The sequence below is a fragment of the Photobacterium salinisoli genome (genome assembly GCF_003614885.1).
Lineage (GTDB): Bacteria > Pseudomonadota > Gammaproteobacteria > Enterobacterales > Vibrionaceae > Photobacterium > Photobacterium salinisoli.
On record NZ_QZMS01000011.1, the window covers coordinates 337,540 to 394,963 of the forward strand.

Annotated in this window: 59 protein-coding genes (2 of these 59 running past the window's edge); 24 read left to right on the forward strand and 35 right to left on the reverse strand. The window is 51.4% G+C overall.

All coding sequences use genetic code 11. The features are described from left to right. Positions 1–179: the end of an MFS transporter gene (locus D6M16_RS12930; protein WP_120512288.1), read on the forward strand. 1,024 nt of this gene lie to the left of the window's left edge; 179 of the gene's 1,203 nt are visible here — the last part of the coding sequence; its start codon lies off the left edge, out of view; the stop codon is at positions 177–179. Between the two features lie 42 nt (positions 180–221). On the opposite strand, the gene fghA is transcribed toward D6M16_RS12930, so the two are convergent. Together fghA and D6M16_RS12940 are read right to left on the reverse strand one after the other, a co-directional pair. Continuing rightward, positions 222–1,070: an S-formylglutathione hydrolase gene (gene fghA, locus D6M16_RS12935; protein ID WP_120512289.1), complete on the reverse strand. Its 849-nt coding sequence runs from the start codon at positions 1,068–1,070 to the stop codon at positions 222–224. A gap of 76 nt (positions 1,071–1,146) precedes the next feature. Beyond that, entirely contained in the window at positions 1,147–2,295 is a 1,149-nt protein-coding gene (locus tag D6M16_RS12940; protein WP_120512290.1) for an S-(hydroxymethyl)glutathione dehydrogenase/class III alcohol dehydrogenase, read from the reverse strand. Between the two features lie 142 nt (positions 2,296–2,437). Here D6M16_RS12940 and D6M16_RS12945 point away from each other — a divergent pair, with 142 nt between their 5' ends. Beyond that, positions 2,438–3,340 carry a LysR family transcriptional regulator gene (locus D6M16_RS12945; protein WP_120512291.1) on the forward strand — a complete coding sequence of 301 codons (903 nt, stop codon included), beginning with the start codon at positions 2,438–2,440 and terminating at the stop codon, positions 3,338–3,340. Between the two features lie 30 nt (positions 3,341–3,370). Here D6M16_RS12945 and D6M16_RS12950 read toward each other — a convergent pair whose 3' ends face one another. Continuing rightward, complete coding sequence (locus D6M16_RS12950) at positions 3,371–4,144, reverse strand: helix-turn-helix domain-containing protein (RefSeq protein WP_120512292.1); 774 nt, start codon at positions 4,142–4,144, stop codon at positions 3,371–3,373. Positions 4,145–4,270: 126 nt separating this feature from the next. Here D6M16_RS12950 and D6M16_RS12955 point away from each other — a divergent pair, with 126 nt between their 5' ends. After that, positions 4,271–5,539, forward strand: a complete 1,269-nt coding sequence (locus tag D6M16_RS12955) for an MFS transporter (protein ID WP_120512293.1) — start codon at positions 4,271–4,273, stop codon at positions 5,537–5,539. Between the two features lie 143 nt (positions 5,540–5,682). Here the strand turns inward: D6M16_RS12955 and D6M16_RS12960 are convergent, their stop codons facing one another. From D6M16_RS12960 to D6M16_RS12975, 3 genes are all read right to left on the reverse strand, one after another. After that, positions 5,683–6,171, reverse strand: a complete 489-nt coding sequence (locus D6M16_RS12960; protein ID WP_120512294.1) for a GNAT family N-acetyltransferase — start codon at positions 6,169–6,171, stop codon at positions 5,683–5,685. 229 nt (positions 6,172–6,400) lie between these two features. Further along, entirely contained in the window at positions 6,401–7,066 is a 666-nt protein-coding gene (locus D6M16_RS12970) for a hypothetical protein (RefSeq protein ID WP_120512296.1), read from the reverse strand. A gap of 181 nt (positions 7,067–7,247) precedes the next feature. Beyond that, complete coding sequence (locus tag D6M16_RS12975) at positions 7,248–8,036, reverse strand: bestrophin-like domain (RefSeq protein ID WP_120512297.1); 789 nt, start codon at positions 8,034–8,036, stop codon at positions 7,248–7,250. A 269-nt stretch (positions 8,037–8,305) separates the two neighbouring features. Here D6M16_RS12975 and D6M16_RS12980 point away from each other — a divergent pair, with 269 nt between their 5' ends. The 3 genes from D6M16_RS12980 (at position 8,306) to D6M16_RS12990 (ending at position 12,083) form a co-directional block, all read left to right on the forward strand. Next, a complete protein-coding gene (locus tag D6M16_RS12980; protein ID WP_120512298.1) occupies positions 8,306–9,295 on the forward strand; it encodes a CobW family GTP-binding protein in 990 nt (329 codons plus the stop codon). Positions 9,296–9,360: 65 nt separating this feature from the next. Beyond that, the gene (locus tag D6M16_RS12985) at positions 9,361–10,743 is read left to right on the forward strand and encodes a TldD/PmbA family protein (protein ID WP_120512299.1); all 1,383 of its coding nucleotides are present in this window, start codon (positions 9,361–9,363) and stop codon (positions 10,741–10,743) included. Then, entirely contained in the window at positions 10,743–12,083 is a 1,341-nt protein-coding gene (locus tag D6M16_RS12990) for a TldD/PmbA family protein (RefSeq protein WP_120512300.1), read from the forward strand. The genes D6M16_RS12985 and D6M16_RS12990 overlap by 1 nt, the downstream gene beginning before the upstream one ends. Before the next feature lie 160 nt (positions 12,084–12,243). On the opposite strand, the gene D6M16_RS12995 is transcribed toward D6M16_RS12990, so the two are convergent. Continuing rightward, positions 12,244–12,870, reverse strand: a complete 627-nt coding sequence (locus D6M16_RS12995; RefSeq protein WP_120512301.1) for a LysE family translocator — start codon at positions 12,868–12,870, stop codon at positions 12,244–12,246. Positions 12,871–13,115: 245 nt separating this feature from the next. On the opposite strand from D6M16_RS12995, the gene D6M16_RS13000 reads away from it, so the two are divergent. Both D6M16_RS13000 and D6M16_RS13005 read left to right on the forward strand, forming a co-directional pair. Further along, positions 13,116–13,595 carry an Lrp/AsnC family transcriptional regulator gene (locus D6M16_RS13000; RefSeq protein WP_205576891.1) on the forward strand — a complete coding sequence of 160 codons (480 nt, stop codon included), beginning with the start codon at positions 13,116–13,118 and terminating at the stop codon, positions 13,593–13,595. A gap of 238 nt (positions 13,596–13,833) precedes the next feature. Then, positions 13,834–14,097 (forward strand): hypothetical protein, encoded by a 264-nt coding sequence (locus tag D6M16_RS13005; RefSeq protein WP_120512303.1) that lies wholly within the window; start codon positions 13,834–13,836, stop codon positions 14,095–14,097. A gap of 60 nt (positions 14,098–14,157) precedes the next feature. Here the strand turns inward: D6M16_RS13005 and D6M16_RS13010 are convergent, their stop codons facing one another. The 9 genes from D6M16_RS13010 to D6M16_RS13050 all read right to left on the reverse strand — a co-directional run bounded on the left by D6M16_RS13010 (position 14,158) and on the right by D6M16_RS13050 (position 22,365). Further along, positions 14,158–15,165: a substrate-binding domain-containing protein gene (locus D6M16_RS13010; protein WP_120512304.1), complete on the reverse strand. Its 1,008-nt coding sequence runs from the start codon at positions 15,163–15,165 to the stop codon at positions 14,158–14,160. A 17-nt stretch (positions 15,166–15,182) separates the two neighbouring features. Continuing rightward, entirely contained in the window at positions 15,183–16,115 is a 933-nt protein-coding gene (gene rbsK / locus D6M16_RS13015) for a ribokinase (protein ID WP_120513168.1), read from the reverse strand. A gap of 225 nt (positions 16,116–16,340) precedes the next feature. Then, complete coding sequence (gene rbsB, locus D6M16_RS13020) at positions 16,341–17,222, reverse strand: ribose ABC transporter substrate-binding protein RbsB (RefSeq protein WP_120512305.1); 882 nt, start codon at positions 17,220–17,222, stop codon at positions 16,341–16,343. A 73-nt stretch (positions 17,223–17,295) separates the two neighbouring features. Continuing rightward, entirely contained in the window at positions 17,296–18,279 is a 984-nt protein-coding gene (gene rbsC, locus D6M16_RS13025) for a ribose ABC transporter permease (protein WP_120512306.1), read from the reverse strand. Then, positions 18,276–19,781 (reverse strand): ribose ABC transporter ATP-binding protein RbsA, encoded by a 1,506-nt coding sequence (rbsA, locus tag D6M16_RS13030; protein WP_120512307.1) that lies wholly within the window; start codon positions 19,779–19,781, stop codon positions 18,276–18,278. Before rbsA ends, rbsC begins: the two co-directional genes overlap by 4 nt. Before the next feature lie 12 nt (positions 19,782–19,793). Beyond that, positions 19,794–20,213 carry a D-ribose pyranase gene (gene rbsD / locus D6M16_RS13035; protein WP_120512308.1) on the reverse strand — a complete coding sequence of 140 codons (420 nt, stop codon included), beginning with the start codon at positions 20,211–20,213 and terminating at the stop codon, positions 19,794–19,796. 393 nt (positions 20,214–20,606) lie between these two features. After that, positions 20,607–20,855, reverse strand: coding sequence for a hypothetical protein (locus tag D6M16_RS13040; protein ID WP_120512309.1), 249 nt, complete (start codon positions 20,853–20,855; stop codon positions 20,607–20,609). Between the two features lie 81 nt (positions 20,856–20,936). Continuing rightward, positions 20,937–21,386: an acyl-CoA thioesterase gene (locus D6M16_RS13045; RefSeq protein WP_120512310.1), complete on the reverse strand. Its 450-nt coding sequence runs from the start codon at positions 21,384–21,386 to the stop codon at positions 20,937–20,939. A gap of 451 nt (positions 21,387–21,837) precedes the next feature. Further along, entirely contained in the window at positions 21,838–22,365 is a 528-nt protein-coding gene (locus D6M16_RS13050; RefSeq protein ID WP_120512311.1) for a CbrC family protein, read from the reverse strand. Between the two features lie 433 nt (positions 22,366–22,798). Here D6M16_RS13050 and D6M16_RS13055 point away from each other — a divergent pair, with 433 nt between their 5' ends. Next, positions 22,799–23,863, forward strand: a complete 1,065-nt coding sequence (locus D6M16_RS13055) for a bZIP transcription factor (protein ID WP_120513169.1) — start codon at positions 22,799–22,801, stop codon at positions 23,861–23,863. 138 nt (positions 23,864–24,001) lie between these two features. Here the strand turns inward: D6M16_RS13055 and D6M16_RS13060 are convergent, their stop codons facing one another. Beyond that, positions 24,002–25,453 carry a hypothetical protein gene (locus tag D6M16_RS13060; RefSeq protein ID WP_120512312.1) on the reverse strand — a complete coding sequence of 484 codons (1,452 nt, stop codon included), beginning with the start codon at positions 25,451–25,453 and terminating at the stop codon, positions 24,002–24,004. A 166-nt stretch (positions 25,454–25,619) separates the two neighbouring features. Beyond that, positions 25,620–26,699: a 4-hydroxyphenylpyruvate dioxygenase gene (hppD, locus tag D6M16_RS13065; protein WP_120512313.1), complete on the reverse strand. Its 1,080-nt coding sequence runs from the start codon at positions 26,697–26,699 to the stop codon at positions 25,620–25,622. A gap of 422 nt (positions 26,700–27,121) precedes the next feature. Here hppD and D6M16_RS13070 point away from each other — a divergent pair, with 422 nt between their 5' ends. Together D6M16_RS13070 and D6M16_RS13075 are read left to right on the forward strand one after the other, a co-directional pair. Continuing rightward, positions 27,122–28,084 (forward strand): CHAD domain-containing protein, encoded by a 963-nt coding sequence (locus D6M16_RS13070; RefSeq protein ID WP_120513170.1) that lies wholly within the window; start codon positions 27,122–27,124, stop codon positions 28,082–28,084. 146 nt (positions 28,085–28,230) lie between these two features. Further along, a complete protein-coding gene (locus D6M16_RS13075; RefSeq protein WP_120512314.1) occupies positions 28,231–28,569 on the forward strand; it encodes a hypothetical protein in 339 nt (112 codons plus the stop codon). Between the two features lie 49 nt (positions 28,570–28,618). Here the strand turns inward: D6M16_RS13075 and D6M16_RS13080 are convergent, their stop codons facing one another. Next, entirely contained in the window at positions 28,619–29,095 is a 477-nt protein-coding gene (locus D6M16_RS13080; protein WP_120512315.1) for a glutathione peroxidase, read from the reverse strand. A gap of 138 nt (positions 29,096–29,233) precedes the next feature. On the opposite strand from D6M16_RS13080, the gene D6M16_RS13085 reads away from it, so the two are divergent. Beyond that, the gene (locus D6M16_RS13085; RefSeq protein ID WP_120512316.1) at positions 29,234–29,821 is read left to right on the forward strand and encodes a hypothetical protein; all 588 of its coding nucleotides are present in this window, start codon (positions 29,234–29,236) and stop codon (positions 29,819–29,821) included. 385 nt (positions 29,822–30,206) lie between these two features. On the opposite strand, the gene D6M16_RS13090 is transcribed toward D6M16_RS13085, so the two are convergent. The 4 genes from D6M16_RS13090 to D6M16_RS13105 all read right to left on the reverse strand — a co-directional run bounded on the left by D6M16_RS13090 (position 30,207) and on the right by D6M16_RS13105 (position 33,273). Continuing rightward, entirely contained in the window at positions 30,207–31,226 is a 1,020-nt protein-coding gene (locus D6M16_RS13090) for an adenosine deaminase (RefSeq protein WP_120512317.1), read from the reverse strand. Positions 31,227–31,364: 138 nt separating this feature from the next. Further along, on the reverse strand, positions 31,365–31,898 hold the full coding sequence (mog, locus tag D6M16_RS13095) for a molybdopterin adenylyltransferase (RefSeq protein WP_120512318.1): 534 nt from the start codon (positions 31,896–31,898) through the stop codon (positions 31,365–31,367). 173 nt (positions 31,899–32,071) lie between these two features. Further along, entirely contained in the window at positions 32,072–32,767 is a 696-nt protein-coding gene (locus D6M16_RS13100) for a pirin family protein (RefSeq protein WP_120512319.1), read from the reverse strand. Positions 32,768–32,826: 59 nt separating this feature from the next. After that, the gene (locus D6M16_RS13105) at positions 32,827–33,273 is read right to left on the reverse strand and encodes a DoxX family protein (RefSeq protein ID WP_120512320.1); all 447 of its coding nucleotides are present in this window, start codon (positions 33,271–33,273) and stop codon (positions 32,827–32,829) included. 288 nt (positions 33,274–33,561) lie between these two features. Here D6M16_RS13105 and D6M16_RS13110 point away from each other — a divergent pair, with 288 nt between their 5' ends. Then, positions 33,562–34,779 carry an MDR family MFS transporter gene (locus D6M16_RS13110; RefSeq protein ID WP_162941025.1) on the forward strand — a complete coding sequence of 406 codons (1,218 nt, stop codon included), beginning with the start codon at positions 33,562–33,564 and terminating at the stop codon, positions 34,777–34,779. A 121-nt stretch (positions 34,780–34,900) separates the two neighbouring features. On the opposite strand, the gene D6M16_RS13115 is transcribed toward D6M16_RS13110, so the two are convergent. From D6M16_RS13115 to doeB2, 6 genes are all read right to left on the reverse strand, one after another. After that, positions 34,901–35,638, reverse strand: a complete 738-nt coding sequence (locus D6M16_RS13115) for a hypothetical protein (protein ID WP_162941026.1) — start codon at positions 35,636–35,638, stop codon at positions 34,901–34,903. A 54-nt stretch (positions 35,639–35,692) separates the two neighbouring features. After that, positions 35,693–36,301 carry a hypothetical protein gene (locus tag D6M16_RS13120; RefSeq protein WP_120512323.1) on the reverse strand — a complete coding sequence of 203 codons (609 nt, stop codon included), beginning with the start codon at positions 36,299–36,301 and terminating at the stop codon, positions 35,693–35,695. Between the two features lie 311 nt (positions 36,302–36,612). After that, entirely contained in the window at positions 36,613–37,977 is a 1,365-nt protein-coding gene (locus D6M16_RS13125; protein WP_120512324.1) for an NAD-dependent succinate-semialdehyde dehydrogenase, read from the reverse strand. An 18-nt stretch (positions 37,978–37,995) separates the two neighbouring features. Next, a complete protein-coding gene (gene doeA / locus D6M16_RS13130; protein ID WP_120512325.1) occupies positions 37,996–39,267 on the reverse strand; it encodes an ectoine hydrolase in 1,272 nt (423 codons plus the stop codon). After that, a complete protein-coding gene (locus tag D6M16_RS13135) occupies positions 39,264–40,523 on the reverse strand; it encodes an aspartate aminotransferase family protein (RefSeq protein ID WP_120512326.1) in 1,260 nt (419 codons plus the stop codon). The genes doeA and D6M16_RS13135 overlap by 4 nt, the downstream gene beginning before the upstream one ends. A 105-nt stretch (positions 40,524–40,628) precedes the next feature. Further along, positions 40,629–41,801, reverse strand: a complete 1,173-nt coding sequence (gene doeB2 / locus D6M16_RS13140; RefSeq protein WP_120512327.1) for a N(2)-acetyl-L-2,4-diaminobutanoate deacetylase DoeB2 — start codon at positions 41,799–41,801, stop codon at positions 40,629–40,631. 314 nt (positions 41,802–42,115) lie between these two features. Here doeB2 and D6M16_RS13145 point away from each other — a divergent pair, with 314 nt between their 5' ends. Further along, positions 42,116–43,222 (forward strand): anhydro-N-acetylmuramic acid kinase, encoded by a 1,107-nt coding sequence (locus D6M16_RS13145; RefSeq protein ID WP_120512328.1) that lies wholly within the window; start codon positions 42,116–42,118, stop codon positions 43,220–43,222. Positions 43,223–43,279: 57 nt separating this feature from the next. On the opposite strand, the gene D6M16_RS13150 is transcribed toward D6M16_RS13145, so the two are convergent. Further along, on the reverse strand, positions 43,280–43,663 hold the full coding sequence (locus D6M16_RS13150; RefSeq protein ID WP_120512329.1) for an MAPEG family protein: 384 nt from the start codon (positions 43,661–43,663) through the stop codon (positions 43,280–43,282). Between the two features lie 250 nt (positions 43,664–43,913). Between D6M16_RS13150 and D6M16_RS13155 the strand changes: the two genes are divergently transcribed. The 9 genes from D6M16_RS13155 to D6M16_RS13190 all read left to right on the forward strand — a co-directional run bounded on the left by D6M16_RS13155 (position 43,914) and on the right by D6M16_RS13190 (position 53,406). Further along, positions 43,914–46,502, forward strand: a complete 2,589-nt coding sequence (locus tag D6M16_RS13155) for a hypothetical protein (RefSeq protein WP_120512330.1) — start codon at positions 43,914–43,916, stop codon at positions 46,500–46,502. 204 nt (positions 46,503–46,706) lie between these two features. Beyond that, a complete protein-coding gene (locus tag D6M16_RS13160; RefSeq protein WP_120512331.1) occupies positions 46,707–47,381 on the forward strand; it encodes a GIN domain-containing protein in 675 nt (224 codons plus the stop codon). A gap of 128 nt (positions 47,382–47,509) precedes the next feature. Then, a complete protein-coding gene (locus tag D6M16_RS22270; RefSeq protein WP_162941027.1) occupies positions 47,510–47,665 on the forward strand; it encodes a hypothetical protein in 156 nt (51 codons plus the stop codon). Positions 47,666–47,869: 204 nt separating this feature from the next. Beyond that, entirely contained in the window at positions 47,870–48,733 is an 864-nt protein-coding gene (locus D6M16_RS13165) for a beta-keto acid cleavage family enzyme (RefSeq protein WP_120512332.1), read from the forward strand. Positions 48,734–48,760: 27 nt separating this feature from the next. Beyond that, positions 48,761–49,444, forward strand: a complete 684-nt coding sequence (locus D6M16_RS13170) for an alpha/beta hydrolase (RefSeq protein WP_162941028.1) — start codon at positions 48,761–48,763, stop codon at positions 49,442–49,444. Next, positions 49,437–50,639: a 3-oxoadipyl-CoA thiolase gene (gene pcaF, locus D6M16_RS13175; protein ID WP_120512334.1), complete on the forward strand. Its 1,203-nt coding sequence runs from the start codon at positions 49,437–49,439 to the stop codon at positions 50,637–50,639. Before D6M16_RS13170 ends, pcaF begins: the two co-directional genes overlap by 8 nt. A gap of 95 nt (positions 50,640–50,734) precedes the next feature. After that, positions 50,735–51,760, forward strand: coding sequence for a porphobilinogen synthase (gene hemB, locus D6M16_RS13180; RefSeq protein WP_120512335.1), 1,026 nt, complete (start codon positions 50,735–50,737; stop codon positions 51,758–51,760). Between the two features lie 3 nt (positions 51,761–51,763). Continuing rightward, entirely contained in the window at positions 51,764–52,648 is an 885-nt protein-coding gene (locus D6M16_RS13185) for an EamA family transporter (RefSeq protein WP_046220011.1), read from the forward strand. 80 nt (positions 52,649–52,728) lie between these two features. Beyond that, the gene (locus D6M16_RS13190; RefSeq protein WP_120512336.1) at positions 52,729–53,406 is read left to right on the forward strand and encodes an ester cyclase; all 678 of its coding nucleotides are present in this window, start codon (positions 52,729–52,731) and stop codon (positions 53,404–53,406) included. 92 nt (positions 53,407–53,498) lie between these two features. Here the strand turns inward: D6M16_RS13190 and D6M16_RS13195 are convergent, their stop codons facing one another. From D6M16_RS13195 to D6M16_RS13210, 4 genes are all read right to left on the reverse strand, one after another. Further along, on the reverse strand, positions 53,499–53,708 hold the full coding sequence (locus D6M16_RS13195) for a hypothetical protein (protein WP_162941029.1): 210 nt from the start codon (positions 53,706–53,708) through the stop codon (positions 53,499–53,501). An 83-nt stretch (positions 53,709–53,791) separates the two neighbouring features. Further along, positions 53,792–54,643: a GNAT family N-acetyltransferase gene (locus tag D6M16_RS13200; protein WP_120512338.1), complete on the reverse strand. Its 852-nt coding sequence runs from the start codon at positions 54,641–54,643 to the stop codon at positions 53,792–53,794. 104 nt (positions 54,644–54,747) lie between these two features. After that, positions 54,748–55,221 carry a GNAT family N-acetyltransferase gene (locus tag D6M16_RS13205; RefSeq protein WP_120512339.1) on the reverse strand — a complete coding sequence of 158 codons (474 nt, stop codon included), beginning with the start codon at positions 55,219–55,221 and terminating at the stop codon, positions 54,748–54,750. A gap of 414 nt (positions 55,222–55,635) precedes the next feature. After that, positions 55,636–56,544, reverse strand: coding sequence for an aldo/keto reductase (locus D6M16_RS13210; protein ID WP_120512340.1), 909 nt, complete (start codon positions 56,542–56,544; stop codon positions 55,636–55,638). A gap of 112 nt (positions 56,545–56,656) precedes the next feature. Here D6M16_RS13210 and D6M16_RS13215 point away from each other — a divergent pair, with 112 nt between their 5' ends. Further along, positions 56,657–57,061 (forward strand): XRE family transcriptional regulator, encoded by a 405-nt coding sequence (locus D6M16_RS13215; protein ID WP_120512341.1) that lies wholly within the window; start codon positions 56,657–56,659, stop codon positions 57,059–57,061. Positions 57,062–57,127: 66 nt separating this feature from the next. On the opposite strand, the gene D6M16_RS13220 is transcribed toward D6M16_RS13215, so the two are convergent. Then, positions 57,128–57,424: the end of a Lon protease family protein gene (locus D6M16_RS13220; protein ID WP_120512342.1), read on the reverse strand. Its footprint extends 2,073 nt past the window's final position; 297 of the gene's 2,370 nt are visible here — the last part of the coding sequence; its start codon lies off the right edge, out of view — the gene reads right to left on this strand; its stop codon occupies positions 57,128–57,130.

The window sequence follows — 57,424 nt, forward strand, 5'->3', positions numbered from 1 at the left end:
CAATCGGACCCGTTGTATTCGGCTATCTCCACGACCTGAGCGGTGACTGGCACTTTAGTCTGACAATCCTGATGGCATGCTGTGTTGTCTGGGGGGGATGTACTGTTCTGGTGTCACGTCAAAAGATAATTGCTGAATCAGTGCCTTCAGCTCAGCAGGAAAGTCATTCATCTTCATGACCCAATATTTGAGGGCACGAAATGACGTGCCCTCAATATCCTCTAGCCCTGCTCAGCCAATAAATAGCGGGCATGAAAACGCAGATGATCTTCAATGAAGCTGGCAATGAAATAGTAACTGTGGTCATAACCGGGCTGCATACGCAGTTCCAACGCAGAATCATGTAATGCGGCGGCAGCTTTTAACGCTTCAGGATGCAACTGTTCAGCCAGGAAATTGTCGGCATCCCCCTGATCAACAAGCATCGGCAACGAAGCCTGTCCCTGACGTAACAACTCACAGGCATCATACTGACGCCAGTCTTCTTTACTGTTGCCCAGATATGCCTGAAAGGCTTTTTGTCCCCAAGGGCACACCATAGGATGGCTGATAGGGCTGAACGCCGATATCGAACAATACGTGTCGGCATTTTTGAGACCTATCGTCAGGGCACCATGACCGCCCATACTGTGACCCGATATCGACTTCTGGCCCGATACAGGAAAATGGGCTTCAATCAATGCCGGTAACTCTTCCACAATATAGTCATACATGCGGTAATGCTTGTCCCATGGCGATTGGGTCGCATTCAGATAAAAACCCGCGCCTTTACCCAAATCGTAATTGTCGTCATCGGCCACATCGTCACCACGGGGGCTGGTATCCGGTGCTATCAGAGCAATACCCAATTCTTCCGCTACCCGAAATGCCCCTGCTTTCTGCATAAAGTTTTCATCGCTGCAGGTCAGGCCGGATAACCAGTACAGCGCCGGTACTTTATTGGATGCACTGGCTGACGAAGGCAGGTAAACCGCAAAACGCATCTGGCAATTCAGTGACGATGATTTGTGGGTATATTGCTTATGCCAGCCACCAAACACTTTGTTCTGACTGAGATTGTCGAGGCTCATAGGGAAATGTCTCCGTATTGGTATCACCGCACCTCGCAGTGCGGTGTAATCATTTACTCAGAATAACCAACAGCCATTATTTATCCATATGGACGACGCTGCGGATGCTCTTGCCTTCATGCATCAGATCAAAAGCCTCATTGATGTCATTCAGACCCATAGTGTGGGTGATGAACTCCTGCAGGCCAAATTCACCCGCCAGATACTGCTCAACAATGCCCGGCAACTGAGAGCGGCCTTTCACACCGCCAAAGGCAGAACCACGCCAGACACGGCCTGTCACCAGCTGGAACGGACGCGTTGAGATTTCCTGTCCGGCACCAGCCACGCCAATGATCACTGACTCACCCCAGCCCTTGTGGCAACATTCCAGTGCCGAACGCATCACATTCACATTGCCGATGCACTCGAACGAAAAATCCACACCGCCGTCGGTCATTTCAACAATCACTTCCTGAATCGGTTTGTCGAAGTGCTGTGGGTTAATAACATCCGTCGCACCCAGTTGCTGTGCCAGCGCGAACTTGCTTTCATTGATATCAATGCCAATAATACGGCTGGCTCCGGCCATGCGCGCACCGATGATGGCCGATAAGCCAATGCCACCCAGGCCAAAAATCGCGACGGTATCGCCAGCTTGGACTTTCGCCGTATTCAGCACTGCCCCCATGCCAGTGGTGACACCACACCCCAGCAAGCACACTTCTTCCAGTGGAGCTGTTTTGTTTACCTTCGCCAGAGAAATCTCAGGTAACACTGTGTATTCAGAAAAAGTTGAGCAGCCCATATAGTGATAAATCGGCTCCCCATTGATTGAGAAACGCGTGGTGCCGTCCGGCATCAGGCCTTTGCCCTGGGTTTCACGCACGGCCTGACACAGGTTGGTTTTACCCGAGGTACAGAATTTACACTCACCACACTCAGCGGTGTATAGCGGGATCACATGATCGCCCACGGCTACGCTGGTCACGCCTTCACCGACCATTTCAACAATGCCACCGCCTTCGTGGCCCAGAATCGCCGGGAAAATTCCTTCCGGATCATCGCCTGATAACGTAAAGGCATCCGTGTGACAAACACCCGTCGCCACAATGCGAACCAGCACTTCACCGGCTTTCGGCAGCTGAACATCGACTTCTTCCATTTTCAGTGGTTCACCCGCAGCCCAGGCAACAGCGGCTTTAGATTTGATCGAGGTTTGACCGGGTTTCAGTTCCAGCGTCATGAAATCTTCCTTATTGTTGAATGAGATACACAGCTTTCATTCAGTATATCTCTGAATATCTCAGAAATAATTACCGATTCCGGCAAATCATTTTTACGGCTGTGTAATAATCAGTGCTTCGGCATCAAACACGGAACACATCATGGCAAACTGGGAAGGCGTCAGTGAATTCGTCGCTGTGGCAGAATCAAGCAGTTTCACACTGGCGGCGAAGAAACTGTCCACCTCGGTGGCTCAGGTCAGCCGCCGCGTCGCAGCGCTGGAAGACCGGCTCGCGGTCAAACTGCTCAACCGCACCACACGTAAAGTCACGCTGACGGAAGCCGGCATGCTGTATTTTCAGCAATGCAAACATCTGGTCGACGGACTGGAACAGGCAGAACTTGCCGTCACGCAGATGCAAACCACCCCAAAAGGATTGGTGCGCGTGACTGCCCCCGTCACCTACGGCGAGATGCACCTTGCCCCTCTGATCAATCAGTTTTTAGAACACTACCCGCACGTCGACATCGAGTTGGTGCTGACCAACCAGAAACTCGACCTCATTGAATCCGGCATTGATCTGGCCATACGCTTAGGCCGGCTGGAAGATTCCACCCTGCTGGCCCGCAGGCTGTCGACACGGCAATCTTACGTCTGTGCCAGCCGGGCCTATCTGGCTCAATACGGCGAGCCGCATACTTTGTCAGAACTGAGCAGGCATCAGTGCCTGGTCGGCTCCGTGGATGTCTGGCGGTTCAAAGACAATCAGCAAAGCAGATCGATTCGTATCTCAGGCCGTCTCAAGTGCAACAGTGGTTTTGCCCTGCGTGATGCCGCGAAACGGGGTCTGGGCTTAATCCAGTTGCCCGATTATTACATTCAGCAGGATCTGGAATCCGGCGAGCTGATTGAAGTGCTGGCCCAGTACCGCGACGACAAAGAAGGCATCTGGGCGTTATTTCCATCCAGCGTCCGGTTGTCTCCGAAAGTAAGGTTGTTGGTCGAGTTCTTAGTGGAGAGGTTGGCGGCAGGTTTGAGTGAAAACAGCCTTTCACAACGCTGAAGCAGAGTTACGCGATGCCTGACTACAGCGTCACTGGACCGCATCGGTCAGATTGGGAATGTCTGGCAACTTGTCATGAAAAGCTCCCTGGGCCGCCATAAAACCAAAGGTATAAGGGGCAACTTTCAGGCCTTCCCGCGCTCTGATATCCTGACTTTCGCGCAACAAATTGAACATCCAGTCATCTAACTTGTGCATGACCTCCAAAAACTCCTCGTGCGTCAGCTCTGCTTTTAACGTCATCAGAAAAGCCTGGTTATCTTCAGCAGGGAGATCTATCACCCGTCCCTGAAGGCGGTTCAGCACAGTTCGGGTGAAATAGATGGGGAACCGGGCCCCTTTTTCAAAAGACGTGTGGCTCGGGACTAATAACTGGCAGGTTCGATTCGCTTTGAGCTCAATCAGCTGAATGGATTCCAGTTTTCTCAGATACAAATGGATTGAAGGCTCATTCAAGTCATACCGTTCAGCAATCTCATTCACCGTCCGGTGCTCTGTTAACTCAGACCAGAAGGTAAATAACGCCGGACATTCAAAAAAGGCCTTATCCTGCTCAGGCGTAAAAACGGGAATGGTGTAGATATTTTTTTCCGCTTCTTCAAGCAGCTTCGACAATGGAAAATTCAGCAAACGGCTGATACGAATCAGCCGTTGCATTGACAGGGGCTGCGCGTGATTCAGCAGTCGCTTCACACTCACTTCAGAGATTTCCAATGCCTCTGCTAAGTGCTGATAAGATATTTTACTTTTCCTGAGCTCCTTTTTCAGTAGAGCACACACTTCTTGCGACAACCTGTCATCCATTTCGCGTTCTCCGAATCACATCCCGACACCCAAAGCATCATAATACGACCCTTCATGAGATTACATTGAAAAAATGAATCAATATGAGATTCTTTGCGAACATTCAGTATCACAGAGAACATCAGCATGAGCCAAAAAGGACTGACACGCCGATTCGGGATTCAACAATGCCTCCACTGGACGATTGTGGGCATCATGATTCCGGTACTGATACTGATTTTCCAGTCAAGAGGACTCAGCCTGATGGACATCGGGATCGTCATGGCGGTCTGGATCGGCACCACGGCCCTGCTTGAAATCCCTCTGGGTGGCGTCGCAGATACCTACGGGCGCAGGAAGACTTACCTCTTCTCGCTGCTGGTCAACATTCTGGGTTGCATCGTGCTGTACTTTGCAGACGACCTGCCCCTCATTCTGGTTGCAGCCATGCTGCTGGGAGCAGCAAAAGCCGTCTATTCCGGTACACTTGACGCTTGGTTTTACGACAGCTTCCGCCGCCAACCCGGCCAGCAATCTTTTCATTCCGCGATTGCAACCATCCATGTGTTCGTCACACTCGGACTGGCGGCTGGCTCCCTGCTCGGTGGCTGGCTCCCCGACGTCACCGCCCGCTCATTTCCAGTGTCATCAACGATGACAGCGCTGAACCGATATGATCTCAATATCGCCCTGGTTGCCATCGCCAGTCTGGTTCTGATATTGATTACGCGGGGATTGATTCATGAAGCAAGACAACCTGCACCATCACCTGAAAATCAGCATCCTGCCAATGCTTTCAAGACAAGTTTGCAAGCCATCAAAACCGCTTTCCGCCATGCGATACTAAGCCGGCTGATGCAGACCACGTTGGTGTTTGGCATGGTCTTGAGCGGGATTGAAAACTACTGGCAGCCTTATCTGGCTGAACTCATCCACGGCACAGATTATGGAGTCACCTTTTTCGGAATCCTCTCTGCCCTTTACTTTCTGATGTCTGCCAGTTCGTCAATTTTGTCCGTCCGATTACTCAAAATTCTGAAAGGATCCCACAAAACCCTGATGTTCTCGACCCGTGTCGCCGCGGGCATCGCGTTCATTGCCCTGGCCAATACCTCACAGCCTATCAGCTTTGCTATGTGTTACCTGGTGTTCTTCTTCCTGTTCACTGCTGGCAATAATTCTGAGCGCGTCTTGCTTAATGAACATACGGAAACGCGTGTCCGATCCACCATGTTGTCCATCAGCTCTTTTATGATCACGTGTGGCGGCGTGCTTGCATCGCTGTTTTTCGGGATGATTTCAGAGCATTACGGCATTTCTGTCAGCTGGACCACTGGTGGTCTGCTGCTTGTCGCCTCTTCTATGCTGTTTCTCTTCATGCCGGAGAGACTGGAAGCTAAAGTGGCGAAAGCATGAGAAGTAGTCATGATTGAATGCCGCTGAATCCTGTGTATCTGAGGTTTTCCCGACGCCTAGGGGTCCAATCGCAAATCCACCACAGAACGCTGCTAGCGGATTTCTAGCTTTTTTTCATTCTCGGAATATCTCACTCTGTTGGATTAACACTTATCCTTACCTGCCAGACAATCAGCTACGTTGAGCTCATAGGTTGTGAACCTGTCGCCTATCATTTCCGTTGGGAATACTCTTTGGGATTTTTTACGTAAGAACTCATATTCAGGACGTGTGTGCAGTAAGTGGATATAAACGACTTCATGGCCAAAATCATCAGCCCATGAGATTAGCGATCTAAAAACCCTTTTCCCAATGCCCCAACTGCGGTCATCAATCACGATAGCTATCTCGTGCCCAAGCTCAGATAATTGTATTCCGCACCAACCGACTAACTCGTCGTCGACGGTGATGGCTCTCACGATACACCCTTCAAGAGCATCAATGTCGAGCTTGTCGCGAATCCATTTTTTTGCAAGATCAGAATCAAACGCATCATGAGTAATAAGGTGCTTTCTGGTACTCGCTTTATTGAGTATGGGAATGAACTTGTCTGATTCTATTTCATCAAGGGGCACATACTGAAGCTTACGCATTCACCACCATTTCGCCTAAAGAATGACGGCACCGCCCCATCAGGCGTGCCACACACTCGCAAGTCTTATAAAAACAGCCGGGAGCGTCTACAACCAGCCCGGACCATACATTTGTGCCAGCAAAGGGTATCTGGCGCGCATCCGAAAATGGTGAGATTTTCGCCAAAAAAAGCGCGACATACCAACGCGATTTAATATCTGCACGCTCAGCCGCCAAAAGCAAAAACAATCACCACGCCGGCCAAACCTCATTCAGATCAAAGCGGTATTTATACGCCATCACCACATTATGGCCCTGAAAATCGTAATCTTTTTCGCTGAGTATCGGACTGAAGTTATAGAGCTGGAACTGATGCGGTCCTTTGTTGGCTTCCAGATACACATTGATGGCCATACCAAGGCCGTCGAAGTCCACATCACGGGTTTCGCCCCGCTGTTGTGCAACATGGGTGATCTGATAATTGCCTTTCAAATCCAGATAACCTGCGCCAAAGCCGATGCCGACTTTGGCATTCCAGTCTGAGCCGGCATCACGATTCCAGTGATAGAACAACACAGGCACCGCCGTAATGGCATAGCCTTTTACTGACGTGCCTAAGTCTACTTCATCCTGACTGTTCTGAAGCTCTTGCTGGCCCGATCTGAAAAACGACCAGTCGAGCTGGAACTGCATGCCAAAATTCGAGTCTTCAGCAAAATAATACGGCGAGGACACCAGTGAGGCGGTCGGGAGAATGTGGAAGCCACTGGTCATCACGGCAACGTCTTTATCTCCATGCTCCGGGTCCTGAATTTCGATATTGGTGAAGGTACTTTGTAAGCCAACGGCCAGCTCAACGGCCTGGCTGGCAGCGGGAATGGCAATGGACAGAATAAGAAAGAAAACACGAAACATCGGCGTGTTGGGTCAGTCAGAAGGGAAAGTCGAATTCTAACAGTGACTTAGCCTTTGGGCAATCAGTGCCTATGCCTGTCAACTGGCGGCCGAACGCGTATTACAGAATTAGTCTGAATTCAGGTATCGGCCAGATGATGGCAACACTGTCCAGGCACCTTGCAAAGATCAGAACCAGTCATTAATTGCCGCTCTTGTCACCTCCCATACTGCTTCGAAGATCAATCATTGACTGCTGACTGACGGTGATCAACCCGCTTTGCGGCCGGTTAAGATCAACCACCAGCGTCACCAGTACCGCGAAAGCCAGAGCCATAGGAATCACAGCAATCAGCCTTCGTTTGCCTGTGTATCCGACTTGCGTACCTATCGCAATCATAGCCAGTGCGGTAATGGCGGCCAGTGAGATCCAGATGCTGATCGGAATACGGTTACGCAGAGCACCCGTGACACGTATTTCATGCATATCAATAACATCATTAACAGCCTGAACCACTAAAGAAGTGTTTGGGCTGGGCTTTTCTATCGCAGCTTTAGACACCTGCTCCCAGAGCCGATTATGAATCTCAACCGATTTAACGATAGCTTTATCGACGTCTCTGCCGCTCACAGCTTCCAGCCGGACATCAACATACTCTCTAAGAAGACCTTTCACTTCAGTGCTGGCTGCCCCACCCAGCAAATCTGCTCTCAGATAAGCCGTACCTATAATATTGGCCTCTTGCAGGACATTATTACGTCTGAATTCATATTGTGAACTCGCCATAGAGAAAGTGAACGCAAGAACAAAAGCCAGCATACCCAGCAATCCCCCGACCATGGGCCCTAAGCTGGACGGAGCCTCTTTATCATCGCGAGAACGGGCCCGAAGCGTGAACTGATAACCAATTTCGCAAGCCACAAGCATCAGTAATGCAATACCAACAAAGAGCACCAATATAGGTATGGATTCAAAAAGATCACCACGCATTTGTCACTCCTGTTGCTGATTTGTCAGCTAAAAGGTTGCTCTGATTTTTTGTCAGATACCCTGTTGTTAAGCATATGACGCAAACATAAAAAAGGCAGTAAACCAAAAGGTCACATGCTTTCAATTTTCACATCTAAGCCGCACAAATACCGTTCAGAAACTCACCGGCTTTTATAGCAAAACAGCAATCCAAACCCGTCCACTACCCTTCATTTCCCCCATACAGTATGATGACCAGTAACTTAGTTATGCGGTAAGACGGATTCTTAATGACTATCAGCAAACCTATCCCGACCAATATCATCACCGGCTTTCTGGGTGCCGGCAAAACAACTGCCATTCTGTCGCTGCTGGCGCGTAAACCCGCCGATGAAAAATGGGCCATACTGATCAATGAGTTTGGTAACGTAGGAGTCGACGGCGCCATGCTCGACCAGCAGGGCGCCATCGTCAAAGAAGTCCCGGGCGGCTGTATGTGCTGTGTTGCCGGCTTGCCGATGTCAGTAGGTATCAATGCCTTACTGGCCCAAAAACCGGACCGACTGCTGCTGGAGCCCACAGGTCTGGGTCACCCGAAGGAGATCATCAATAAACTGACCTCCGACAGCTATGCCAAATACATCGATCTGAAAGCGACGATCACCCTGGTAGATCCGCGACAGTTTTCAGACAGTCTGTATACCGACAACCAGAATTTTCAGGATCAGATCGCGCTGGCCGATGTGCTGGTTGCCAATAAAATTGATGCCTGTAGCGATTACGATTTACTGATGTTTGAGCAATACGCCAGCGAGTGCGAGCCTGCCAAACAAATGATCACTCAGGTGGAACAAGGGCAGCTTGACCTGTCGCTGCTGGAACAGCCTCGCATAGCACGTCAAGCCGCGCACAGTCATCACCATCATCATGACGACGAGGCCGCACCGTTGCCGGGATTAGAGCTGGCTCCCGGTGAAACATTTATCCGCAAAGAAAACCATGGCCAGGGCTACCACAGTTGCGGCTGGTTCTTTGCAACCGATCTGCAGTTTGATTTTTCCCAGCTGTTTACCCTGTTTACTAACCTCAATGCCCAGCGGGTAAAAGCCGTGGTCAACACCGAACGCGGATGTTTTGCTTTTAATGTGGTCAATCGGGTAGTCTCGGTGAATGAACTCACTCTGGAAGGGTTTGAGTCCCGCATTGAAGTCATTGATAAAGACATACTGCCTTGGGATGAGTTAGAAGAGATTCTGGTCTCTTTAACAAAAAAAGCCTGATACCGACTATTATTTATCAATGCTTTGGGATCAACTTGCCACATGAATTTACGCAAGGAGCAATTATGCTAAACCCATCAACGGCGAAAGCCGTCATCGACCATGCACTGTTTCTCGGTGCCGATTTTGCCGAACTTTTCGTCGAGCACCATCAGTCAGGCTCTGTCGAGTTCAATGCCGGTGATGTCGATAAAATTAACGGCGGTATCGATTTTGGCATCGGTATCCGTCTCTTCTTCGGTCACAAAGTGCTTTACGGTTACACCAACAGCACAGAAGAAGAAGAGCTGAAACGTGTGACCAGTCTGCTGGCCGCCAAAGACAATCGCGATCAAATCGTGCAGGCATCCGCGCTGAATTTCAGCCAGCTGACAGACAGACACCCTGTCCGTCAGCCTTTGTCGCAGGACGCTAATCTGGAAGCTAAAATCGCCTTCCTGCGTGCCACCGACAAAGCGGCCCGCGCAGAAAACGACAAAATCGCCCAGTTCATTGGTCGTATTCTGCAACGTCAGCAGCAGGTGGAAATTTTTAACTCCAATGGCCTGCACACCGGCGACATCCGACATTACACCCGCATTGCTGCGACTGCTGTCGCGCAAGACGGCAGCGAGCAGTCGACCGGCTTTGAAGCACCGGGGGCACTGACCGGCTGGGAATTTAACACCCGTATCGATCCGACATCGCTGGGCCAGCAAGTGGCAAAACAGGCGATGATCAAGCTGACGGCCGATAACTGCCCGTCGGGCGAAATGCCAGTGATCATAGGTAACGGCTTTGGTGGCGTGATATTCCACGAAGCCTGCGGACACTTGCTTGAAACCACTTCGGTGGCTAAAAAAGCCTCGGTCTTCCATGACCAGATGGGCGAAATGATTGCCAACCCTGTAGTCAGCGCCGTAGATGACGGCACCATTGCAAATGAATGGGGTTCTATCAACATTGACGATGAAGGCATGCCAACCCAGCGTACCCAGCTGATCAAAGACGGTAAACTCACCAGCTTTATGGTCGATCAGATGGGTGCCAAGAAAACGGGTTTTGCGCCAACAGGTTCCGGCCGCCGTGAATCCTATAAGTTCGCGCCGACCTCCCGCATGCGTAATACCTTCATTGAAGCCGGTGACAGCAGCCTGGATGCGATGATCGCCAGCGTCGAAAAAGGCATTTTTGCCAAGAAAATGGGCGGCGGTTCCGTACAGCCAGGCACGGGCGAGTTCAACTTCGCGGTGCAGGAAGCCTATTTGATCGAAAACGGCAAAATTACCCGTCCGCTGAAATCCGCCACCCTGATCAGTACCGGGCCGAAGGTACTGAAAGAAATCAGTATGGTCGGACAGGATTTCGAACTGGCAGCCGGTATGTGCGGCTCAGTCAGCGGCTCAGTACCAACGACAGTCGGCCAGCCGGCATTAAAAGTAGACAATATTCTGGTGGGAGGTAACTAATGGCGGATCAACATACCCTGCAACACGCCATGGAACAGGTGCTGGAACTGGCAACCTCAGCCGGTGCCCAAGCCGATGTCCTTGCCAGCAGCAGCCATAACCTGTCACTGAAAGCCAACAACGGCGAACTGGATGAATACAAAGTCACGTCCGGTCAGGTGATTGGCGTCCGCGTTGTCAAAGATGACAAAGTCGCCACCAGCTACTCGGAGTCCCTGCATCCTGACAGCCTGAAGCTCATGGTTGAGCAGGCACTGCAAAGCGCGCAGTTCACCAAAGCAGATGCCCATCAGCGTATCCAGGCCAAAAACAGCCGCTTAACCACTGATTCACCTGAGATTTATCAGCAAGACGATGTCGATATCGAACAGAAGATCGCACTGTCGCTGGCGCTGGAAAAAGGCGTGATTGAAAAAGGGGCTAAAAGTGCGCCTTACAATGGCTTTGGTGAATCCGACAGCCTGAGCATGCTGGCCAATACACATGGTGCATTCTGCCAGCATCAGGAACGTTCCACTTACTGTTACACCTATGCACTGATTGATAAGGATGGCAAACAGGCCATGCATGGTGGCATGTCATCCGGACGCCGCTTTGCCGAGCTTGACCCGAACTATTGCATCAATCACGGCGTCGACACGGCGCTGGCACTGCTGGACGGCGGCCCTGTCGCGACTGGCAAGTATGCAGTTATCTTCAATCTGAGTGAACTGAGCAGCCTGTTTGGCGCCTTTGGCATGTGCCTGTCCGGTCAGTCGGCCATGAAAGGCATTAACCCGTGGCGCGACGCCCTGCATAAACAGGTCGCCAGCTCACTGCTGACGGTCAGTGATATGGCCTATGTGAAGGGAGGCTCTGCCATCAAAGCCTTCGACAGCGAGGGTTTTGCCACGCAGGACACGATATTAATCGGTGAAGGTCAGCTGCAGAGTCTGCTGCACAACAGCCATACCGCCAGCTATTTCGACATTACCAACACGGCCAATGCTGCCCGCTCGGCCAAAGGTGGCCTGGGTGTTTCTTCCCGCCATCTGGTGATTGCCGAAGGCCGGAGCAATGACGCCGAAGTCACTGCAGGTGAATATCTGGAACTGGTTGAATTGCAAGGTGTACACTCAGGCGCAGATGCCATCAGCGGCGACTTTTCTTTCGGCGCCAGTGGCTTTCTGTGTCGAGACGGCAAGCGCATCCAGCCGGTACGCGGTATCACAGTCGCCGGTAACTTTTACCAGATGATCAAAGCCATCGACGCCGTCGGTAATCAGCTTGAAAATGACTACGAGCGCGATTTCTTCGCACCCAAAATTCGTTTCAGCGGATTGAGTATTGCGGGTAAATAATCAGACTGGCTGAAACCTTAGCCTGATCAAAAAGACCTCATCAAATTGATGAGGTCTTTTTTTATGCGTGACCCGTTTTCCTGCTTTTCTCAAAGCCAGTGCTTACCTGGCACAGTTTTACCTGACCCAGAGTTTACCTGACATATAGCGGGGCTGTGCTTCAGACCATGCGTGCCGCCATACTGACGGCGGCCAAAAACATAATGACCCCCGCCCCCTTAAACAGCCAGGTCTGGGCCTGAGAGCTGGCAAGAAAACGCCGGATTTTCAGCGCACCAACAATAAATACCGCGCCGACAAAGACAAGAACCAATACGGTCAGCGGCACTAAAAGCAGTCCCCAGGTTTGGAAAGACACCGTGTCCAGCGTGATAACCAGTGGGAGAATGGCCAGATAGAAAGCGATGGTTTTCGGGTTACCCAGAGTAATCGTTAAGCCGGATAACCAGGCTGCCGTCAATTCCCGCTTATTCGTCTGTTTATCTATGTTGATGGCTTCCGGATTGTGATTCCAGAATTGCCAGGATAACCACGCCAGATACAGAGAGGCACACCAACTGACTGCAGTAAACAACCCGCCGTAACTATGGGCAACAACAGCAAGGCCAAAGACGGCAAAAGACAGGTAAATTAAATCCCCCAGAATTAACCCGCTGAGCATGGTAAATCCGGTAACCGCACCGCCACGTACGCTGTGCGCAACCAAGGCTGTCATGCCGGGGCCAGGGATCGCTGCCGCCAGCATCAGCGCTGACATGTATGCCAGGATTTGCGTTGTCTCTAACATAAAAATATCCTTTTTAATCAATTGTTTTTGTGCTTATACAGTTTCAGAGATCTGAAGAATCCTGCTTAACAATCCTGCGTGACTCACGACGCCATAAACCGCCTCTCTGTCAGGTCATTCACAAAGTGTGAAATAGTATGCATTTTATAATAAGAAATGTGTTACCTATATCGCTTAACATTCAGGCTGAAAAAGGTAGAGTCTTTCTTAAAACCAACCCTTTTAGAAAGAAATTGACCAACTCAATGCTGAATCAGACAGATATTAAGATCCTGACTCTTTTGCAAGATGATGCACGTATCACCAATCAGTCACTGGCAGATAAAATCGGTCTGTCGTCTTCCCCCTGCTGGCGTAAAGTCCGTAAGCTGGAAGACGATGACATTATTCAGGGATACAGGGCTGTTCTGGACCGGAGGAAGATTGGCCTGGGCGTGATGGTATTCGTTCGGGTGGCCATTGACAGTCACAGTGAATCGGAAGCCAGAAAGTTTGAGGAAGAAGTGACCGCACTGGAAGACGTTGTTGCCTGTTACAGCATAGGCGGTGATGCTGACTTTCTGATTCAGGTTGTTTCCCGCGATCTCGATTCCTATGCCGACTTCGCGATGTCAACCATACGGCGTTTACCTGGCATTAAAGAAATGCAGAGTATGTTTGTACTTAAAGAGATTAAGCCATTCACCGCATTTCCAATTAAAAATTCCCAAAAAGCAAAAGGATAGATGCTGTTTGCCTGTCGGTTTTCGTTTCTGGCCTCTGTTTTTCGCTCAATAGACGGGAACAACAGAGGAATTTTTGAAGTGAGCCGCAAAAATGTCGGAACAAAATAGAAACCAAGTTGCATATAATTCATTGTTCTCTGTGTTTCACGTTAATTGTTCTTTCTTTTAAAGAAAGCTACCAATAACGCTCTGATTATTTGAAATAAAATCAAAATAATCCACTACAATGAGGTGATTCATGGAAAGCTTACTCTCTTTTTTCTTTTCGGCTTATCTGGTACTTGGGATGGCGGCAACGCTGTATGCCATTGGTTTCTTTTTTCTGTCCGGTTTAACCCTCTTCGATCAAGGCAAAAAACGACCAATGCCGTTTCGCTATCAGTGCAGCTATGTCTTTATCATGCTCCTGATGATGCCAGTGTTTTATCTGATCTTTATCCAAGAGATTTTGTCACTGCCGCGACACTATCGGGCGCAGAAACAAATAACAGCAAAATCGTAAATATCATCAGGCTGATATTATCATTCAGCCTGATTCATCCTGAGCATATTGCAGGTGCTGTCAGTTTACGACGCGCCGTACACTTTTTCGTACCACCAGTGTCGGTTCCAGCTGTACTACTTGTGGCTCGGTGATCTCTTTATTGATGCGCTTGAGCAAAGTCTCGACAGCCGCCTGCCCTAAGCGGTATTTCGGCTGATGAATGGTGGTCAGCGATGGGGTCATAAATTTTGCGATATGGATATCATCGTATCCGATGAGGGAGAGATCCTCCGGGATCCGAATCCCTTTTTCATGGGCGGCATTGATGACACCCATCGCCATCATATCGTTACATGCAAAAATGGCACTGGGTAACGAACCGCTGGCAAAGATCTGATTAAAAGCTTGGTAACCGCCTTCAGATTCAAAATCAGACTCCACAATCCAATCACGATGAAACGCCAGTCCGGCTTCATTCAGCGCTCGCTTAAAGCCTTCATAACGGATCTGCGCCTGATGTTTAATCAAAGGTCCGGTAATACAGCCAATCTCATGGTGTCCGCAATCAATCAGATATCGGGCAGCCAGATAACCGCCCTGATAGGAGTTGTCCTGAATTTTATCACTGGCAAAGGACATTGGCCCCCAATCCATCACCACCACAGGAATATCAGGATAGCGCTCGAAAACGTCTATCTGCTCACCTTCCAGTGTCGAACACATCAACAGGAGCCCATCAACGCGCTTTTGTAGCAGTGTATCAATGGACGCTTTCATGCGCTCACTGTCCCCTTCGGTGTTACACAGAATCAGGTTATACCCTTTCTGATAACAGCTGCGTTCCACCCCTTTAACCACTTCGCCGAAGAAAGGGTTGGTGGAGGTCGTCACCAGCATGCCGATAGTTTGGGTGCGATTGACTTTGAGACTCCGGGCCAGTGCAGAAGGCGCATAGTTAAGTTCTTTAGCCGCCCGGTTTACGCGCTCTGCAATTTCGTCGCTGACAAAACGGGATTTGTTGATCACATGGCTCACAGTTGAAGTCGACACGCCTGCCAATCTTGCAATATCTTTCATCGTGGCCATGTATTTTTCCTGTGTGATTAATCAATGATGGCAAATTGCTCCGCCAGAAAAGCATCCACTTCTGCACGTGTCGGAATGGACGTCTGGGCACCAAAGCGGGTAACGGAGATGGCGGCGGCAGCATGTGCAAACCGAATGGCTGATTCTAAAGACATATTTTCCATTAAACCAGTCACCAACGCACCATTAAAGGTATCACCGGCCGCTGTCGTATCCACGGCATCGACTCTGTACCCGGGAATGAGCTGACCCCGTCCATTCTGGCTCAGCCAGACACCTTTCGCACCAAGTGTAATCAGCACGATTTCGATGCCCTTGCGGTGCAATTCGTCCGCCGCAAGCTGAGCAGACGAATTATCGGTTACCGTCACTCCGGTCAGCACTTCTGCTTCTGTCTCATTCGGGGTGATCACATCTACACATGCCAGCAGGCTGTCGGGTATTTCCCGGGCAGGGGCCGGATTGAGGATCACATTGGTCTGGTGCGTTTTCGCTTCCTGAGCCGCTCTTACTATGCCGTCTAAAGGTGTTTCCAACTGCATCAGCAAGAAACGCGCCTGACGAATCTTTTCCAAATCGGGTTCAATGCGCTCTGCTGTCAACTGCGCATTGGCTTCCGGTGACAGACAGATCGTATTTTCACCACTGTCTGCCACCTGAATCATCGCGATGCCCGTCGGGCAATTTGGCTGCATTTTCACGCCTGAGGTATTGATACCATCGTGCTTAAAGCTTTCCCGGATATGAATACCAAATGCATCATCGCCCACACAAGCAATAAAACCGATATCTGCCTTCAGCCGCGCTGCCGCAACCGCCTGATTGGCGCCTTTACCACCTGGAATCACCTGATATTCGCGACCATGCAGCGTTTCACCCGGACGGGGAAATGCCGGTACACGAAGAACATGGTCCGCATTCACACTGCCTAAAACCACTAATTTATTCATAGCATTATCCTGGCCGATCATTAATCCACTAAAACTCTGTATTGTCCCTCCCCCCCTTTTTCAACAGGGAGGCTAGGAGGGGTTACTCGGGCACAAAATTCAAATCTGAGAACGCTTCACGAACCCCACCCTAACCCTCCCCTTGCCAAGGGGAGGGAAAATTCAGTGCGTGCAACAAACGCTGTACCGTCCCTCCCCCCTTCGCAAAGGGAAGAGGGAATCACGTTACTGCTTAACGACCACTTTCAGCGGTACAGGTATGTATTTTTCCACCTGCTCGCCTTTCAGCACCTTGACCGCCGTTTCTACGCCCAGTGCGCCGATCTGGTCCGGTTGCTGGGCAATGGTAGCCGCCAGTTTGCCACGCTTGACAGCAGCAATACCGTCATTCGTCCCGTCAAAGCCAACCAGCATCACTTGCTTGCCAGACGCCTGAACCGCGCGAAGTGCGCCCAGCGCCATTTCGTCATTTTGTGCAAATACAGCCTGTACATCCGGGTTTGCCGCCAGCAGATTTTCCATCACGTTCAGACCTTTGGTGCGGTCGAAATCAGCAGGCTGACTGGCCAGCAGTTCCATCTGACTGCCCTTCACTGCTTTCATAAAGCCTTCGCCCCGCTCGCGCGCCGCCGAAGTGCCGGCAATGCCTTCCAACTGAATCACTTTGGCTTTCTCACCGATTTTTTCCATGATGTACTTGCCTGCCATTTCACCACCGGCAACGTTATCAGACGCAATATGGCTGACCACATCACCCCGGCTTGCGCCCCGGTCCAGCGTCAGTACCGGAATATCAGAGCGATTTGCCATGCGGATAGCATTTGACACGGCATCCGAATCCGTCGGGTTGATCAGAATCGCCTTCACACCGCGAACTGTCAGATCTTCAACATTCGACAGCTCTTTACTCGGGTCATTTTGCGAATCCAGTACGATCAGGTCGTAACCCAGTTCTTTTGCTTTGGATTCCGCACCGTCTTTCATCGTCACGAAGAAAGGATTGTTCAGAGTGGACACCACAATCGCCAGTGTGTCCTGCGCCTGTGCAGACACAGAAACGGTGGAGGTCAGAAGTGCAGCAGAGATTAACGTTGCCAGTTTTTTCATCATCATGATCCTTTGTGTAGGGGGAGCCGGTACACGTCACCCGGCTCTCTTGTTGTTCGTAAATCCTCTGGATTTACTTGTTTTTATTGTCCACCAGCACAGCCAGCAAAATCACAACTGCTTTGGCAATCATCTGGTAGTAGGAAGAAACATCGAGCAGGTTCAGGGCGTTGTTCAAAAAGCCGATAATCAGTGCACCAATCAGGGTTCCCATGATGCGGCCCTTACCGCCCATCAGGCTGGTTCCGCCCAGCACCACAGCGGCAATGGCGTCCAGTTCGTAGCCCATACCTGCCGTCGGTTGTGCTGACGACAAGCGTGAAGTGACGATAATGCCCGCCAGTGCGGCCAGCAGACCGCAAATCGCATACACGCCTATTTTGACGCGATCCACATTGATACCGGACAGACGCGTAGCCGACTCATTACCACCCAGCGCGTACACATAGCGGCCAAAACGGGTGTGATTGAGCAGGTACCAGGCTGCAGCAAACACCACCACCATCAGCCATACCGGCACTGGAATGCCCAGCACATAGCCGGTGCCGAACCAAGCGAATGCATCCGCGGTATCGGTGAAGCCAGTCGAAATAGGCCGGCCATCGGTGTACACCATGGTGACACCGCGCAGCAGCGTCATAGTGACCAGCGTGGCAATAAACGCCTGCACTTTACCTTTAGCGATGATGATGCCGCTGATCGCCCCAAGCGCCGCACCGGCGAACAAGGCCGTGGGAACCGCAACCAGGACAGGGACTTCCAGCGCAATCAGGCTGGCAGCAAAGGCGCCGCACAGTGCCAATACAGAGCCGACACTCAGATCAATACCCGCGGTCAGAATGACCAGCGTCATCCCGACGGCAATGATGGCATTGACGGACGTCTGGCGCAGAATATTGAGAATATTATCTACCGTGAAAAAGTTGGGGTTCAGAAAAGACACCACAGCAATCAGTATGATCAATGCAATCAGCGATTTTTGTTCGATCAACCAGGCTTTGCTGAACCACTTTTTCGCGCTGCCGTCGGTTGGATGATTTAACGTTTTGGTATTCATGCCGCTTCCCCGTTGATGATTTTGCCGACAGCACAGGCCAGCAGTTTTTCCTGATCCGCATTTTTTGCGTCAAACTCGCCGCTGATGCGGCCCTCGTGCATCACCAGAATACGATCACTCATACCCAGCACTTCCGGCATTTCAGACGACACCAGAATGATGCTCATGCCTTCGGCTTTAAATTGATTGATCAGTTGGTAGATTTCTTTCTTAGCGCCAACATCCACACCGCGGGTCGGTTCATCGAGGATAAGCACTTTCGGTTTGGTCATCAGCCCTTTGGCAATGGCCACTTTTTGCTGATTACCACCGGACAGGTTGCCGATGATCTGATCCCGCCCCGGCGTTTTGATGTTGAACAGGCGGATAAAGTCGTCCACCGCCATCACTTCATCGCCGTGCCTGATTTGTAACCCATTGCTCAGCTTATCCAGGGTGCACAGCGACATGTTTTCTTTCACAGACAGCCCGAGCACCAGGCCATCGCCTTTGCGGTCTTCCGAGATATAAGCAATACCATTGAGCAGCCCATCCTGCGGACTGACCGGGTTAATGGTTTTGCCATTCAGGTTGATCACCCCGCGCTCGCTGGGCAGTGCACCATATATCACCTTTACCAGCTCGGTACGCCCTGCGCCCATCAGCCCGGAGATCCCCAGAATTTCACCGCGCTTGAGGGTAAAACTCACATCCTCAATACCGGAACCAGTCAGGCCAATCACTTCCAGGCAAGTATCGCCGTGCTGAACATCAATACGCGGATACTGCTCTTCCAGTTTGCGACCGACCATCATTTCTATCAGCCCGTCTTCCGTAGTCTCCGCCACCGCACATTCGCCAATAAATTTACCGTCGCGCAGAACAGTTATGTCATCACAGATTTCGAAAATTTCTTTAAGGCGGTGCGAGATATACACGATGCCGCACCCTTGAGCACGAAGCTCCCGGATCACCTGAAACAGCGAGGCCGTTTCGGTATCGGTCAGTGCATCTGTCGGCTCATCCATAATGATGACGCTGGATTCAAACGACAGTGCCTTGGCGATTTCTACCATTTGCTGCTCACCCAGGCTGAGATCACCAAGCAAGGTTTTGGCACTGTGTTTGACATTCAGGCGCGCCAGCAGCTGATCAGCTTGGTCATACATCCGGCGCCACTGAATGCGTCCCAACGGTCCGGTTGGCTCACGGCCCAGAAAAATGTTTTCGGCAATGGTCAGCTCAGCAATCAGGTTCAATTCCTGATGGATGATGCTGATGCCGGCCTGCTGGGAATCCCGTGGTCCCTGAAAAGTGGCGGGCTGCCCCTGATAGTGAATACTGCCCGCATCCTTGCTGTAGATACCGGTCAGCACTTTCATCAGCGTGGATTTTCCGGCACCGTTCTCCCCCATCAGTGCCATAACCCGGCCCGGATACACATTCAGGCTGGCTTTATCCAGAGCCTTCACGCCCGGAAAAGCTTTTTCAATCTCACTCAACTGTAAAATGGCCTGCGTCATAGCACACCCTCCTCAGAACACTACACCAGCCTGAAAAATCACGTTCGCATAGGGAGTACATTCCCCGGTCCGGATCACCGCCCGGCTTTGGTGCGTTCGTGCCTTAAAGGCTTCGTGAGACAGATAAGAAACGGTAATTTCACGGCCACTGCGCATCTGCTCTTCATGTAAGGTTTCTATCATCGCCTGATGCAGTACAGGGCTTACCTGCCGGAATTCTTCAGCCATCACCACACCTTCAATGTGCGACTCAGACAAAAAGGTACGAACGGTTTCGATAAAACCGGGCACACCATGGGTCAGTGCCAGATCGATCCGCTGAACCGGTTCTGGCACAGGAAGTCCAGCGTCACAGATGGTCACTTCATCGGTATGTCCCAAAGTCGCAACCAGATAGGACAACTCGGCGTGCAGTAGGGTACTTTTTTTCATTCTTCAACACCTTGACTTGGCAATCACTGGCTTCACGTCATGAAAGAGCCAGGAAAATCTTCTAACGTCGTTAAAATATCGGTTTATCTGTCGCAACACAGGCAGTGAGGCATTTTCGGTTTCCCGGCTTTTTCATAATTGGGAAAAGTCATCGAAACGTTTCGATTAATTCTAATCAAGTTTCATTTCTTTGCAGCAGGCGAAAAGATGAACTGTGATTGGGATCGTCAGAACTATCAGTAAGAGGCACCAAAAAGGTGATCTATATCGTGGTCAGGGGAGTAAGGTGTAGCAAGAGAATCAACAAATCTCAGAGACAAACACGGTGTTCAGAAGGTGATTCGGGGACTTTCCTGCTTGCAGCTTATTGAGTTGCGGCGGCGGACAGGCTTTTCAGCCGATGGCCGAATACGGATCGAGCAGGTAATACGCAGTAACGGATGCCGAGCCGAGCTCAGGTTCAAGATAATTCTGTACACTTTCTACCGAATCCGCCTCCCAGATACAGCGACAGCAATGCTCGTCTTTATCCAGTAGTGCTGTTTGTAAACGCAGGCCCGAAGGGGGCTGACCCAGCGCCAGGCCGGCTTTTTGCGAAAACGTGTCCAGATCCGTGATCTTGTGCTCTGTGGCAATAAACATGAAAGACTCCTTATTCCCCTACTTCTGATTATAGAAGCGGAATAAGGCGTCTTTCTTTTTCATTCGAAGGCATTGCTCAAATCAGGCGTTGGCGGGTAATTCTTTGCGGGCTTCTATCGCCTCAATGGTTTCTCGTAATTTGGGTGAAATCTGTGCCTTGGTGTTATTTTTGAAATCAAACATCACAACCTGAGCGGTGCCACGGGTTGTAATCGCGCCCATCTTCTTACTGAAAATTTCATACTCCATGGTGAAACGATCATCTTCTATTTTGGTGACGCGGGAACCGACCATCAAAGTATCAGGATACGTGACAGGCAGACGGTAACGGGCGCTGGTATCACTCAGTACCGGGCCGACACCGGTATCTTTGATATCGTCCATCAGTGCTGCTTCTTTGAAGTAATCCAGACGGGCGGTTTCGAAATAACGAAAATAAACCACATTGTTCACATGATTCAGAGCGTCCATTTCCCCCCAGGCCACCGGAATTTCTGTGACTACAGGGTAGTGTTGAAGAATTGCGTCCATGTTGGCTCCCAAAGGCAAAATATGTTGTGTTAGAGCATTTAATCTAACCGTTTTGCAACATTACGACAACATCGAACCACAGAAATGAGAAGTAGACAATAGCGCTTCACTGTTCTCATCGGTTGCCACTATTGGCATGTTTCGGACTGTGCACAGGTTTGGAGATTGTGCCCGGTAACCCCCTCCTAGCCTCCCCCTTTAAAAAGGGGGAGGAATGGTCATGAGCGGGTTGCAGCTGTGAATATTCCCTCCCTCGGTAAGAGGAGGATTAGAGTGGGTTCGTGAAATGTGCACAAGTTTGGCATTTTTGCCCGGTAACCCCCTCCTAGCCTCCCCCTTGAAAAGGGGGAGGGATGGTCATGAGCGGGTTGTAGCACTGAATATTGCCCTCCCCCCATACAAAGGAGAGCAAGGGAATTATGCGGGGATGTTCATAACGCCGTATTCATAATCAGAGAAAATCCATTCCGTAGAGAATATCACCGCAATGTCGGCATCTGAACTTATATACTGCCGGATTACCGCCTTTTTCATAGGTATCCAGGATGTCCTGCCATAAATTCGCTTTGAGCATATGACGGCTCAGAAATGCCTGTAGCGCCTGTCCGCTTAAGGCTTTCAACTCATCATGTTCGGCAAAACCATGGAATTCGCAGGCATCGCCACAATGATCAAGCCAGACTTCCTGACGCCAGGACTGATAGCCAGGCGTACGCTGGCAAACCTCAGCAATGACTTCCCGCTTCAGGCCAGCGCCGTCCAGCGGAAAATCATCAGAATAAGAGGCTTTGAATTCTCTGGCTGCCGAGCCATCGGCGATGCACCAGGGGCACAGCCATTCGACATCGCGCTGGGAATAAATACTACCGCTATACAGATAACCACGCGCCTCGCCACAGCAATCGCACACTTTCATGCTTTTCACTACAGCACCAGTCGCCAGCGGATCGGGATGATAGGTGAATTTCGGAAGAGTCACTATTTGTATTCCTTTGTCTTAACCGATGACTTTGTAGCCATTCTTGTCATACACACCAAAGCGAAGAGCCACTCTGGCATCAATCTTATGCGGCAAGATCAGATTAAGATTTAGCGATAAAGTGAGGTTCAGGCCCTGCGAAACGCCATTTCCGAAGCACGATCACTTTTTAAACACCGCAGCAATAAAGCCTTGAGGGCTGGGATGGACAAGCTTTCACCAGTTATGACAACGCTGTGCAAATTTCCGGCTCAAGATACGCGTCACGCCCTTTTTCATGCCGCGTACACCCGATTTTCCGGTATCCTACCCCGCTAATTGATCACTCTACTTTATGGGCTGCAAGCCCTGCCGGCATTAAAACACTATTATGGTTTCAGACAACGCTTTACCCGGAACAGGCACTGTTCGCTTTCCAAAAGGCCGGTTCGCCATGTGGACGGTATACAGCTTTACCAGTGCTTCCATTCTGGCTTCCATCATTTTTTCACTGCTGCTGTTCTTGTCTATCGACGACAATCCGGTGATGCAGATCCTCTTTGGCGGCCTGGCGGTTATTTTCGAGCTGGGTAAATTCTTCGCCTGGTATGAATTTGGCGAACGCCGTGCCAGACGCAGCTACACAGGCGCGGCCTGTGCGTTTGCTTTTTACTCGGTACTGGCGGCGATTTCCATCGGCGGATCGGTCGGTGGTATTCAAAGTGCGACCAATCAGGCCCAGAGCCATGTCTCTGTGCAGCAAAGCAAAATCAACGCTTATAACATGCAGATTGACGCGATTGAAAAACAGATCGATCTGAACAATGAGGCGGCGCAGAAATACATCAGGATGGAGCGCATCGCCACCGGTGTCACCCGTATTCAGCGAGAAAACAGCAAGCTGCGCGAACAGCAGCAAGCACTGGCCATGGAGCGTGACAGCCTGCCTGTGGTCAGTCAGGGCTCAGTGCTGGGTTTGATTGACGGCCTGGCCAAAACCCTGAAAGTCAGTAATGAAGCTGCACAGCTTGGGCTGGTGATCTTTCTCTCTGTCCTGCTGGATTTTTTTGCCGCCTTCTTTGTCGGACTGATAGGTGAAGAGCTGCGTTTTCGTCAGCAATTTAACCAGCGGCATGCCATTTACGTCTCAGACACTACCGTCAGGAAGTCTGCATCAGGTTCCAATCCGCCAAGACCTGAAAATAACCCAGACAGCGACAATGCAGGCACAGCCGTTATGGCAACGCTGGCGATTGAAGCGGCCAATGAAGCTCAATCTGAACGCGCTGAAGAGAAGGCACCTGTGTCACCCTATGATCGCGTAACAGAGGCACTGGCTTCTGATTCGGTCAGTTGCTCAAAGCGGGCCATTATTCGGGCGCTGAAACTCTCAGCGGATGAAGTCGATGAGGTGTTCCACCGTATGATGGGTGAAGGTCTGGTCAGTAAGAAGCCGAACCATCATTTTCAGTGGCACGGGCTGCAGGTTCAGACCGATACTAACGGTCAGCAGGCCTAGTCCTTCACAGGCTGCCTGACAGCCGATCCTCAGGGTCCATCATACCCCTGAAAATCCGTCACCATAGCGGTCGCCCAGGCGACCGCTTTCTGTTTATCTGCCGCAACAGTCCGCCACTCTGACTACTTCCTGCCTCAGCTAAGGTTTGTTAAACAGTGTTTCAAACAGAAAAGCCTCATCAAAATGACGCTGACCAATAAAGGCAGAGGCATGGTGCCCCAGCTGGCGCTGGGTGCCCGGCGATTTAATGCCGAGCGGCCAGAGATAAAACCGCTCTGCACGCACACTGGCCGGTAACATAGCCTGCTGGTTAAAAAGGCTCTTATTATGGCTTGTGCCTGCAGGCAGGCTACGCAACTGGTCATAGGGTTGTACGGTCAGTGAACGTGTGCGGACATCATGCCGCAGCCATTGCACGTCTTTCACCATATGCTCGCCAAAGGATAAGGTCACCGCCAGCTTGTCTGCCCGTGGGCCTTTGTAGACTTGCAGGGCGACAGGCCATTCCACCTTGTTGTCCATTGCCGCAAAAGTAAGTGTCGGTGACAGGGCAAACACCATGTGGTAGCAGCCACAATGGTGAATACTGTCCAGGATGTAAGGCTGGCCGTCAGCATCCAGCGTGAGCCGGATAAGCACGCCATCAAAGCGGCCTGCATAAGGGTCAAACCCTGAGCGTGCTGTACGGTTAGCAAACCACAGACTGTAGTTCAGTTGCATCAGGGTCTGACCATAAAAACGGGTATAGCTGACATGGGTATACAGAGTCGGTTTCCGGGAAACGACCTCAGGCTGGCTGGGGGTGACATACTGCACCTGACCGGGGAAATCATCCTTCGAGCGGGTTTCGACCTGAAAAACCGGCGCGTAATAGCTAAGCAGACTCTGCTGCTGGACTGAGCTTAGTTGCGGCCATGACAGGGCCGACTTCTCCCGTGCCTGGCGAAACCAGACCTGTATCTGCGAGCGGTCAAGGGCTGGTCTGTCATCCGCAGCATACCGGATCGCATAACCTTCAACAGGTTGAATAAAGTGGCTGATCAAACGCCGCTTTTCTTTGTCGATCGAAGGTCTGGCAAGGTGCTGTGTGACAGGGTACAAGCCCAGTACCCGTTGCCAGGTCGCATAGCCGGAATGCGGCTGAGGCGGCTCAGCGATTAACGCCGACCACAGAGCGGGCTGATACAGACTGCGGCTGACCAATTGCGCCGCACACAGTTCGAGCCGATTAAATGCATACGCTGTGTTATCCGGCAGGTTCTGATATTCCGCCTGCCGTTGTACAGCGGCCTGGTGTGACACGTAGTCCAGCCATTGGCGCTTGCTGTCGCGGCCCGTCAGCTCAAATAACCAGGACAGACTGAAGCGGTCGAAAGCCAGGTGCGGAAATCTCGGGTCCCATGTCAATTGCGCATCCTGTACGCCCTGTTGCTGGACTGTGCGCTTAAAGTCGGTGAGCAGATCCACACAACTGGCTTGAGATTGCGTATAAATGTGCTGCTGGGCCGGAATAGAATCCGGGATCGGCTCGGGTAAAGATGCACAGGCCGTCACGAACAGGCAAACCAGCAGAGTCAGCAATCGCACCATATTCCCTTCTCCTGATGATCCCGGCACGGATATAAACGGTACCCGACTCCTGTAAGTGAAGCAGATAAACACCAAGTTTGATGCCTGCCCCCATTTCCAGACCAACAAAAAAGCCCACACCTGGCCGTGCGGGCTTGTTCATATTCTGATAAATAAGCGAGTAACGTTAAGCGTTATCCGGTACCTGAATCACACCGCGGCGGATCTGATCCAGTTCAATCGATTCAAACAGCGCCTGGAAATTACCTTCACCAAAGCCTTCATTGCCTTTACGCTGAATGATTTCAAAGAACACAGGACCAATAACGGTATCGGTGAAGATTTGCAGCAGAATGCCGGTTTCATCACCATCAATCAGGATCTTCAGATCTTTCAGCTTCGCCAGATCCTCCTGATGACCAGGAATCCGCTTGTTCACCCCTTCATAGTAGGTATCAGGCGTATCCATAAAGGCCAGACCATTCTTCTTCAGTCGTGACACCGTCTCAAAGATGTTGTCTGTGCTCAAAGCAATATGCTGGATACCTTCACCATTGTATTGGTCCAGATATTCTGCAATCTGTGATTTGTCGTCGCTGGATTCATTAATTGGAATGCGGATTTTGCCGCATGGCGCTGTCATGGCGCGAGACAACAGGCCTGTCACTTTACCTTTGATGTCAAAGTGGCGGATTTCGCGGAAATTGGCAATACGCTCATAAAAACCAGCCCACAGATCCATATTCCCTTGCTTCACATTGTGAGTCAGGTGATCCAGGGTATGTAACCCGGCGTCCTGACTGGCCAGGCGCTCCTGGTAATCCGGGTAATAGTCGAAATCGATCTCATAGATATCGTGCTCGCCATAGCGATCAACCAGATAGATCAGAGATTCACCTATGCCGTAAACAGCCGGAATGTTCAGCTCCATCGGGCCGGCCTGTGCTGGGCAGGCTGTCGCGCCGTTTTCCACTGCGTGTTCCAGCGCATGAGTTGAATCTTTCACACGAAATGCCATCGCGTTAACGCTTGCACCGTGCACACCGGCAAAACCAGCAGCCTGAGAATGCTGTTCACCGTTAACGATAAAGTTGATATCACCCTGGCGGTATAACCAGACTGATTTATGTTTATGTTTGGCAATTTCAGCAAAGCCCATCAGCCGGAACAGGTTTTTGAGATTGGCAATACCCTCTGGCGTCGGTGCGGTATACTCAACAAACTCGAAGCCGTCCGTGCCCATAGGATTTTTCATCATTTCACTCATCCGTATATCCTCACATATTGGTTACTTAGCTGACGCCTGTTCAGCGATTCCTTTTCTATAGAATAAGCACCATACAGAGAGGTTGAGAAGCCAGTTGTAAAACTAAGGTTAACACCATGTAAAAATAGTTTGTAAAGCCAGCTTGCCAGCCATTTAAGCGGGATAGGAGGTGAATTCATCACAGGCAATAAGAACAGCGTAAGAACCTGAGACAGCATGAAATCAAGCCATTTCATAAAATTGAAAAATAGTGTAGAAAGCTTTACATAGGCGTATGCGCTGGAGTACTGCTGAGAAACGCTGGCGTAAGTGAAGCAGTCACCCTACACGGCCAATCACACCCGGCAAGACTGAGTTGCTGGCTCTGTCGATATTCGAAAGATAAGCAGCCCCTGACTATGGTTATGGAGGAGGTCATCGTAATGAGCGTAAATAAAAGGGATAAACTGCGTTTACCGCAGCGGAAAAAAGCGTCAGTTGCCCTGAAAAAAGACAGCGCAATTTACTTACCAACCTATCATTTTCTGAAAAGCGAATTTCAGCATGCCCGACGCCACGAGGCTGGGCTGATCCGCGACGATGATACTGAATTCCTGCACCAGTACCGTGTATCACTCCGGCGCTGTCGGGCTCTGCTCAGCCTGCTCAGTGCCATTTTCCTGCCGCAGCAAAAACAAATGATTCAGAACGCCCTGAAAACCTTAATGCAGAAAACCAATGAACTGCGGGATCTGGATGTGTATTTAGGCAATATGGAGCCCTATTTCGATGCGCTGGATCATGAATATCATCAGGGTCTTATCCTGTTCTTTAACGACTTGCAGGACAGGCGGATAGTGTTGCAAAAGCACATCAAAGAGTGGCTGAAATCTGCAGACTACCAGCAGCAATGCGCCCAGATAGTCGGCTTACTTGATGAACTGGACGTGAAACCGACAGACGCAGGAAAAAAGCCTTGCCTGCCCTTCGCAAAAAAATGTATCTGGAAGCACTTCAATAAAACACAGAATGTCTGTCAGTCCATCGGTTACGCCAACCCTGACGAACACATTCACGAGCTCAGAATTTCCTGTAAAAAGCTCCGCTATCTGCTGGAATATTTTGCCCCTGTTTTTCCGCGCAAAGTCATGAAAGAGCACATCAAACAGCTGAAAGCGCTGCAAGATTCCCTTGGTTACTTTAATGACAGTGCGGTACAGATAGATTTTCTGAATCAGTATCTTGAGCAGCAAAAGCCGGGCTCAAAACGCCATAACGCGATCTCGCATTTACTGACATTCAGCCAAAAGCAGCATGCCGATCATAAAATCAGCGTGATTGATCATGTTAATCAATATGCTTTTGCGGCTCCTCAGAAATCCTTTGAGAAGATCTATAAACCCTGAGCAGGGCAACGGACGGGAGATTTTTGCAACATCATGCACATTTCATAAAAGCTTCATTAAACAGCAATACAGGCTGAGAGCCCAATCACGCTTTATTTTCAGCGCTTTGCTATTAATTAGTGAAACATCAATGAAAGGAAGTGCGTATGAAATCAATCAGAACAATAACACTGACTCTCTCTTCCCTGCTTGCACTGTCTTTTACACCTCAGGTTGCAGCAACCGATGCACAACAAGCCTTCATGAACGACTGCCTGCGCACTTATCAGAATGAATCTCTGTGTCTGGGTTATGCCCTGGGTGTTTTTAACACCATTTCAGCCATTCAGTGCAGCCAGCCAGAGCAGCACCCTATTCATTCGTTAACGCAATCCGGCACTATGCAAACAGAGGGTGCAAAACGCGTTCGCCTGTCGATTGAGGCCATGCAACCTGCACTGAGCAAAATCAGCGACTGCCGGACTAATGCTCCGGCCTCAAGCTGACCTTCATTCATGCCGGCCAGTCTGATACTGGCCGACAAACACGCTCGTTTTATAAGGCGGCTTTAATATCCGCTTCCAGTGCTTCTGGTTTGGTCAGCGGCGCGTAACGTTTAATCGGCTGACCATCCCGGCCAATCAGGAACTTGGTGAAGTTCCACTTGATATTTTTTCCCAGCAGACCGGGTAAGGCGTCGGTCAGGTAGGCAAACAGCGGATGGCTGGCGGATCCTTTGACATCCACCTTTTCAAACATGGGAAAATCGACACCATAGTTAATTTCGCAAAACTCACTGATAGCTTCACTGTTACCCGGTTCCTGCTGCCCAAACTGATTACAGGGAAAACCGAGGATCACCAGCCCCTGTTCTTTGTAGGTCTGATAGAGTGATTGCAGCCCCTGATATTGCGGAGTAAACCCGCATTGACTGGCGGTATTCACCACCAAGACAACTTTCCCCTTGTAAGTGCTCAATGGCACGACCTCGCCTTGCAGGCTGGTGACTGAAAAATCATAAAATGCCGCCATAATTCTGTTCCTTACCTGTCATACATCATGTATTCATGTGGCCAGTTTATCAGGCACAGCTGTTCAACTGGGAATTGTTCTTTAAAACCGTATACTGGCCCCCAATAACATCTGCAACCTCACTGCCAGGAAGCCGCCGTGTCTTCACTTAGCCAGAAACTGACCGCTATGGGTCTCAGAAGCTTAGACTTTAACCAGGCTGAAGCTGCAAGCTTAGACGCGCTGCTCAGTCAGCTCGATACAGAATTTGCCACACTGCAGCAGCAACGCCCGAACAGTAAAGGCGACGATCTTTTACTGGGTCTGATGACAAAAACGCATTTATCCGCCCTTGAGCAATTACAAAGTACCGATAGCCAGAGCCAGGCAATGAACCATCTCTTTGTTCAGCAAGTCGGTGAGGAACATGCGGCACGCTTTGAGAACCAGCATCACGGCTATTTTATACTGGTCACACGCCTGTGGATGCTGGTACTTGGTTATCTGCAGATCGATCTCAGCTATGCCGCCGATCATGCCCAGTCCAGCGCGACCCTGTTATTTGCAGATGCACCAACAGGGCCCAGCCACAGCCGCGCTGAGCAAATCCGGCGTCGTTTCATGCAAGCCTACTATCAGGGGCAAGCGGCAGCCCGCCACAATGCGAAAAACACCAAGCAGAATAAGCCCTACGGCAGTTTTATAAACCGACTCAGAGACTGGTTTCAGCGTGTATTTCATCGATGAGACGTAAAACAGACAGCCGCTCCCGAAAAACCGGGGGAAGTGTCGCGTTAAAAAAGTGAAAAATCAGCAAATAAATCATGTTAAATCATACAACTAGCTGGCTAGTTTCATTTTTCATGTCTTAGCGAATAAAAAAGTTAACTGCCTAATGTTTTGACAGGCTTGATGTTTAACATTTGCTATACATTTTTTACATAAGTGATCGTTGCGCGTTTTTTAATCACCCCTATAATACCGCCTACGCTTTAACCAAGTATGTTGTTCCTTTAAAACTCCTGCAGCAAAGATACCCGGAACGGTAAACCGTCAGGGACCTTTGAAGCAGTTTGAGTTGATTTATTTCCCCCGCCTGTCATGTCTTTGACAGGCGTTTTTTTTATCTGTTTTACAGTATCGGATGAAGCTGAACCGACAGATAATGGTCCAAACGCGCCTGCAGCTGCGCTTTTTCCTCCGGCGGTAAGAAACTGGCCCTGATAGCGTTGGCAGTAAATGACGCTAATTCTTCTTTTGTGATTTCAAAGGCCCTGGCAACGGCCAGAAAATTGTCAGTCATGTAACCGCCGAAATACGCCGGATCATCGGAATTGATCGTCACGCACACGCCTTTTCGCAGCAACTCAACGATGTTGTGATCGGCCATGCGATCAAACACTCTGAGTTTAATATTCGACAGAGGGCAGACAGTCAAAGGCATCTGATTGTGAACCAGCTCATCCACCAGCCCCGGATCCTGACTACACTGCACGCCATGATCAATTCGGGACACCCGAAGCATTGATATCGCATCCCGAATATTACTGGCAGGCCCTTCTTCGCCAGCATGGGCGACGGTCAAAAAACCGGCCTCGTGCGCTTTTTCAAAAACACGGCGAAATTTTTCAGGCGGATGACCATGCTCAGAAGAATCCAGCCCAACGCCGATAATGTATTCCTGGTACGACATGGCCTGAGCCAATGTTTCAAATGCCGCATCCTCGCTGAGATGGCGCAGAAAGCACATGATCAGCCGGCTTGAAATCGACAGTTGCTGCTCTCCGTCTGCCAGAGCCCGGGTAATACCCGCCATCACTGTCTGGAATGTCACACCTCGCTCAGTGTGGGTTTGCGGATCAAAAAAGATCTCAGTGTGCATGACATGATCTTGCTGACACTGCAGCAGATAGGCCCAGGTGAGATCGTAAAAGTCCTGCTCCGTCTGCAGAACAGCGGCACCGAGATAATACATATCCAGAAACGACTGAAGGTCATCAAACTGATAAGCGGCTCGGGCTTCTTCAACACTGGTACAAGGCAAGGTGATCCGGTTGCGTTGTGCCAGTTTAAACATCAGTTCTGGCTCTAATGTCCCTTCAATATGGACATGCAGTTCAACTTTCGGCAGGGTTCGGATGAAGCTTTCCATAGCACTGACCTCTTGATGCTCTACACAGGAAACTTAGGTATATGGTTTAAAGTGTAGATTGCAAAATCAGTAAGATGGAAAAGAGGGGGGAGATTTTCCCTGTCAGTATTACGCGGTGACCGACAGGGAAGCCGCGGTTTATTTCTGTTTTGGACGGAACACCTTAATCACGCTTTCATCGCTTTCCAGGTACGGCCCTTCCATCAGATCAATACAATACGGGATGGCCGGGAATACCGCGTCCAGACATTCACGAATAGACTTAGGCTTACCAGGAAGATTAACGATCAGTGTATCGTCGCGCAGTCCTGCGGTCTGACGTGACAAAATAGCGGTTGGCACAAACTTGAGTGACTCGGCACGCATCAGCTCACCAAAGCCAGGCATCATGCGATCGCATACCGCTTCTGTCGCTTCAGGGGTGACATCGCGTTTCGCCGGGCCTGTTCCGCCAGTCGTCACTATCAGGCAACACTCTTCTTCATCTGCCATGCGAATTAAGGTGGACTCAATGACATCACGCTCATCAGGAATCACTTCATAAACAGGTTCCCACGGCGAGGTCAGGTACGCTTTCAGCGTATCAATGATCGCCTGCCCGGAAAGGTCTTCATACACACCCGCACTCGCCCTGTCACTGACGGTGACAATCCCAATCTTCGCTGTTGTCATTTTTGCTCCTCAGGCCATTGCCTTGTCATTGCGAACTGACCACATCACGTGGCAAACAGAGGCCGCTTATCTGTTTGCAATCACAACCTGCCTGTCATCATGGTTGTCTGTCATCACAAACAGAGAAGCGGCCCCTGCGCTAGTGTAAGCAATCTTTGCCGTTCGGAAAACCTTTAGGGTAAGTCAAACACCAGGGCTGTGACCGAAACATCACCCTGATTGGATACAATCAGTTCAGGCTGATGCGCCACTTTCAGTCCGTCTCCCGGCGACAAGATCTCCTCTTCCACCGTCAGCTGGCCTTTGATCTGATGCAGATAAAACCGGCGTCCGGCCTGCTGTGTCAGCACCAGAGATTCACCCGCCGGTAATATCAGCTGGCTGAGTCGGGCATCCTGCTTAATTGACAAAGTGCCGTTCTCACCGTCCGGCGTGATCACCGGGGTCAACCCTTCACGCTGGCCAAAGTTTTTCTGCTGATAGCCCGGTTCACCACCCAGCTGATCCGGCTGAATCCAGATTTGCAGGAACTTCAGTGTCTCTTGCTGTGAGGCATTGAACTCGCTGTGATATATCCCTTTACCGGCCGACATCAGCTGAAATTCACCCGCCGGCAAACGCTTGATGTTACCGGCGCTGTCTTTGTGGGCAATTTCGCCTTCCAGTACATAGCTGATAATTTCCATGTCTTTATGACCATGGGTATCAAACCCGGCACCGGCCCGGACCGTATCATCATTAATCACCCGCAGTGCTGAGTAACCCATATGCTCAGGATCGTAATAATGACCAAACGAGAAGGTGTGACGACTGTCAAGCCATCCGAACGAAGCTCTTCCTCGATCTGCAGCACGTCTGATTTCCAGCATAATGTCACCTCTGTAATGATATCGGTACGGAAAGGGAATATGTCAGGGCAAGCGCGCCCTTAAAGGACGCGTTTGACCAGCAGTGAATCAGCCGACACTTTGCCAGCACCGGAGAAAACCAGTGATACTGCAATTGCCAGCAGCGACAGACCAAACTCATATCCGCCGTTAGACATAAACAGACCATTCGGTAAGTGAACGCTCACAATAGCCACAATCATAGTGATTGCCAGCACGAAGGCTGCCGGACGTGTCAGTAAACCAATCAGGATAAACAAGCCACCGAAGAACTCACCGCTACCGGCCAGAAAAGCCATCAGCATGCCAGGCTCCAGTCCAATGGATGCCATCCACTGACCTGTACCTTCCAGGCCATAGCCACCAAAAGCACCAAACAGTTTTTGCGCGCCATGGGCCATGAAAATGATACCGGCAGGCACACGCAGCGCCAGAGGGGCAAAACTGTCTGCAGAGGTTAACAGGCGTTTAACAAAAGAAGTGTTCATAAGGTTTTCCTCAAAAAAGTTGAACAAAAATAGCCATTCAAAGCAGTTTTCGTTAAAAAAGTTACAGAGCCCATATTGTCTGCTTACGCAGTAATTTTAGTCCTGTCTTACTCGGTTGATAGCAAGTCTAGTGGCAGTGACAGCCAAACAACACTGGTTAAAATTGAGTAACTAATTCGAATAAATCGAACAACAGAATAATTTGCTGCCTGCAAACAAAAAATACAGACAAAAATCAGAGGCTATGACACTATGAACTGCTTGATAGTTCAAAGGAAAATGACAGACATGGAGTTGTCTCACATACGCCGTTTTTCGGCACCGATCTGGGCCGTGTTAATCGGTACTCTGCTTACCCGCGCTTCCTTTTTTATGGTCTGGCCTTATATGGCCGTAATGCTGCACCGGAAATTTGGACTGTCTGAGATTGAAATCGGTACCATCATGAGTCTGGCAGCGCTCGGCGGTGCTGTGGTCGCCCTCTATGTGGGCTATCTGTCTGATAAGCTTGGCCGGAAAAATTTACTGATCATCAGTTGTCTGGCCCATGTCGCGACGTTTGTCATTCTGGCCGAGGCAGATCAAAGCTGGTTGTACGCCGCAGGAGCACTGATGGCGGGCATCAGCCGTTCTATGCTGGAACCGCCGGCACGGGCAATGATTTCTGACTTATTACCTGACATCCCCGTTCGGGAAATGGCGCATCAGGTGCGCTACTACTGCATCAATCTGGGTGCGGCTTTCGGGCCGTTAGTCGGCTTGCAGCTTGGCTTTACCGGCGAACAATCCTCTTTTTATCTGGTGGCACTGGCTTACCTGATCTACAGCGTGTGCTTTAATCTGGCGTTCTGGCAGATTCGCAACACACCGCAACCGCCCAAAAACGAGCAAAATTTCAGCCAGACTCTGAAAGTATTGGCGCGTGACAAGGGATTCATGGTGCTGATTCTGGCCAACACGCTGGTCATGTACGCTTACCTGCATCAGGAAACGACGCTGGTACAGTATCTCAATGGCTTGGGTGATAAAGTGATTGAACTTTATACCAGCATGATTTTTGTCAACGCCAGTGTGATTGTATTGCTGCAATTTCCACTCTTGAAACTGCTCAATGGCTGGTCGCTGTATCGCCGTGTCTACCTGGGCGTTGCTCTTTTCGCCAGCGCCTTTGTGCTGTACGCCAGTTTCCCGCTAGATGCGCCGGACGTGTACTGGTTACTGGCCACTTTTGTGCTGAGCCTGGGCGAGGTAATTCTTTTCCCGACCTTCAATCTGCTGATTGACAGAGCGGCGCCGGATCATCTGCGTGGCGCGTATTTCGGGGCAGGAAATCTGACGTCTATCGGAGTGAGTTTGTCGCCATTAGCTGGCGGTATTATCTTGTCGTTATACGGCGGCCCGGCGCTGTTCCTCTCCACCGCCTGTGTGCTGATTCTGGCGGGCTATTTATACCGCTGCTCTGCCCGCTTACAGCGACTGCAAGTGCAGGAAGTTGAAATAGCCTGATGGTCACAGCCAAAATACGATGACAACACATCCAGTCAGCCCGGCATTTCAGAGATGAACCGGGCTAATGTTGTCTCCGCACGAAACCAAAAAGCAATCCCACTGCAAACAGGCATATTGACTAACTAGTGACAACGAATTTTCCCAAATCAGGAAAATACCGGACATCAATATGCGTGTCATCTTTGAAGTTCAGCAGTGTCGCCAGGGAATAAATCCGGTTTGTGTCCTGATCAGTAAAGTATAGCGTTGTATCAAGAGGCGTTAACATGCTGCTTTTTAAACAAAGTGCTAAACACTGTCCATATTCCACTGATAGCATTGACATAATGTTTTCAGTCGATGGCGGTAAGTAAAAAATTTCACTGCTGACAATGTTTGATGCAAGCAGGATATACACACTATCTGGTTCAGTAAAAAGAGCAGTATAGGTTCTCGGAACTGTGACAGCATTGACAGGAAGCGCCAATGCATTTTGCCCATCGACCGAGATCGCTTTAAACATGCCAAAGGTTAATTGACCCTGAACATTTTTATTTATCACCCCATAATCAGCATGAGAGACAGGATTCGCATCGGGTGAGAAAGTGTTAAATTCTGATATAAGCATCTGTCCACGAAAACATTGTCTCTTACTATAACTATTGATCACACCTCCGTTGATATTCGGGACAGGAGATACATATAATTCAGAATCATCATTCCAGAAATACGATTTATTTTCGGCAGGTAAGCTCACATGCCAAGCGACATTTACTTGAGTATTGATTTCGCTTGTTGGAATCACTTGTACCAAGAGGATATTTAATTGATAACGAATAAAATCAGAAAGACATTCTTTGGGTATACTGACTGACAATGTTTTATTCTTCATTGATATAAGGCAAGGTTGAAGAACCTTGCCTTCCCCATATTAAGCTATTATAAACCTTCCTAATGACGAGTCGTAGCGGATAGTGATATCACTGTTATTCGTGAAATCAAGTGGTAATGCTGTGCTCGACACCTGGCTGATCACCACACCGTTGTTAAAGTTGCCTTGCAAAAATACTTCCAGTCTCTCTACAGGTGTAAAGATCGCATTCTGCCTGGAAAGCACAGACACCGCATTGAGCGGACTGGCTTCAAACACATTACCGTTTGCAACGACAGACTGTGCCAGACCGAAAGTGAACCCCTGAGAGTATCGGTTTGATATTCCATAGGAATTGCTTTGCCCACCGTTTTCAGGACTGCCAAAGGTACCATTTTCAAACGGATACATGACTTCAGTGGTCGCAGGGTTAACCGCCGATGTTTTATAAATTTGCGCCCCACTCTGAACCTGAGTACTTGACGCATATACCCCATATTTTTCAGTCCACGAGACTTCATTGTGCTCGAAAGGTGAAAATGTTACCCACGCAACTTTTGAACCTGATGAACCGCCAACAGTTTTCACTAACACAACTTTCTGTTGCGATTGATTAATGGTTCTGACATCGTTACTGTCAATATTGATATTAAGGTTATAACTAGACATGGAATCTTCCTTTTAAACCTAACCAGTTGATATTGTTTTAAATATAAAAATTCACGACATTTAATTAAACCCAATTATTTAATAAAATTAAATTATTAAACACCAACAATCAGGCTTAAAATAAAAATAGCTTATAAACATCCGTGCGTGGCATTTAAAATACATTAATGGAATATATGAAGGATGGATCTCAAAGTGGATGTAATCTGTTTCATTTCTAAAAACAGACGACATCCCTTCGAAATATTAAGCGGTTTCTTTTTCAACTATTAAACTGCATATAAAAATATGGAAGTAATTGTCTAATAAAACTATTTCACCCAAACCTGCTTGGCATTCACGAACTCGTGAATGCCTTGCGGCCCCAGTTCCCGCCCGTAACCAGAGCGTTTAATGCCGCCGCTCGGCAGGCGGGGATCTGTTTTCACAATACCGTTCACGGCAATCTGGCCCGCCTGCAATTCGCGGATAAAACGCTGTGCGTGTACCGGGCTGCCCGTCCAGACCCCGGCGCCCAGCCCGTAGGCCGTGTCGTTAGCCAGCCGCAACGCGTGTTCCGCATCGTCCGCTTTGACCAGCACCATCACAGGGCCAAAGGTTTCTTCACGAAACGCGCACATCTCTGGTGTCACGTCTGCCAGCAAAGTCACCGGATAAAAATACCCTAACCCATTATCTGGCTGCCCGCCCATCAGGCATCGTGCGCCAGCCTCTATCGTTGCCTGCACCTGACGATGCAGGTTCTGACGTAAATCATCACGTGCCAGCGGCCCGACATCCGTGTCTGGCGAAGAGGGATCGCCGACTCTCAGCAGCGTCAGCCGTCTTTCCACCAGCTGGGTAAAGATGTCATACACAGGCGCTTCAACAATAATCCGTTTGGCGGCAATGCAGGACTGACCGGCGTTGATAATGCGTGACAGTGTCGCCACATCAGCGGCCGTTTCCAAGTCAGCATCAGCCAGTACCACCAGAGGATCGGAACCGCCCAGCTCCAGCACCGCCGGTTTGATCTCACTGGCTGCGGTCGCGGCCACTTTCGCACCAGCACGATCTGAGCCGGTAAACGAAACCGCCGCAATATCAGGATGACGGATCGCCTGCTCAGCGAGCTCATTGTCAATCGGCAAGTTGACCATAATATTGGCGGGCGCACCCGCCAGTGAAAACATCTCTGCGATCGCGCGGGCGCAACCCGGCACATGCGGATCGTGCTTCATCACACAAGTGTTCCCGGCCATCAGTGCCGGAGCCAGAAACCGAAACGCCAGCCACAGCGGGGCATTCCAGGGCAAGATACCTAACACTGTGCCTAAGGGCTGATAACAGACATAACTGTGGCTGGCATCAGACGGCAAACTTTGATCTGCCAGATAATATTGTGCATGCTCGGCATAATGCTCCGCACACCAGGCCGCTTTTTCCACTTCCGGGCCGGCTTCCTTCACCGGCTTACCCATTTCCAGTGTCATCAGTTCGCCCAAACGGGTTTTATGCTCCCTCAACTGTTCTGCTACGCGGCGCAATACCTCGGCGCGCGCGGCAAACGTTAAGCGCTGCCAGTCAGGCTGCGCTGCGCTCGCCGCTTTAATCTGGCTATCCAGCGCATCAGCAGTCAGCGTCGGGTATTGCTCAATCAGTGTGCCATTGGCCGGATTGATCGCTTTTAAAGACATATTTCCCCCCTTAATCGGCTATCCGTTAGCCTGTTGCTGTTTGCCTTTGCGGGCTTTATCTATGGATGTCGCTTTGTCAGACGACAGGCTGGATGCGGCGGCTTCAGGCTTGGCTGGTTTACCCTGTTCGGGCAACACAGTGAAGTCTTTCGGCAAGGTGAAAAAAGATTCGCAGCCATCTGCTGTGATAACAATGGTATCGGAAATACCGCAGGTCTTGTCGCCGTCCACCCCCCACATCCAGGGGATAATGTGGAACGTCATGCCCTCTTGCAGCACGGTCGATTCACCTTGTTTCAGGCTGACAATGTAGCCCTCATCCCAGCTGGGCGGAAAAGCAATTCCAATGGAATAGCCGGAGCGGGTGATCAACCTGGCCCCAACATCATTGTGTGAAATGATATTACGGATCAGGTTATCCGCATCCGACACTGTCATTCCGGGCTGGATGTACGCATGCAAGGATTGCAGCGCCAGCTTCATGGTTTCCTGCGCTTTGTACATGGAATCGGTCAGTTCCCCCAGAATCACAGTGCGCATCATGGCGGTGTGATAGCGACGATAGCAGCCTGCCACTTCGAGAAACACGTGCTCGCCCGGTTGCACAACCCGCCCTTCCCAGGTCGCATGGCCTATCATGGTCCTTGGTCCGGATGTCACGTACGGCATCACAGCAGGGGGCTCCCCGCCCGCCTTGAACATCGCTGAGCTGATTGCCGCTCCGATTTCGTTTTCTGTCACTCCGGCCTGACAGGCCGCAATACCGGCCTTCATGCCGGCTTCGGTGGCAATCGCCGCCCTGCGCATCAATTCGATTTCAACCGGCGATTTGCAGATGCGCCCCTGCTCCACGATACCGAAGCAGTCCAGCAGTTTAGCTTCCGTCAGCGTGGTGTGTATGGTGTCCTGCTGATAGGCCGGAAAGAAGTAGCTGTTTCTTTCGTAGCCGATGCGCTTTCGCGACAGTCCGAATTCCCGCAACGCATCCACCAGCATCTGAATCGCGTCACCGGTATCCGGATAAGGCCGCGTCCTTTCAATCCAGGTACGGGCGAAAATGTTCGACTCCTCCATCGCCCGGGTAATCATGAAGGGTTCGTCTTCCAGCGGCACAACCAGCGCCTGAAAAAAGGAATAGCCGGTTGTCTGATAATCCGTCAGGTACATGATGTTTTCAGGATCGGTGATCACCACCGCATCCAGCCGGCGCTGGGCGATACGCTGTCTCAACTCACCCAGGCGTCGCTCATATTCCTCAAAAGGAAAGGTCATATCGTCGCGTTTTTTCATACCGCCTCCCGGAGCACGTTTTGGGTCACTTCCACCAGAATTTCCAGCCCTGACCTCAAGTCCGCCTCCGGCGTTGTCAGTGGCGGGATCAGCTTAATCACCCGGCCGCCGCTGCCGCAGGCTGAGACCAGCAACCCAGCCTCGAAACAGCGTCCGACAATGGTTTTCGCCAGCTCTCCGAGACCCACATCTACGCCATATAACATGCCTTTACCGCGTACCTCGACACCGGCCAGATCCGCCAGCGGTGCCAGTGCCGCGTGCATCATCGCGCCTTTTTGCTGTACTTCTTCCATCAGGTGGCTGTCTTCGAAATAGCTCAGCGCTTCACAGCCCGCGACAAAGGACAGACATTGTCCACGGAAGGTGCCCGTGTGCTCGCCCGGAGACCAGTGCTTATCCAGCTCGGGTTTTATCAGATTCATGGCAATCGGGGTGCCCATGCCGCCCAGCCCTTTGGCCAGACAAACGATATCAGGGTCGATCCCGTAATCATCGAAACTGAAAAACGAACCGGTTCGCCCCATGCCAGCCTGAATATCGTCCACGATCAGCAATGCACCAACCGATTTCGCCAGCGACGCCAGCCGCTGCAGCCAGGCTTTATCGGCAATGTTCACGCCCCCTTCAGCCTGCACCACTTCAACCATAAATGCGGCCGGTGGCCTTACACCGCTGGAACCGTCCTGATAGCTGTCCTCCAGCCGTTCCAGCACCTGCAACGCTTGCTCTGCCGCTTTGCCCTGGGCACCGAAAGCGGTATGTGACACATGGGTCAGCGGCACACCCGCTGCGCCCCGGAAGTACTGGTTCGCCGTACAGGCCAGTGCGCCTAAGGTCATGCCATGAAAGCCGTGCTGGAAGGCGACGACCTCATGGCGTCCTGTGACACGCCGCGCCAGTTTCAACGCGGCTTCGACGGCATTGGTCCCGGTTGGCCCCATAAACTGCATCTTGTGAGGCATGTTGCGCGGTTCAAGAATGACCTGATGAAACCGCTCCATAAACCGGCGTTTCGCGCTGGTGTGCATGTCCAGGCTGTGTGTCACCCCATTGCGCTGGAGATAGTCGATCACCGCCTGTTTCATACGTTCGTTGTTATGCCCAAAGTTCAGCACTCCGGCACCGGCAAAGAAGTCGATATATTCTTTACCCTGCTCATCGGTCTGCCTGGCATTGACAGCCGTATCGAAAACGACTGGGTAGACCCGGCAGTAAGCCCGGATTTCGGATTCGCGCTGTTCAAAAATGCTCATCGTACATCTCCTTGTGCTGTGAAATCTCTGGTATAAACAGGGCTGTCGCGCTGTGCTGAACACCCCAGCCAGCCACCAACAGCCCTTTGATTTTTTTAACCCTCTCTACCCTGTGTAGTTCGGTAATGGCGCCCCCGCAAGCCGGGCATACCAGCGAACGACTTTTTCGAGCAGTCGATCATTAAAATCGTAGTGAGGACTGTGACAGGGGTACTGATGGACAGGCTCGCCATCGTCCGCTCCAATCAGGGCAAACGCACCGGGCACCTGTTGCAGGTAATAGCTGAAATCTTCCGATGCCATAACCGGCAGTGAAATCCCATGGTCGAGTTGCTGGCCCTGATCAGCCAGCCAGGCATCCCGCGCCTTTGTGGCCTGTTTGGCATGATTGATCGTGGCACTGTAGCGCGGCTGAATTGCCACTTCACAGTCCACGCCATAACTCATGGCGGTGTGATGGCTGATCTCTTCAATCAGCTGATTGATTCGGGTTTTGGTTTGATCGTCAGGCACCCGGATACTGCCTCTCAGCACCGCTTGCTGTGGGATCACCGTCAGACCACTGGCGGCTTCGATGGAAGTCACACTCACCACAGCTGCCTGTTGGGGCGGTAAGCGCCGGCTGATGATCTGCTGCAAATTGAGGGTAATTGCCGACGCCGCCAGCACAGGGTCGGCGCAGAGCTCCGGCTGGCTGGCATGGCCGCCGCGCCCTCTAACCGTGATAGAAAAGGTAGCATTGCCACACATCACAAGCTTATCCGGGCAGATCATCTTGCCAAATGGTATCGCCGGCCAGTTGTGCCAGCCGTAGATTTCATCCACCCCTTCAAGCGCACCGTCAGCAATCATTTCACGGGCACCGTGACCACCTTCTTCTGCGGGCTGAAACAAAAAAGTGACGGGGCCTGGCAAACTGTCTTCATGCTGCTTGAGCCAGGCGACAGTGGCCATCAGAGCTGCGGTATGCCCGTCATGACCACAGGCATGCATACACCCCTGCTGTTGTGAGGACCAGGTACGCCCGCTGTCTTCATTGATAGGTAAAGCGTCAATATCGCCCCGCAGGGCAATGTGGCGACCGTCAGGATTGCCAGACGCAATGTGGGCCAGCGTGCCCGTTTGTGCACAAGGTCGCCAGTCGATACCCATAGCGGTCAGGCGATCACGAATGGCGGCGGCGGTATTGTGCTCCTGCCATCCCAGCTCAGGATGGCGATGTAAATCCTGCCGAAAGGTTTTTGCCGTCGACAGATTCTTTTGCCAGAAGTCGGACATAGGGATTCCTGCTTGAATACTGAAAAGACCAAAACAAATTTTATTTATTATTTCGGCACTTACCAGCAAGCCTAGTCAGGAAGATCCGGTTTCTCAATGTTGATTATCCCGGACTGTGCGCAGGCCTCACACGGTGACTTCCTGTACAGGCTGCCTCGCCTGCACTGCAAAGAGTTGTAATCCCATTCACACTCTGACCACTCGGTACGGTTCCGTATACGATTTTAATATCGTGTTCACCTGCAGTCTGGGACACTATGACCATAGTTAGGTTTCACTGAACAGCGATCGGCTGACAGAGCAGGAGAACAGGAATGACTCAGGAGTTATATATCGGTGTCATGTCAGGCACCAGTATGGACGGCGTTGACACGGCGTTAGTGTCGATTAACGGTGACCAGATTCAATTGCTGGCTCATGATGACTATCCCATACCTGATTCTCTCAAGCAGCGTTTACTGAACGTCTGCACCGGCCAGCAGACCACGCTGGTTGAAATTGGCGAGCTGGACCATTTGCTGGGGCATCTGTTTGCCGATGCCGTCAATACCCTGCTGACACAATCCGGTTACCGGGCCGATCAGATCCGTGCTATCGGTAATCATGGCCAGACTGTGTATCACCAGCCCCTGGGAGACGCACCGTTCACGCTGCAAATCGGCGATGCCAATATCGTTGCCGCAAAAACAGGTATTGATACCGTGGCGGATTTCCGCCGCAAAGACATGGCGCTGGGCGGACAGGGGGCACCACTGGTTCCGGCTTTCCACAAAACCCTTTTTCAGTCGTCTGACTCCAGCGTAGTGGTGCTGAATATCGGTGGGATTGCCAATATTTCCGTGATTCGTCCCAACCAAAACGTACTCGGTTTCGATACCGGACCGGGAAATATGCTGATGGATGCCTGGTGTGAACGGCATACCGGCCAGAAGTTTGACCGCAACGGCGACTTTGCCAGACAAGGCAAGGTGAACCAAGAATTACTGAACGACTTGCTCAGCGAGCCGTATTTGGCACAACCCGCCCCCAAAAGTACCGGTCGTGAGCTGTTCAATCTGGCCTGGCTTGATAACAGAATCACCAATCGCGCTCTCAGTGCGCAAGATGTGCAGCGCACCTTGTGTGAATTCACCGCTGTGACGATTGCCAGCGAAGTCGGGCGCTTTAAAACAGGCCCTTCCCCCTTGTTACTGGTGTGCGGCGGGGGTACGCGAAACCTCCTGCTGATGGCGCGTTTGTCGGCTCTGCTGGGCGACTGGCAGGTCGCACCGACCAGCGACTATGGCGTCGACAGCGACTACATGGAAGCCATGGCCTTTGCGTGGCTGGCACAGCGCCGTATTCACGGCCTGCCGAGCAATTTACCGGAAGTGACCGGCGCCAGCCGGCCGGCATCACTGGGCGTGCTCTATTTCGCTTAACGTATTGCTTAATCTGCTGTTTTATAAAGGGCAGCCTGCTATGGCTGGCCCTTTAATTCAGCCAAAAAGAAAATACAGCAGATTCAGAACCGCCAGCGCGATGATCGGCCAAAGCGTCAACTGCATACCCATTATCCGGCCTTTCAGACTGTCGGCTAAGATGCCACGGCCATGAATCACCCGGCCAGCCGTGAAAATCAGCCCAATCACCACAATCAGCCAGCCAGCACCGCCGTTGTCTTCGAGCAGAAACAGCAAGATCAGGGTAATTGGGATGTAATTCACCGCATTTGACTGCGCTGAACAGGCCAGTTGCAGATCTTTTGCTTCGGCTCCGCCATCGCCGTAACCAATCTGATGTCGTCTGCGTGCTTTGATCACCTGCATAGATAACCAGCACAACCACAATGCCAGAACGGCTGCAAAAAAACTTGTTGTCATACCCTTAACGCTCCCTGTTAATTACCCAAACTTTCATCATCTTACACCATGATTGCCGTTTTGCATCCCCCGCTAACCCTGCGCATTCTTATTCTCGCGACACCCATTTTCTCCGGCGCTAATGAAGGTCAAGCTGGACAACACTAAGCTAACAGTCACAAAGCAATAAAAAGTGATTCTGTGCTGATACAGAGTCGCGACACCTTATTTTTGACCGCGGAGCGCGGTGCGATTGACTTGGGGGCTGAACATGATGAACAAATCATGGGAGTGCGCGTGCGGGCTGATTGGTATCAGCCTGCTGGCTGGTTGTGGTGGTGATTCCAAACAGCCTGTCGCGCCGGTAAAAACCATACCTTCCTATACCATTACCGCCATTGACGGGTATCTGCAAAGTGCACGGGCCTGGGTGGATGTGGGGCAGAATTTCCGCTTTGAATCCGGCGATCGTCAGGGCACAACCAACGCATCGGGACAGGCATCCATCGCCCTGAACGGGCTGGAAAACCCGTCGCAATATGCCTCATTCGTGCTGGCGATTGCCGGTCAGACAGTGGATCTCGACAACCCGGACACACCGGTCAGTAACAGCTTTTTAATGTCGGCCCCGATCGGCTATACCACAGTCACCCCGCTCACCAGTATTGTGCACCTTTATATGTATGAAGGGTTGGGCGAATCGACAGCGATTTCCGCTACCGCCCAGTCGCTGGGTATCAGTGCCGGTCAGGTGATGGGTGATTACATTGCCAATGACCTGGATGATATCGCCGTCAAGGCGCGGGCCATTGTTCAGCTGGGCATACTGCTCAAACAAGAAGTGACCAGTGAAGAAGAGCTCGCCGTCCCGCTGGCGGAGTTCCGCCGTCTGCGTGATGTGTTAAAACAATTAGACACCCATCACCACTTAGTCTTTGATGCCCATGGCCGCGTCGTGCTCAACGGCAATAACCTGCCTATTGTGGTGGACGATGCAGCGTTGCAAACTGACAGTGATGGTGACGGCGTGATCGATGCGGCGGATCCCTTCCCGAATGACCCCAATGAAAACGCCGATTTCGATTACGACGGTCTTGGCGATAACCTCGATCCGGATGACGACAATGACGGCCTGACCGATGTGCAGGAAGAAATGCTCAAGACTGACCCGTTCAATCCCGATACTGATGGTGACGGCGTGAACGACAGCGAAGATGCATTCCCGACAGACAAAACCGAAACTGTCGACACTGATGGTGATGGCAAAGGCGACAATGCTGATCCGGACAATGATAACGATGGCGTCAGCGATGAGTACGATGAAGATCCGCAGGATCCCACCAAACTCAGTTGCCAGTTTGATGCCATTATTTCAAACTCGTTCGAGCTGGACGCTAACAAAATGCATAACATCATTCTGCAATGTGGCGGCTACCTGCCACTGGGCGGTGACGATGTTAAAGCACTGACCGCGCTGCGCCGCAACCGTGTGATGGAAACCGGCACCAGCTATGGCAGCCAGTCAGAGTCCGGTTCCACTGAAGCCTATGAGTTTGCAGACAATGGCACAGCCGTGCGCTATCTCAGCGGCGTGGCAGCCGGTAACTACACCTGGAGTATCACCGGCAGTAACGAGAAAGACGGGTTCGCCTCCGGCATGATCAAGCTGTTCAACAGCAATGGTGATGCCGAAGTCTGGGCAATGCTCAACAAAACCAGCGAGCACAACCTGTTTATCATCTTCTCGCAATACGCCAGCAACGGCGACAACGTCATAGATACACAAGCCCTGTGGCAGATGCGCAGCCTGGATTACCGTCAGTCCGGTGATCCGATCCCTGTTACCAGTGCAACCCTGTCGCCCTGCACAACGGATGATTCCGTGATGAGCGAGGCTAACGCACCCACAGTGGCAGCCACCCGGGCCCAGTTTGATGCTGCCGTTGAGACATGTAAACAAAGCACCTCTGGTGGCGAGCTCACCCTGACGACTGATCGTCTGGCCAGCCAGTCCTTCCTGTGGGGCAAACCGGGCGAGGCTCTGAGCAGCCGCTACACCTTCCTGACCAACAGCAGCGACAACCAGGGCTTCGGCTATCGTCTGACAGGCGAAAAAGCAGAAAGCTATCAATGGGAAATCGATAACAATCTGCTGGTTGTTCAAGGCCGTGATATCCCTAATGCCACTAACTGGACACAGACCTTCTCCCTGCTGGCAGAAGCTGAGGCCAACGGTGAGACCGGCTGGAAAACCTTTACGCTGGATGAGCAATGGGTCAAGGACAATACCCCTGACGGAATTACCGCGGAACAGGGGGCGATCGGTTCAGGTTCGCTGGTGCAAAGTGCCCTGCCCGGCCGTTTACTGACCCAGTGCGATACATTCGACACCGGCTGGAATAACAGCACACAAAGCCCGACCGACAGCGGTGCGACACAGGCCGACTATGATCAGGCCATTGCAAGCTGTGGCTCGCCCTGGACGGCGACACCTCTGGCCTTTACCGCCAACCTGCTGAGCACTGCCCTGCTGACACTGGATAACGGCCACAGCCTGGCATTTGGCGGTGTGCCGGTCAACAATGCAGACGGCCTGCTCTCCGGTAACGGCACCTACAATGTGCCGAACACTGACCAGCCCGATCAGCCGCTAACAGAGGCATTCAGCTGGGTGGTGAATGCCAAAGGGCAACTGGTGATCACCTTTACCGACAGCGATAAAGTCATGACCTGGCAACTGCAGGATAGCGATGGCCTGAGCTTCTCTGCTCTGGGCTTTATGGAAAACCCGGACTGGCAGCTGAACCCGGATCATGGTGTTATTCAGCAAACCCGCTTTACGGTATCCCGCATGCTGTAAGCGAGCATTGTCCGCAACAATAAAAACAGGTGGCGAATTTTGCCACCTGTTAGTTTTTTCAGCTAACGCTGTTATCAATAACATAGCGTCGCAAAAACGCTATCCGCAACAACCCCAGACTCTGCCTGACGTTCACACCGCTACGCTTACTGGCACGTATATTGATATAAACACTCACTATTCGCTAATGGATGTGACAACACGATGGAACACACGATCAAAAAAGTGATTCTTCCTGCTTCTCTGACTGGTATTGCGCTGCTTACCGGCATCATCAGTTTCAGCTATGCCGACGAGCAGACACGCACAGAATCTGTCCGTGCATTCAATAAGCTGTCTGTCGAAAAAGGCCTTGAGATCTATGTGCATTGCAGCGACAACAATTACCTTGAAGCCACAGGTCAGGCTGCCGCTCTGGAGAAAATGACGGTGACAGAACAGCATGGCACCTTGCAGATCAGCAATCGCTCGGGTGACGATTGGGAGAGCACTGAACCGCTGACAGTGCATATATACACTTCGCAGCCTCTTGAACGCCTCGACGCCAGATACGGCATTGATGCTACCGTTGACGGTTGCGCCATGGCCAGCGACAGTTTCGCTGCCATAGGCAAAATGGGCAGCAAACTGGTGCTGAGCGGCAGTACAGACACCCTGATACTGGATCTGGCCATGGGGGCCACACTCGATAACGCTGCCCAGCCCCTGCATGTTAATCAGGCTACCGTTGAACTCGGTATGGGTGCCAACGCCAGCCTGTGTCATGCCAAATCAGTATCGGGCAGACAATCTGCCGGCACTAAGCTGTCTGTATCGCCTGAGGCCCAGACCCGCATCAACAGCAGTTATGGGACGGCGTTGGTGGTTGATGAGTGTTGAGGAATAATCGATAAGTTATGTTGAACACATTTGGAGTTCGAAGGTTTGTCGCGCTTGAGTTTGGTGGTTCATTTGGCATCTCAGTATGCGCGCCAGACACTCTTTGTTGTCTCAAAGAGTGCCCAGAAATGCCTGTTTGTTCTATGGTGTTGGCCGGGGCGGTGGTAGGCGCTCCCGGCGCCGACAACCTGAAAATTCGTCCTGAACTTTACCCTGTGATAGTGAAATACCCTGATTTCAGGATTATTGTCAGACAAACGTTTTACGGCGACTTTGCTAAATGAGCAATTCACGAATAGCCACAGGCAAGGCATGTCGCATTACTGAGTGCATAGTTATATAGACTGTGTTGTAACCACTCCGCGCATCACAAGACCCTATGTGGTTTTATGCAACAAATTCTATTTGGTCACCATTTTTTGGGGACATTACTCTAGTTTTATACATTTATTATGAAGGTGGTTACATAATATGAAGAATTAAAACAGATGGACAATTTAATCATCACTGCCGCCGTTAATGGCGGGATCACCCCAAGAAGTAAAAACCCCGCCGTCCCACACACGCCAAAAGAAATTGCCGATGCCGTCGTTCAGTGCAGTCAGGCGGGCGCCAGTGTCGCGCATATCCACGCCCGTGATGAAATGGGTAAGCCAAGCTACGACAAAGACGTTTGGCGCGAGATCATTGAGCGTATCCGTGAACGTTCCGACATTATCCTCAACCTGAGTACCTCGGGCCTCAACCTGCCACACGGCATGCCAGAAGAGGAAGCCTGGAATCATCTTCAGTACGGCCCAGAGATCGCTTCCTTTAACTGTGGGTCGGTGAATCATGGCGACAAACCCTTCATCAACAGCCCCGCCCTGGCAAGAAAACTCGCACTGGCGCTGAAGGAGCATCAGGTGACCCCTGAGATAGAAATTTACCATTCCGGGGTCATCCACGAAGCCATCACCCTTCAGCAACAAGGCTACTTGGGCAAGCAGTTGGTGTTTGCGTTTGCGATGGGCATTCATGGTGGGGTCCGGCCGACCTGCAAAGACTTGCTGCATCTGGTGGACAGCCTGCCTGACAACAGCATCTGGTCGGCCATCGGGATTGGGCAGGCGCAGTTGCCGCTGAACACCTACTCGATTTTACTGGGTGGCCATGTGCGCACGGGGCTCGAAGACAACATTTATTATCGAAAAGGTGAGCTCGCCGCCAGCAATGCCCAGTTGGTGGATCGCATCGTCAGACTGTCTCACGAATTGGGCCGGGACGTGGCCACTATCGATGAGGCCAGAACACTCTTAGGCCTAAACCCACAACCTGCCAAGCCCGACACCATCGCTGCGATAGTTGTGTAACCGCCTTCAAAATAAGGAATGGATAACTTGTTAACCCTCAAATCCCAATCTGACATTAGCCCGTACACCGTGGTTATGAAAGGCGCTGAACTGAGCGCCGGCAACCCTGTGGTGATCCTTTTGCATGGACGCCGTCAAACTACAGACGATATGACGAAACTGATCAACAAATTGAACTTGGCTGAGGCGACCTATTATCTGCCGAGTGCACCCGGCGCCACCTGGTACCCCCGAGGGTTCACCCGCGCTCTTGACGACAACCAGCCACAGTTAAACCAGGGGCTCGAGGTGATCGATCACGTCCTGCAAAACTTGCTCTCACAAGGCGTGAGCCGCGAGCGCATCTGGATCATGGGCTTCTCGCAGGGCGCGTGCATGGCGGCCGAGTTCATCAGGCAATCTCAACAGCCGATGGGGGGCGCCATTTTATTCACTGGTGGACTGTTTGGTCCTCAGTGCCCGACTGCATCGGCTCAAAAGCCCGTGTTTGATGGCATGACGATGTTGCTCTCGGGCAGTCATACCGATACTTGGGTCTCCGCGGAACGTGTCACTCAGACGGCCGACTATTTTGAGCAGTTAGGGGCGAGTGTCCACCTTGAGATCTTTGCCGAGCGAGAGCACCGCATTGCCCGATCGGAAATCGATCTGGCCAGAGGATTGATCACCGCCAGCTTCGCGGCGTCTCACAAGGAGGTGGCGCATGTCTAACGCGTACCTGTGTGATTTCGTCAGAACCCCGATTGGCCGCTACGCCGGCGCATTGTCGTCGATCCGCGCGGACGATCTGGCCGCCATCACGTTAAAAGCACTCACAGAACGTCACCCAACGGTCGACTGGCGTCGCGTCGACGATGTGATTTTGGGGTGTGCGAACCAAGCGGGTGAAGACAACCGCAATGTCGCCCGAATGAGTTTGCTGCTGGCCGGATTGGACACCCAAGTGCCGGGGTCCACTGTCAACCGACTGTGTGCGTCTGGGATGGAAGCTGTGTCTAACGCCGCACGGGCCATCAAAACGGGCGAAGCGCACCTGATCATTGCCGGCGGGGTGGAGTCGATGTCACGCGCACCGTACGTGCTTGGAAAAACCGACTTGCCGTTTGCCCGCAACGCCGAATTCTATGACACCACCATGGGCTGGCGTTTTGTGAATGCCAGATTGGATGAGATGTACGGCACCTGCTCGATGCCAGAGACCGCGGAAAACCTGGCGGTCAAATTCGGCATTAGCCGAGATGAGCAGGACGCGTTTGCCCGGTGGAGTCAGACCAAATACGCCGCGGCGCAAGAACGGGGGTTCTTCCGTCATGAAATTGTTCCGGTCGAAGTCGCGCGCAAACGTCAGAGCCCGTTGATTATCGAGACCGATGAGCACCCCAGACTCTCCAGTCTCGAGACCTTGGCCAAACTCAAACCCGTGGTGCACCCACAGGGCTCCGTAACAGCGGGAAATGCATCGGGCATTAACGATGGTTCGGCGGCACTCTTGGTCGCGTCGGAGCGGTCACTGACCGATCACCAACTGGTGCCCAAAGCACGCATTGTGGCCACGGCGTGTGCCGGTGTTGAGCCCAGCATTATGGGATTTGGCCCGGCGCCGGCGATCAAAAAGGTCCTGGAACTCGCTCAGTTGTCGCTGGATCAGATGGACGTGATTGAAATCAATGAAGCCTTCGCCTCGCAGGTCCTCTCGGTGGTCAACCACCTGGGGATTGACGGCGACGATCCGCGCCTCAATCCCAATGGCGGCGCGATTGCGCTGGGCCACCCACTGGGCATGAGTGGCGCGAGGGTGATTGGTACGGCAATGAATCAACTCACCCAGCAACGGGGACGCTATGCACTGTGCAGTTTGTGTATCGGAGTCGGCCAAGGCATGGCAATGATCATCGAGCGCGTGTAACACGCACCATCACGCCAGAGGGGCCCTGACTCGATAGTCTCGATCGAGGGCCACTCATCACCCTTTTAGACAACCCACTCTCGGGAGTACCACCCATGGAATTCCAATCCAACCACACCACCCAACCGGGGATCACCAAACGCCTGCGCCGTTTGCGGACTACCCCCATGATCAGAGCGCTCGTTCGGGAACATGAGGTTCAATTAAGCGATTTGATTTATCCGATATTTGTCGAAGAAACCATCACCAGTCCGGTGCCGATCACCGGGCTGCCGGGATTGACCCGGATCCCTGAAACTCAACTCGCCGATGAAATCCATGCGCTGGACGCGCTTGGGATCCGCTATGTAATGCCCTTTGGTATCAGTCATCACAAAGACGACATCGGGAGTGACACCTGGCGTCGAGACGGTCTGCTGAGTCGTATGATCAGCACGATTAAATCAGCGTGTCCGCACATGATGGTGATCCCCGATATCTGCTTTTGCGAGTACACCACGCACGGCCATTGCGGTGTCATGGCCGATCAGGACGTTGACAATGATCAGACGGTGGCTCACTTGGTGAAGCAGTGTGTCAATGCCGCGCAAGCCGGGGCGGACATGCTCGCCCCCTCTTCCATGATGGACGGCCAGGTAAGGGCGATCCGCCAGGGCTTGGATGAAGCGGGATTTGAGCATGTCGCGATACTGGCACACAGCGCGAAATTTGCGTCGGCGTTTTACGGGCCATTTCGACAGGCGGTTGAGTGCGAACTCAAGGGCGACAGACGCACGTATCAGCTCGACTACGCCAATGCCAGACAAGCGCTCAGTGAAGCCTTGCTGGATGAACAAGAGGGCGCAGACATTTTGATGGTCAAACCCGGTACCCCTTATCTGGATATTTTGGCCCAATTGCGCCGTCAAACTCAGCTTCCACTGGCGGCCTATCAAGTCAGCGGGGAGTATGCGGCCATCAAATGCGCAGCGCAAATGGGCATCTTAAACGAACAGGAAGCGGTGTTGGAAACTCTGATCGGCTTTAAACGGGCGGGGGCGGATCTCATCGTCACCTACTTTGCGAAACAGTTCGCGATCTGGCACCAATCGGCGCCAAACACAATGTTAACGAAGGGGTAACGCATGGGCTTGAAAGACTACACCCTGTGCGTGTTCATCATGGCGATCTGGGGACTGAATTTTTCCGTCGTCAAACTGGGGTTGGACACATTGGATCCGATGCTGCTGACCGCTTTGAGGTTTACCCTGGCGGCCATTCCAGCGGTCTTTTTTGTTAAGAAACCCGACGTACATTGGGGGTACCTGGCAGCCTATGGCCTGACGTTTTCGGTCGGGGTTTGGGGACTGTCCACCTGGGCGATCGGGGCGGGTTTATCCCCCGGCATGGCGGCGTTGCTTATTCAAACGAATGTGGTGTTCGGTTTGGGGCTGGGCTGGCTGTTACTCAAAGAGTCGGTGAGCCCGCTTCGATCGCTCGGGGCATTGATCGCATTGTGTGGTTTGGCCTTGAGCCTGACGGTGTCCGACGGTTCTGTCACGCTGACCGGAGTGGGGTTGATTTTGGTGGCGGCACTGTGTTGGTCGATATCAGGGGTGCTATTAAAGCAATCCAACACCCAACACGTGTTCTCGTTCAGTGTGTGGTCGATGCTCTTTGCGCCGATCCCGCTGTGTCTCCTGTCCTACCTTCAGGTTGGGACCCAGGGCTTTACGGCTTTGGTGGACAATATAACTCTACCCGGTGTGTTTTCCATTGTGTACCAGGCATATGCCACCACGTTGTTTGGCTACTGGATCTGGAACAAGTTGGTGGTGTCTTACCACTTGTCGCATGTGGCCCCGTTTACGTTGCTCGTGCCCCTTTTTGCACTGTTGGGTTCAAGCGCTCTGTTTCATGAGGCCATTTCTTCACAAAAAGTGGTAAGCTGCGCCCTGATCGCTTTAGGTTTGTTGATTGGCAGCGTGCCTGCCGCCAAGTTCACCGTGCTAGCACAGCGTCTTAGATAGACGTCATCCCACGAGTACAACAAAGGAAGGTTCGCATTATTACTCATCGTCAACCGTGTGTTCAGACCGCACGTAACCTTATGAATCGCGTTTGGAATGACAAGATGACGGAGGCCGTAACGGAAGTGATGACCTCCCACACCGTGATAGAAAGTCCTCTTCAATTATCGGTAGGCTCTGACTCCTTTTGCGAGACGCTCAGAGTGTGGCAGCGCGCCTTTCCTACATTAGAGTACAAAGAAAGCCGCGTGATCACCCGTAAGAACGACATTGTGATTGAGTGGACGGCGAAAGGAAAGCATTTGGGGGAGTTCTTAGGTGTGTCGGCGACGGGGAAAGATCTGGTCTATCAAGGCAGCTCACAACTGACGTTTGTCAATAATAAAGTCAGCCATTACACTTCGGTCGTGAATACCCAAAGCATACTCAGCCAACTGATGGGCCGTTATACCACTCGCACTGAACCTCTCAAGCCAAGAAGCGCTTCAGAGGAACTGTATGCGGTCATCCCACAATTGCTCTCCCCTTTCTTAACCCAGCGTCAGGTCGAGTGCCTCGCACTATCGACACTGAGTTTGTCAGTCAAGGAAGTGGCGGCGACGTTGAACATCAAAGACAGCTCCGTGCAGACGCACCTCAAGCGTGCCTTCGAACTGCTGAGCGTCAGTAATAAAAAAATGTTCATGGCGTACATCTGTGAGAACAACACGATTGAACTCTTAATCAGAATGGGGCTCTACCTGAAGCAAAGTATTTAGCCTCAACTCAAAACCAAAAAATTAGCTGTAGAATTAAAAAGTTAGACTGCTCTTGAGACATAACCGTTGAATGCACTGAATTCAGATAACTTTTAGTAGGATAAATGCACGTCCTTGAAGTGAATATAAGTTTTAACTCTAACCAGCTTCGGGGCAATGATGAGTTTAAGCGTGATGCGCGAAAGAGGGAAAAATTCAGGACGAATTTTCAGGTTGTCGGCGCCCGGAGCGCCTACAGCCGCCCCGAGCCACACCAGAGAACAATCAGGCATTTCTGGGTACTCTTTTTCTTTTTGCCCCAAAAGAGTACCTGGCGCGCATGAGAAAATGCTGAGGGGCGCTCAGAGTTTAAAGCGCGACATACCATCAAACTTATTTACTCACCTCACCCGATCTCAAATGACGTGACACCAAATAACTGATTGAATGGCAATTCAGGGTGTTCCCCGGTATACATGCGCGCGGTACCAAACGACACCGTCATACCGTATTTTTCCGCAAGCGCAATGGCGGCCGGGTTCACTTCGGGAACATCAAGAAACAAGGGTTGTGAGGGGTCGACCTCTGATTTCAGCGCAACAAATAAGCGCTCGGCCAGATCGGCATTCTCGGCGTACAGCGGGCCGATTTTATAGCCGTTACGGCACTGGCGGATCACACCAATACCTGCCAGCATGCCGTTTTCCAGAATACCTAATGCGTGGCTGTCTGGCTGGGTGATCCAGTGTTTGAAAAACACTGGCCGGTGGGCGGGGAAGAAACGCTGATCGTAGGCGGCGACGGTTTCAAACGGCAGGGCTTTGAGCGACACAATGGCATGATCATCCGGTGATTCACCGCCGCTGACACCTTCATAACGCAAATTACTGTATGCCAGTTTAAAACCGGACTTTTTATAGTTGTCCTGCTGCTCTACTACCCCATCCAGACCGATATTGCAGTCTTCCAGGTGCTCCAGTGCCGCATGCCATAGTTGCATGCCGTAACCCTGGCCGCGGTATTCGGGTTTAACGATATAAAAACCAATAAAGCCGAAAGACGCGTCATAGCGAATCGCTGAGATGGTCGCGATCGGTTCATCATCCAACACACCGACCAGAAAACCGCTTTTATCCGCAGCATAGTAGGTCTCGGCATCGTGCAGGCCGGGGTTCCAGCCTTCCTGCGCGGCCCATTCGACAGCAATGCTGACTTCGTCTGGTTTCATGGTTCTGATTTTGTAGTGCTTGCTGTCCATGCGCTTACCTCTGACAAATAGCTGATGTGATTAAAATATAGTGTGAAACCAGCACTAACACTGTGCAATAACCCGCTTGACTCAACCAGTCTGCGATGTGGCTTTTATAACGTCATGTGCATAATATGCTGAGGGCCAGCGGCGCCGCCTAAGTAGAGCTCATGGGTATCGGTAAACCCGCCCTGTACATAACAGTGCCTGGCAGACGGGTTCTTACAATTTACCGTCAGATAGATCTGATCAAAGTCGGGATAGGCAGAAACCAGAAACGCTTTCAGCGCCCGCACCGCTCGCTTAGCGTAACCTTTACCCTGGTGGCGATGGTCGATAAAAAAAGCCCGCAAACCGAGCGACTCTGAACGGGCGAAATCATATTTGTGCCCGTACTGTGTATCGATCAGAAAAAAGCCGACAACTGTGTCGCTATCCATGATCACATGCGGGTGCACGGTATCGTCGATATTGACCAGAATCTCTTCCATGGTGCCGACAAATTTCACCTGCTCTGTTGCTACCGACAACTCTGCCACCTGCGGTAAATGCGCCGGGGTCATCGCTTGAATATCAATCTCTTTCATGGCGCACGACTCAATCAAAAACAATTAGTTATATACGTGATAGTAAGGTGTGCAACTCGCATTTTCCGAACATCAAATCCCGAGAGGTTGAGCCAGATCCCTTTTTTCAACCTGTGAGACGTTATAGTGGAAGAGGATCGGGTGCAGTGAAGTGGCATTTTGCACCTCACAAAGTGACAACGTCACCTTGAGCAGCAGTAAGCTCAATACGATAATGAACCCCGATCGTTTTTTCAGTATGAGTCGTCTTTTTACAAGGAGTGATTTATGGCTAAACGAGTCTCGAACAAGCGCATCAAAGAAATCCTGAAAGAAACCACTGAGAAGAAAAAATAAGCGGACAAACAGGTTACCGCGAAAAAACACAACCCCGCCAGATGCGGGGTTGTGTCGTTATGGCCGAGTGAAAACGGGTTACGGCACACCATGACCTTTTGACGCGACCCACACACGGAACCATTGCTCGCGGCTCAGTTCAAATGCCAGTGCAGAAACGGCATCTTCGATCCGCGCAATGTTACCGGAGCCGATAATCGGTAACGGCTGAGACGGCAAGCGACGTACCCAGGCGTAGACCACCTGATCAATCGAGTCGGCCCCGATTTCCTGCCGGATTGCTTCCAGCTCCGCCCGTACACGTACCGCCTGTTCCGACTGACCGTTAAAGATCTCGCCGCCCGCCATGCAAGACCATGCCATCGGCCGGGTGCGTTTCATCTGCAGCTGATCCAGCGTACCGTCATGACAAACCTCAAAGTTGAGCGGATTAATTTCCACCTGATTGGTCACCAGCGGCGCATCCAGACGAGATTGCAGCAGATCAAACTGTGCCGGAGAGAAATTAGACACCCCAAAGTGGGCCACTTTGCCCTGTTGTTTCAGCGTCGCAAATGCTTCTGCAACTTCGTCGGCATTCATCAGCACATCCGGACGGTGAATCAGCAGCACATCCAGCTGCTCGATGCCCAGACGTTGCAGTGAATTATTCACCGACTCAGTAATGTGCGCTTTACCCGTGTTGTAATGATTGATTTTTTGCCCGGGATATTGGCTGCCGCACAGCTTGATATCGCATTTAGAGACAATCTGAATCTGCTCACGCACGCTCGGGTCCAGCGCCAACGCCTCACCAAACAACTGCTCGCAAGTATAGCCGCCATAAATATCGGCGTGATCAACCGTCGTAATGCCCAGTTCAATGTGCTGTTTCAGAAAAGTCAGACGTTCCTGCGGAGTCATACCCCAGTCCGCCAGACGCCAGTAACCCTGAACCAATTCAGAAAACTGCGGCCCTTTTGGCGTCAGTTCGACGTTTGCCACCATGGTCAATACTCCTTTATTCATTGCCCGAAATAATTCGCTGAACGTATCCTAGGCTGGATCGGCCCACCGGGCAATGATATAACCCACAAGTTTCGAACCAGAGTACGAGTCTATGTCATTTGCTCAACGCTTGCGTAACCTGATTGGCGAAGAAAGTATCAGCGGCTTTGCCCGCCGGGTTGATCTGAATGAAGCCCTGATCCGCAAATACCTCAACGGCAGCGAACCCAGCCTGCAAAAAGCCAATCAAATTGCGGTGAAAGCCAATTGCTCACTGGAGTGGTTAGCCACCGGCTGTGGTTATCTGTACCGACAGGCTGAAGTGGTCGACAAAGAGGCGTTGGCCCTCGCCTGGGAACATGTCACAGGACAACCTTTTGACGGTGTCAGCCAGGAGTTAATCAAAGTGCTGGCAGGTTATCAGTTTCTGCGCGGCCATAAGAAGACAGACGGTTATCTGGATGTCCAGGCCATGGCCACCTTTCTGTCCGTCGCCCGCCAGCGCGAACCCGTATAAAGAGCAAAAAAAGCCATCCGGCGGGATGGCTTTTTCTCTTTGCGAAACATGTTTCTGAAAACACGTTTACTTGCGCATCGCATTCAGCCTATTTTGCGCTATACCCAGTACCGACTCTGGCGGGTAATTGCCGTCCAGCCATTCCCCGGCATCTTTGCCCGTGAGCAGACTGATCGCCTCACTGACATGGGAAATGGCCCAGATGTGGAAGTCGCCTTTGTCGACAGCAGCCAGAATATCTTTACGCAGCATCAGGTTATGGGCATTCGACTGCGGGATAATCACCCCCTGGTTGTTGTGCCGCCCCTTGATGGTACAGACATCAAAGAAACCTTCAATTTTCTCATTCACTCCGCCGATAGG

Coding starts and splice junctions, on each gene's coding strand:
- fghA (WP_120512289.1), bottom strand. CDS start 1,070: ATGAGCCTCGACAATCTCAGTCAGAACAAAGTGTTTGGTGGCTGGCAT.
- D6M16_RS12940 (WP_120512290.1), bottom strand. CDS start 2,295: ATGACGCTGGAACTGAAACCCGGTCAAACCTCGATCAAATCTAAAGCC.
- D6M16_RS12945 (WP_120512291.1), top strand. CDS start 2,438: ATGGCAAACTGGGAAGGCGTCAGTGAATTCGTCGCTGTGGCAGAATCA.
- D6M16_RS12950 (WP_120512292.1), bottom strand. CDS start 4,144: ATGGATGACAGGTTGTCGCAAGAAGTGTGTGCTCTACTGAAAAAGGAG.
- D6M16_RS12955 (WP_120512293.1), top strand. CDS start 4,271: ATGAGCCAAAAAGGACTGACACGCCGATTCGGGATTCAACAATGCCTC.
- D6M16_RS12960 (WP_120512294.1), bottom strand. CDS start 6,171: ATGCGTAAGCTTCAGTATGTGCCCCTTGATGAAATAGAATCAGACAAG.
- D6M16_RS12970 (WP_120512296.1), bottom strand. CDS start 7,066: ATGTTTCGTGTTTTCTTTCTTATTCTGTCCATTGCCATTCCCGCTGCC.
- D6M16_RS12975 (WP_120512297.1), bottom strand. CDS start 8,036: ATGCGTGGTGATCTTTTTGAATCCATACCTATATTGGTGCTCTTTGTT.
- D6M16_RS12980 (WP_120512298.1), top strand. CDS start 8,306: ATGACTATCAGCAAACCTATCCCGACCAATATCATCACCGGCTTTCTG.
- D6M16_RS12985 (WP_120512299.1), top strand. CDS start 9,361: ATGCTAAACCCATCAACGGCGAAAGCCGTCATCGACCATGCACTGTTT.
- D6M16_RS12990 (WP_120512300.1), top strand. CDS start 10,743: ATGGCGGATCAACATACCCTGCAACACGCCATGGAACAGGTGCTGGAA.
- D6M16_RS12995 (WP_120512301.1), bottom strand. CDS start 12,870: ATGTTAGAGACAACGCAAATCCTGGCATACATGTCAGCGCTGATGCTG.
- D6M16_RS13000 (WP_205576891.1), top strand. CDS start 13,116: ATGCTGAATCAGACAGATATTAAGATCCTGACTCTTTTGCAAGATGAT.
- D6M16_RS13005 (WP_120512303.1), top strand. CDS start 13,834: ATGGAAAGCTTACTCTCTTTTTTCTTTTCGGCTTATCTGGTACTTGGG.
- D6M16_RS13010 (WP_120512304.1), bottom strand. CDS start 15,165: ATGGCCACGATGAAAGATATTGCAAGATTGGCAGGCGTGTCGACTTCA.
- rbsK (WP_120513168.1), bottom strand. CDS start 16,115: ATGAATAAATTAGTGGTTTTAGGCAGTGTGAATGCGGACCATGTTCTT.
- rbsB (WP_120512305.1), bottom strand. CDS start 17,222: ATGAAAAAACTGGCAACGTTAATCTCTGCTGCACTTCTGACCTCCACC.
- rbsC (WP_120512306.1), bottom strand. CDS start 18,279: ATGAATACCAAAACGTTAAATCATCCAACCGACGGCAGCGCGAAAAAG.
- rbsA (WP_120512307.1), bottom strand. CDS start 19,781: ATGACGCAGGCCATTTTACAGTTGAGTGAGATTGAAAAAGCTTTTCCG.
- rbsD (WP_120512308.1), bottom strand. CDS start 20,213: ATGAAAAAAAGTACCCTACTGCACGCCGAGTTGTCCTATCTGGTTGCG.
- D6M16_RS13040 (WP_120512309.1), bottom strand. CDS start 20,855: ATGTTTATTGCCACAGAGCACAAGATCACGGATCTGGACACGTTTTCG.
- D6M16_RS13045 (WP_120512310.1), bottom strand. CDS start 21,386: ATGGACGCAATTCTTCAACACTACCCTGTAGTCACAGAAATTCCGGTG.
- D6M16_RS13055 (WP_120513169.1), top strand. CDS start 22,799: ATGTGGACGGTATACAGCTTTACCAGTGCTTCCATTCTGGCTTCCATC.
- D6M16_RS13060 (WP_120512312.1), bottom strand. CDS start 25,453: ATGGTGCGATTGCTGACTCTGCTGGTTTGCCTGTTCGTGACGGCCTGT.
- hppD (WP_120512313.1), bottom strand. CDS start 26,699: ATGAGTGAAATGATGAAAAATCCTATGGGCACGGACGGCTTCGAGTTT.
- D6M16_RS13070 (WP_120513170.1), top strand. CDS start 27,122: ATGAGCGTAAATAAAAGGGATAAACTGCGTTTACCGCAGCGGAAAAAA.
- D6M16_RS13075 (WP_120512314.1), top strand. CDS start 28,231: ATGAAATCAATCAGAACAATAACACTGACTCTCTCTTCCCTGCTTGCA.
- D6M16_RS13080 (WP_120512315.1), bottom strand. CDS start 29,095: ATGGCGGCATTTTATGATTTTTCAGTCACCAGCCTGCAAGGCGAGGTC.
- D6M16_RS13090 (WP_120512317.1), bottom strand. CDS start 31,226: ATGGAAAGCTTCATCCGAACCCTGCCGAAAGTTGAACTGCATGTCCAT.
- mog (WP_120512318.1), bottom strand. CDS start 31,898: ATGACAACAGCGAAGATTGGGATTGTCACCGTCAGTGACAGGGCGAGT.
- D6M16_RS13100 (WP_120512319.1), bottom strand. CDS start 32,767: ATGCTGGAAATCAGACGTGCTGCAGATCGAGGAAGAGCTTCGTTCGGA.
- D6M16_RS13105 (WP_120512320.1), bottom strand. CDS start 33,273: ATGAACACTTCTTTTGTTAAACGCCTGTTAACCTCTGCAGACAGTTTT.
- D6M16_RS13110 (WP_162941025.1), top strand. CDS start 33,562: ATGGAGTTGTCTCACATACGCCGTTTTTCGGCACCGATCTGGGCCGTG.
- D6M16_RS13120 (WP_120512323.1), bottom strand. CDS start 36,301: ATGTCTAGTTATAACCTTAATATCAATATTGACAGTAACGATGTCAGA.
- D6M16_RS13125 (WP_120512324.1), bottom strand. CDS start 37,977: ATGTCTTTAAAAGCGATCAATCCGGCCAATGGCACACTGATTGAGCAA.
- doeA (WP_120512325.1), bottom strand. CDS start 39,267: ATGAAAAAACGCGACGATATGACCTTTCCTTTTGAGGAATATGAGCGA.
- D6M16_RS13135 (WP_120512326.1), bottom strand. CDS start 40,523: ATGAGCATTTTTGAACAGCGCGAATCCGAAATCCGGGCTTACTGCCGG.
- doeB2 (WP_120512327.1), bottom strand. CDS start 41,801: ATGTCCGACTTCTGGCAAAAGAATCTGTCGACGGCAAAAACCTTTCGG.
- D6M16_RS13145 (WP_120512328.1), top strand. CDS start 42,116: ATGACTCAGGAGTTATATATCGGTGTCATGTCAGGCACCAGTATGGAC.
- D6M16_RS13150 (WP_120512329.1), bottom strand. CDS start 43,663: ATGACAACAAGTTTTTTTGCAGCCGTTCTGGCATTGTGGTTGTGCTGG.
- D6M16_RS13155 (WP_120512330.1), top strand. CDS start 43,914: ATGATGAACAAATCATGGGAGTGCGCGTGCGGGCTGATTGGTATCAGC.
- D6M16_RS13160 (WP_120512331.1), top strand. CDS start 46,707: ATGGAACACACGATCAAAAAAGTGATTCTTCCTGCTTCTCTGACTGGT.
- D6M16_RS22270 (WP_162941027.1), top strand. CDS start 47,510: ATGCCTGTTTGTTCTATGGTGTTGGCCGGGGCGGTGGTAGGCGCTCCC.
- D6M16_RS13165 (WP_120512332.1), top strand. CDS start 47,870: ATGGACAATTTAATCATCACTGCCGCCGTTAATGGCGGGATCACCCCA.
- pcaF (WP_120512334.1), top strand. CDS start 49,437: ATGTCTAACGCGTACCTGTGTGATTTCGTCAGAACCCCGATTGGCCGC.
- hemB (WP_120512335.1), top strand. CDS start 50,735: ATGGAATTCCAATCCAACCACACCACCCAACCGGGGATCACCAAACGC.
- D6M16_RS13185 (WP_046220011.1), top strand. CDS start 51,764: ATGGGCTTGAAAGACTACACCCTGTGCGTGTTCATCATGGCGATCTGG.
- D6M16_RS13190 (WP_120512336.1), top strand. CDS start 52,729: ATGAATCGCGTTTGGAATGACAAGATGACGGAGGCCGTAACGGAAGTG.
- D6M16_RS13200 (WP_120512338.1), bottom strand. CDS start 54,643: ATGGACAGCAAGCACTACAAAATCAGAACCATGAAACCAGACGAAGTC.
- D6M16_RS13205 (WP_120512339.1), bottom strand. CDS start 55,221: ATGAAAGAGATTGATATTCAAGCGATGACCCCGGCGCATTTACCGCAG.
- D6M16_RS13210 (WP_120512340.1), bottom strand. CDS start 56,544: ATGGTGGCAAACGTCGAACTGACGCCAAAAGGGCCGCAGTTTTCTGAA.
- D6M16_RS13215 (WP_120512341.1), top strand. CDS start 56,657: ATGTCATTTGCTCAACGCTTGCGTAACCTGATTGGCGAAGAAAGTATC.